This window comes from Actinoplanes sp. NPDC049265 (assembly GCF_043197135.1).
In the GTDB taxonomy this organism is placed as follows: Bacteria; Actinomycetota; Actinomycetes; order Mycobacteriales; family Micromonosporaceae; genus Actinoplanes.
Map to the genome: position 1 here is coordinate 96,408 of NZ_JBICSP010000011.1, position 52,801 is coordinate 149,208.

At 68.2% G+C, this 52,801-nt stretch carries 67 protein-coding genes, 4 tRNA genes and 1 riboswitch (2 of these 72 only partly in view); of the genes, 3 read left to right on the top strand and 68 right to left on the bottom strand.

Annotated features, from left to right (window positions below; genetic code table 11):
- The 5 genes from ACGFIO_RS25225 to ACGFIO_RS25245 all read right to left on the bottom strand — a co-directional run.
- Positions 1 to 55 carry the start of an FAD-dependent oxidoreductase gene (locus ACGFIO_RS25225; protein WP_392829163.1) on the bottom strand. It extends 1,049 nt beyond the left edge of the window, so the window shows 55 of its 1,104 coding nt (coding positions 1-55); its start codon is at positions 53 to 55; the stop codon falls past the left edge of the window.
- Positions 52 to 639, bottom strand: a complete 588-nt coding sequence (locus tag ACGFIO_RS25230; RefSeq protein ID WP_392829165.1) for a thiamine phosphate synthase — start codon at positions 637 to 639, stop codon at positions 52 to 54. The genes ACGFIO_RS25225 and ACGFIO_RS25230 overlap by 4 nt, the downstream gene beginning before the upstream one ends.
- Positions 629 to 740: riboswitch (TPP riboswitch) on the bottom strand. Its footprint overlaps the gene before it by 11 nt.
- A gap of 95 nt (positions 741 to 835) precedes the next feature.
- Positions 836 to 2,200, bottom strand: a complete 1,365-nt coding sequence (locus tag ACGFIO_RS25235; protein ID WP_392829166.1) for a serine hydrolase — start codon at positions 2,198 to 2,200, stop codon at positions 836 to 838.
- 42 nt (positions 2,201 to 2,242) lie between these two features.
- Entirely contained in the window at positions 2,243 to 3,889 is a 1,647-nt protein-coding gene (locus ACGFIO_RS25240) for an ABC-F family ATP-binding cassette domain-containing protein (RefSeq protein ID WP_392829168.1), read from the bottom strand.
- A 33-nt stretch (positions 3,890 to 3,922) separates the two neighbouring features.
- A complete protein-coding gene (locus ACGFIO_RS25245; RefSeq protein WP_392829170.1) occupies positions 3,923 to 4,531 on the bottom strand; it encodes a class I SAM-dependent methyltransferase in 609 nt (202 codons plus the stop codon).
- Positions 4,532 to 4,993: 462 nt separating this feature from the next.
- Here ACGFIO_RS25245 and ACGFIO_RS25250 point away from each other — a divergent pair, with 462 nt between their 5' ends.
- Positions 4,994 to 5,671 (top strand): hypothetical protein, encoded by a 678-nt coding sequence (locus ACGFIO_RS25250; RefSeq protein ID WP_392829172.1) that lies wholly within the window; start codon positions 4,994 to 4,996, stop codon positions 5,669 to 5,671.
- A 250-nt stretch (positions 5,672 to 5,921) separates the two neighbouring features.
- Here the strand turns inward: ACGFIO_RS25250 and truA are convergent, their stop codons facing one another.
- The 57 genes from truA to ACGFIO_RS25535 all read right to left on the bottom strand — a co-directional run bounded on the left by truA (position 5,922) and on the right by ACGFIO_RS25535 (position 47,657).
- Positions 5,922 to 6,779, bottom strand: a complete 858-nt coding sequence (gene truA / locus ACGFIO_RS25255) for a tRNA pseudouridine(38-40) synthase TruA (RefSeq protein ID WP_392829547.1) — start codon at positions 6,777 to 6,779, stop codon at positions 5,922 to 5,924.
- Between the two features lie 136 nt (positions 6,780 to 6,915).
- Complete coding sequence (rplQ, locus tag ACGFIO_RS25260; RefSeq protein WP_392829174.1) at positions 6,916 to 7,476, bottom strand: 50S ribosomal protein L17; 561 nt, start codon at positions 7,474 to 7,476, stop codon at positions 6,916 to 6,918.
- 36 nt (positions 7,477 to 7,512) lie between these two features.
- Complete coding sequence (locus tag ACGFIO_RS25265) at positions 7,513 to 8,535, bottom strand: DNA-directed RNA polymerase subunit alpha (protein ID WP_189079649.1); 1,023 nt, start codon at positions 8,533 to 8,535, stop codon at positions 7,513 to 7,515.
- 82 nt (positions 8,536 to 8,617) lie between these two features.
- A complete protein-coding gene (gene rpsD, locus ACGFIO_RS25270; RefSeq protein ID WP_392829175.1) occupies positions 8,618 to 9,244 on the bottom strand; it encodes a 30S ribosomal protein S4 in 627 nt (208 codons plus the stop codon).
- 16 nt (positions 9,245 to 9,260) lie between these two features.
- A complete protein-coding gene (gene rpsK, locus ACGFIO_RS25275) occupies positions 9,261 to 9,668 on the bottom strand; it encodes a 30S ribosomal protein S11 (RefSeq protein WP_020513613.1) in 408 nt (135 codons plus the stop codon).
- A gap of 78 nt (positions 9,669 to 9,746) precedes the next feature.
- Positions 9,747 to 10,127, bottom strand: coding sequence for a 30S ribosomal protein S13 (gene rpsM, locus ACGFIO_RS25280; protein WP_364291923.1), 381 nt, complete (start codon positions 10,125 to 10,127; stop codon positions 9,747 to 9,749).
- Positions 10,128 to 10,280: 153 nt separating this feature from the next.
- Positions 10,281 to 10,394: a 50S ribosomal protein L36 gene (rpmJ, locus tag ACGFIO_RS25285; RefSeq protein WP_023358216.1), complete on the bottom strand. Its 114-nt coding sequence runs from the start codon at positions 10,392 to 10,394 to the stop codon at positions 10,281 to 10,283.
- A gap of 29 nt (positions 10,395 to 10,423) precedes the next feature.
- The gene (gene infA / locus ACGFIO_RS25290; RefSeq protein WP_007073013.1) at positions 10,424 to 10,645 is read right to left on the bottom strand and encodes a translation initiation factor IF-1; all 222 of its coding nucleotides are present in this window, start codon (positions 10,643 to 10,645) and stop codon (positions 10,424 to 10,426) included.
- Between the two features lie 232 nt (positions 10,646 to 10,877).
- Complete coding sequence (locus ACGFIO_RS25295) at positions 10,878 to 11,357, bottom strand: DUF1707 domain-containing protein (RefSeq protein WP_392829549.1); 480 nt, start codon at positions 11,355 to 11,357, stop codon at positions 10,878 to 10,880.
- 38 nt (positions 11,358 to 11,395) lie between these two features.
- The gene (locus ACGFIO_RS25300; protein WP_392829176.1) at positions 11,396 to 11,833 is read right to left on the bottom strand and encodes a DUF1707 domain-containing protein; all 438 of its coding nucleotides are present in this window, start codon (positions 11,831 to 11,833) and stop codon (positions 11,396 to 11,398) included.
- A 39-nt stretch (positions 11,834 to 11,872) separates the two neighbouring features.
- Complete coding sequence (gene map, locus ACGFIO_RS25305; RefSeq protein ID WP_392829178.1) at positions 11,873 to 12,715, bottom strand: type I methionyl aminopeptidase; 843 nt, start codon at positions 12,713 to 12,715, stop codon at positions 11,873 to 11,875.
- Between the two features lie 3 nt (positions 12,716 to 12,718).
- A complete protein-coding gene (locus ACGFIO_RS25310) occupies positions 12,719 to 13,372 on the bottom strand; it encodes an adenylate kinase (protein WP_392829180.1) in 654 nt (217 codons plus the stop codon).
- A gap of 65 nt (positions 13,373 to 13,437) precedes the next feature.
- Complete coding sequence (secY, locus tag ACGFIO_RS25315; RefSeq protein WP_392829182.1) at positions 13,438 to 14,784, bottom strand: preprotein translocase subunit SecY; 1,347 nt, start codon at positions 14,782 to 14,784, stop codon at positions 13,438 to 13,440.
- 215 nt (positions 14,785 to 14,999) lie between these two features.
- Positions 15,000 to 15,449, bottom strand: a complete 450-nt coding sequence (gene rplO / locus ACGFIO_RS25320) for a 50S ribosomal protein L15 (RefSeq protein ID WP_392829183.1) — start codon at positions 15,447 to 15,449, stop codon at positions 15,000 to 15,002.
- Positions 15,449 to 15,631 carry a 50S ribosomal protein L30 gene (gene rpmD / locus ACGFIO_RS25325; protein ID WP_392829185.1) on the bottom strand — a complete coding sequence of 61 codons (183 nt, stop codon included), beginning with the start codon at positions 15,629 to 15,631 and terminating at the stop codon, positions 15,449 to 15,451. The genes rplO and rpmD overlap by 1 nt, the downstream gene beginning before the upstream one ends.
- Positions 15,631 to 16,254 carry a 30S ribosomal protein S5 gene (gene rpsE, locus ACGFIO_RS25330; protein WP_392829187.1) on the bottom strand — a complete coding sequence of 208 codons (624 nt, stop codon included), beginning with the start codon at positions 16,252 to 16,254 and terminating at the stop codon, positions 15,631 to 15,633. Before rpsE ends, rpmD begins: the two co-directional genes overlap by 1 nt.
- A 12-nt stretch (positions 16,255 to 16,266) precedes the next feature.
- The gene (rplR, locus tag ACGFIO_RS25335) at positions 16,267 to 16,662 is read right to left on the bottom strand and encodes a 50S ribosomal protein L18 (RefSeq protein WP_392829188.1); all 396 of its coding nucleotides are present in this window, start codon (positions 16,660 to 16,662) and stop codon (positions 16,267 to 16,269) included.
- A complete protein-coding gene (gene rplF, locus ACGFIO_RS25340; protein ID WP_392829190.1) occupies positions 16,659 to 17,198 on the bottom strand; it encodes a 50S ribosomal protein L6 in 540 nt (179 codons plus the stop codon). Before rplF ends, rplR begins: the two co-directional genes overlap by 4 nt.
- A 15-nt stretch (positions 17,199 to 17,213) precedes the next feature.
- Complete coding sequence (rpsH, locus tag ACGFIO_RS25345) at positions 17,214 to 17,621, bottom strand: 30S ribosomal protein S8 (RefSeq protein ID WP_392829192.1); 408 nt, start codon at positions 17,619 to 17,621, stop codon at positions 17,214 to 17,216.
- Between the two features lie 74 nt (positions 17,622 to 17,695).
- Entirely contained in the window at positions 17,696 to 17,881 is a 186-nt protein-coding gene (locus ACGFIO_RS25350) for a type Z 30S ribosomal protein S14 (RefSeq protein WP_106130632.1), read from the bottom strand.
- 2 nt (positions 17,882 to 17,883) lie between these two features.
- Positions 17,884 to 18,453 carry a 50S ribosomal protein L5 gene (rplE, locus tag ACGFIO_RS25355; RefSeq protein ID WP_392829195.1) on the bottom strand — a complete coding sequence of 190 codons (570 nt, stop codon included), beginning with the start codon at positions 18,451 to 18,453 and terminating at the stop codon, positions 17,884 to 17,886.
- Complete coding sequence (gene rplX / locus ACGFIO_RS25360) at positions 18,453 to 18,773, bottom strand: 50S ribosomal protein L24 (RefSeq protein ID WP_392829197.1); 321 nt, start codon at positions 18,771 to 18,773, stop codon at positions 18,453 to 18,455. Before rplX ends, rplE begins: the two co-directional genes overlap by 1 nt.
- On the bottom strand, positions 18,770 to 19,138 hold the full coding sequence (gene rplN, locus ACGFIO_RS25365; protein WP_015619002.1) for a 50S ribosomal protein L14: 369 nt from the start codon (positions 19,136 to 19,138) through the stop codon (positions 18,770 to 18,772). Before rplN ends, rplX begins: the two co-directional genes overlap by 4 nt.
- Before the next feature lie 95 nt (positions 19,139 to 19,233).
- Entirely contained in the window at positions 19,234 to 19,512 is a 279-nt protein-coding gene (gene rpsQ, locus ACGFIO_RS25370; protein ID WP_392829199.1) for a 30S ribosomal protein S17, read from the bottom strand.
- A complete protein-coding gene (gene rpmC, locus ACGFIO_RS25375; RefSeq protein WP_392829201.1) occupies positions 19,509 to 19,742 on the bottom strand; it encodes a 50S ribosomal protein L29 in 234 nt (77 codons plus the stop codon). Before rpmC ends, rpsQ begins: the two co-directional genes overlap by 4 nt.
- Positions 19,742 to 20,167: a 50S ribosomal protein L16 gene (rplP, locus tag ACGFIO_RS25380; RefSeq protein WP_392829202.1), complete on the bottom strand. Its 426-nt coding sequence runs from the start codon at positions 20,165 to 20,167 to the stop codon at positions 19,742 to 19,744. The genes rpmC and rplP overlap by 1 nt, the downstream gene beginning before the upstream one ends.
- 3 nt (positions 20,168 to 20,170) lie before the next feature.
- A complete protein-coding gene (gene rpsC, locus ACGFIO_RS25385) occupies positions 20,171 to 21,025 on the bottom strand; it encodes a 30S ribosomal protein S3 (RefSeq protein WP_392829204.1) in 855 nt (284 codons plus the stop codon).
- Positions 21,025 to 21,480 (bottom strand): 50S ribosomal protein L22, encoded by a 456-nt coding sequence (rplV, locus tag ACGFIO_RS25390; protein ID WP_392829206.1) that lies wholly within the window; start codon positions 21,478 to 21,480, stop codon positions 21,025 to 21,027. The genes rpsC and rplV overlap by 1 nt, the downstream gene beginning before the upstream one ends.
- A gap of 37 nt (positions 21,481 to 21,517) precedes the next feature.
- Positions 21,518 to 21,799: a 30S ribosomal protein S19 gene (gene rpsS, locus ACGFIO_RS25395; protein ID WP_392829208.1), complete on the bottom strand. Its 282-nt coding sequence runs from the start codon at positions 21,797 to 21,799 to the stop codon at positions 21,518 to 21,520.
- Positions 21,800 to 21,812: 13 nt separating this feature from the next.
- Positions 21,813 to 22,652, bottom strand: a complete 840-nt coding sequence (gene rplB, locus ACGFIO_RS25400) for a 50S ribosomal protein L2 (protein WP_392829210.1) — start codon at positions 22,650 to 22,652, stop codon at positions 21,813 to 21,815.
- 13 nt (positions 22,653 to 22,665) lie between these two features.
- The gene (gene rplW / locus ACGFIO_RS25405; protein ID WP_392829212.1) at positions 22,666 to 22,968 is read right to left on the bottom strand and encodes a 50S ribosomal protein L23; all 303 of its coding nucleotides are present in this window, start codon (positions 22,966 to 22,968) and stop codon (positions 22,666 to 22,668) included.
- Complete coding sequence (gene rplD, locus ACGFIO_RS25410) at positions 22,965 to 23,612, bottom strand: 50S ribosomal protein L4 (protein ID WP_392829214.1); 648 nt, start codon at positions 23,610 to 23,612, stop codon at positions 22,965 to 22,967. Before rplD ends, rplW begins: the two co-directional genes overlap by 4 nt.
- Positions 23,609 to 24,259, bottom strand: coding sequence for a 50S ribosomal protein L3 (gene rplC / locus ACGFIO_RS25415; protein ID WP_392829216.1), 651 nt, complete (start codon positions 24,257 to 24,259; stop codon positions 23,609 to 23,611). Before rplC ends, rplD begins: the two co-directional genes overlap by 4 nt.
- 13 nt (positions 24,260 to 24,272) lie before the next feature.
- Positions 24,273 to 24,581, bottom strand: a complete 309-nt coding sequence (rpsJ, locus tag ACGFIO_RS25420) for a 30S ribosomal protein S10 (RefSeq protein WP_007073037.1) — start codon at positions 24,579 to 24,581, stop codon at positions 24,273 to 24,275.
- A 277-nt stretch (positions 24,582 to 24,858) separates the two neighbouring features.
- Complete coding sequence (gene tuf, locus ACGFIO_RS25425) at positions 24,859 to 26,052, bottom strand: elongation factor Tu (protein ID WP_392829218.1); 1,194 nt, start codon at positions 26,050 to 26,052, stop codon at positions 24,859 to 24,861.
- 117 nt (positions 26,053 to 26,169) lie between these two features.
- Positions 26,170 to 28,266: an elongation factor G gene (gene fusA, locus ACGFIO_RS25430; RefSeq protein WP_392829219.1), complete on the bottom strand. Its 2,097-nt coding sequence runs from the start codon at positions 28,264 to 28,266 to the stop codon at positions 26,170 to 26,172.
- A gap of 118 nt (positions 28,267 to 28,384) precedes the next feature.
- Positions 28,385 to 28,855, bottom strand: coding sequence for a 30S ribosomal protein S7 (gene rpsG / locus ACGFIO_RS25435; RefSeq protein ID WP_392829221.1), 471 nt, complete (start codon positions 28,853 to 28,855; stop codon positions 28,385 to 28,387).
- Position 28,856: 1 nt separating this feature from the next.
- Positions 28,857 to 29,231: a 30S ribosomal protein S12 gene (gene rpsL, locus ACGFIO_RS25440; RefSeq protein WP_014440718.1), complete on the bottom strand. Its 375-nt coding sequence runs from the start codon at positions 29,229 to 29,231 to the stop codon at positions 28,857 to 28,859.
- Positions 29,232 to 29,602: 371 nt separating this feature from the next.
- Positions 29,603 to 30,061 (bottom strand): hypothetical protein, encoded by a 459-nt coding sequence (locus tag ACGFIO_RS25445; protein WP_392829223.1) that lies wholly within the window; start codon positions 30,059 to 30,061, stop codon positions 29,603 to 29,605.
- A gap of 59 nt (positions 30,062 to 30,120) precedes the next feature.
- Positions 30,121 to 30,462, bottom strand: coding sequence for a hypothetical protein (locus tag ACGFIO_RS25450; protein WP_392829551.1), 342 nt, complete (start codon positions 30,460 to 30,462; stop codon positions 30,121 to 30,123).
- A gap of 70 nt (positions 30,463 to 30,532) precedes the next feature.
- Positions 30,533 to 34,420, bottom strand: coding sequence for a DNA-directed RNA polymerase subunit beta' (locus ACGFIO_RS25455; RefSeq protein WP_392829225.1), 3,888 nt, complete (start codon positions 34,418 to 34,420; stop codon positions 30,533 to 30,535).
- Positions 34,421 to 34,510: 90 nt separating this feature from the next.
- The gene (locus ACGFIO_RS25460) at positions 34,511 to 37,951 is read right to left on the bottom strand and encodes a DNA-directed RNA polymerase subunit beta (RefSeq protein WP_392829226.1); all 3,441 of its coding nucleotides are present in this window, start codon (positions 37,949 to 37,951) and stop codon (positions 34,511 to 34,513) included.
- 473 nt (positions 37,952 to 38,424) lie between these two features.
- On the bottom strand, positions 38,425 to 38,808 hold the full coding sequence (gene rplL / locus ACGFIO_RS25465) for a 50S ribosomal protein L7/L12 (protein WP_392829228.1): 384 nt from the start codon (positions 38,806 to 38,808) through the stop codon (positions 38,425 to 38,427).
- A 56-nt stretch (positions 38,809 to 38,864) separates the two neighbouring features.
- Positions 38,865 to 39,410: a 50S ribosomal protein L10 gene (rplJ, locus tag ACGFIO_RS25470; RefSeq protein WP_392829230.1), complete on the bottom strand. Its 546-nt coding sequence runs from the start codon at positions 39,408 to 39,410 to the stop codon at positions 38,865 to 38,867.
- A 405-nt stretch (positions 39,411 to 39,815) separates the two neighbouring features.
- Positions 39,816 to 40,514 carry a hypothetical protein gene (locus ACGFIO_RS25475; RefSeq protein ID WP_392829232.1) on the bottom strand — a complete coding sequence of 233 codons (699 nt, stop codon included), beginning with the start codon at positions 40,512 to 40,514 and terminating at the stop codon, positions 39,816 to 39,818.
- Positions 40,511 to 41,233 (bottom strand): ATP-binding cassette domain-containing protein, encoded by a 723-nt coding sequence (locus ACGFIO_RS25480; RefSeq protein ID WP_392829233.1) that lies wholly within the window; start codon positions 41,231 to 41,233, stop codon positions 40,511 to 40,513. Before ACGFIO_RS25480 ends, ACGFIO_RS25475 begins: the two co-directional genes overlap by 4 nt.
- Before the next feature lie 65 nt (positions 41,234 to 41,298).
- Positions 41,299 to 42,012 carry a 50S ribosomal protein L1 gene (gene rplA, locus ACGFIO_RS25485; protein WP_392829234.1) on the bottom strand — a complete coding sequence of 238 codons (714 nt, stop codon included), beginning with the start codon at positions 42,010 to 42,012 and terminating at the stop codon, positions 41,299 to 41,301.
- Positions 42,013 to 42,074: 62 nt separating this feature from the next.
- Positions 42,075 to 42,809: a transcription termination/antitermination protein NusG gene (gene nusG / locus ACGFIO_RS25490; RefSeq protein ID WP_392829236.1), complete on the bottom strand. Its 735-nt coding sequence runs from the start codon at positions 42,807 to 42,809 to the stop codon at positions 42,075 to 42,077.
- Between the two features lie 26 nt (positions 42,810 to 42,835).
- Positions 42,836 to 43,228 carry a preprotein translocase subunit SecE gene (gene secE / locus ACGFIO_RS25495; RefSeq protein ID WP_392829238.1) on the bottom strand — a complete coding sequence of 131 codons (393 nt, stop codon included), beginning with the start codon at positions 43,226 to 43,228 and terminating at the stop codon, positions 42,836 to 42,838.
- A gap of 82 nt (positions 43,229 to 43,310) precedes the next feature.
- Positions 43,311 to 43,383: transfer RNA gene (locus tag ACGFIO_RS25500), tRNA-Trp, on the bottom strand.
- 96 nt (positions 43,384 to 43,479) lie between these two features.
- Positions 43,480 to 43,875: a MaoC/PaaZ C-terminal domain-containing protein gene (locus ACGFIO_RS25505; RefSeq protein WP_392829240.1), complete on the bottom strand. Its 396-nt coding sequence runs from the start codon at positions 43,873 to 43,875 to the stop codon at positions 43,480 to 43,482.
- On the bottom strand, positions 43,872 to 44,321 hold the full coding sequence (locus ACGFIO_RS25510) for a MaoC family dehydratase N-terminal domain-containing protein (protein WP_392829242.1): 450 nt from the start codon (positions 44,319 to 44,321) through the stop codon (positions 43,872 to 43,874). Before ACGFIO_RS25510 ends, ACGFIO_RS25505 begins: the two co-directional genes overlap by 4 nt.
- An 86-nt stretch (positions 44,322 to 44,407) precedes the next feature.
- Complete coding sequence (gene rpmG, locus ACGFIO_RS25515; protein ID WP_285685140.1) at positions 44,408 to 44,575, bottom strand: 50S ribosomal protein L33; 168 nt, start codon at positions 44,573 to 44,575, stop codon at positions 44,408 to 44,410.
- 80 nt (positions 44,576 to 44,655) lie between these two features.
- Positions 44,656 to 44,728, bottom strand: a tRNA-Met gene (locus ACGFIO_RS25520).
- Positions 44,729 to 44,768: 40 nt separating this feature from the next.
- Positions 44,769 to 44,844 (bottom strand) — tRNA-Thr (locus tag ACGFIO_RS25525).
- 90 nt (positions 44,845 to 44,934) lie between these two features.
- Complete coding sequence (locus ACGFIO_RS25530) at positions 44,935 to 47,460, bottom strand: putative bifunctional diguanylate cyclase/phosphodiesterase (RefSeq protein ID WP_392829243.1); 2,526 nt, start codon at positions 47,458 to 47,460, stop codon at positions 44,935 to 44,937.
- A gap of 29 nt (positions 47,461 to 47,489) precedes the next feature.
- Positions 47,490 to 47,657 (bottom strand): hypothetical protein, encoded by a 168-nt coding sequence (locus tag ACGFIO_RS25535; protein WP_392829245.1) that lies wholly within the window; start codon positions 47,655 to 47,657, stop codon positions 47,490 to 47,492.
- Between the two features lie 260 nt (positions 47,658 to 47,917).
- Between ACGFIO_RS25535 and ACGFIO_RS25540 the strand changes: the two genes are divergently transcribed.
- Positions 47,918 to 48,310 (top strand): hypothetical protein, encoded by a 393-nt coding sequence (locus tag ACGFIO_RS25540; RefSeq protein ID WP_392829247.1) that lies wholly within the window; start codon positions 47,918 to 47,920, stop codon positions 48,308 to 48,310.
- On the opposite strand, the gene ACGFIO_RS25545 is transcribed toward ACGFIO_RS25540, so the two are convergent.
- The 3 genes from ACGFIO_RS25545 to ACGFIO_RS25555 are packed head-to-tail and all read right to left on the bottom strand — an operon-like array spanning position 48,307 to position 49,934.
- The gene (locus ACGFIO_RS25545) at positions 48,307 to 49,107 is read right to left on the bottom strand and encodes a sulfurtransferase (RefSeq protein WP_392829248.1); all 801 of its coding nucleotides are present in this window, start codon (positions 49,105 to 49,107) and stop codon (positions 48,307 to 48,309) included. The two genes, ACGFIO_RS25540 and ACGFIO_RS25545, sit on opposite strands and share 4 nt — an antisense overlap.
- The gene (locus ACGFIO_RS25550) at positions 49,104 to 49,409 is read right to left on the bottom strand and encodes a hypothetical protein (protein WP_392829250.1); all 306 of its coding nucleotides are present in this window, start codon (positions 49,407 to 49,409) and stop codon (positions 49,104 to 49,106) included. The genes ACGFIO_RS25545 and ACGFIO_RS25550 overlap by 4 nt, the downstream gene beginning before the upstream one ends.
- 30 nt (positions 49,410 to 49,439) lie before the next feature.
- Positions 49,440 to 49,934, bottom strand: coding sequence for a YajQ family cyclic di-GMP-binding protein (locus tag ACGFIO_RS25555; RefSeq protein WP_392829252.1), 495 nt, complete (start codon positions 49,932 to 49,934; stop codon positions 49,440 to 49,442).
- A gap of 161 nt (positions 49,935 to 50,095) precedes the next feature.
- Here ACGFIO_RS25555 and ACGFIO_RS25560 point away from each other — a divergent pair.
- Positions 50,096 to 50,176, top strand: a tRNA-Tyr gene (locus ACGFIO_RS25560).
- A gap of 135 nt (positions 50,177 to 50,311) precedes the next feature.
- Here the strand turns inward: ACGFIO_RS25560 and ACGFIO_RS25565 are convergent.
- From ACGFIO_RS25565 to ACGFIO_RS25575, 3 genes are all read right to left on the bottom strand, one after another.
- Positions 50,312 to 51,739 (bottom strand): tyrosine-type recombinase/integrase, encoded by a 1,428-nt coding sequence (locus tag ACGFIO_RS25565; RefSeq protein WP_392829254.1) that lies wholly within the window; start codon positions 51,737 to 51,739, stop codon positions 50,312 to 50,314.
- The gene (locus ACGFIO_RS25570) at positions 51,736 to 51,924 is read right to left on the bottom strand and encodes a helix-turn-helix transcriptional regulator (RefSeq protein ID WP_392829256.1); all 189 of its coding nucleotides are present in this window, start codon (positions 51,922 to 51,924) and stop codon (positions 51,736 to 51,738) included. The genes ACGFIO_RS25565 and ACGFIO_RS25570 overlap by 4 nt, the downstream gene beginning before the upstream one ends.
- A 230-nt stretch (positions 51,925 to 52,154) precedes the next feature.
- Positions 52,155 to 52,801, bottom strand: the 3' portion of a protein-coding gene (locus ACGFIO_RS25575) for an AAA family ATPase (RefSeq protein ID WP_392829258.1). It continues 460 nt past the right edge of the window; 647 of the gene's 1,107 nt are visible here — the last part of the coding sequence; the start codon falls outside the window, past its right edge — the gene reads right to left on this strand; the stop codon is at positions 52,155 to 52,157.

The window sequence follows — 52,801 nt, forward strand, 5'->3', positions numbered from 1 at the left end:
GTCGCCACGCGATCGACAGGCCGATGATCCCGCCACCGACCACCGCGCACTTCATGACAGCGCCTCGAGGAACTCCCTCGTCGCCCCGACCGGGTCACGTGCGATCGCCCCGACCGCCGCCACCCCGTAGGCGCCCACGGCCAACAGCGACGGCACCCGCGACGGCGTCACCCCCGCGATCGCGATGACCGGGATCGTCGCCGCCTCCGCCACCGCCCCCACCCCCGGCGGCCCGATCGGATCAGGCAGACCGTCCTTGGTGGAGGTGGCGAACGCCGGCCCGACCCCGAAATACGACGCCTCGGGCACCACGGCCGGCGCCCGCAACGTCACCCCGAGCACAGCCGACGGCCCGAGCACCTTACGCGCGGCGGCCGGCGGCAGATCGTCGGCGCCCACGTGCGCGCCGTCCGCGCCCGCCGCCACGGCCACGTCGAGCCGATCGTTGACCAGGCACATCGCCCCGCGTTCGCGGCATCGCGCCAGCGCGGCGACGGTCAACGCGTAGGCATCGCGGTCGGTGAGCGCATCGTCGACGCGGACCTGGATCGCCACCCGCGGCGACACCGACAACACAGCTTCGACAACGGGCAACGACGCGGTCACCACGTGCAGCCGGGGAAAGATAGGCTCCACCATCGCTCCTCCCTGCGCCGGCATGATCCGGATCAGGTTCGACGGTCGGGGGCCGCGTCAGCCCCCCTCTCAGCCCGGTGCACCGGACTCCCGTGGGGTTGGTTCTCCTCGGACCATAACCCCCTGGAACGACAATGGCTAGGGTCTGGCTGGTGGATCAGTCAGGGCCGCTCCACCAGCCAGACCCCAGGAACAGCGGTCAGCCGCGCGCGGCCTCGAACCCGTCCAGAGCCGCGCCGAGCTGCGCGAACTTCTGCGTGTACTCGACCGGAACGGTGCCCGGCGGGGTCGCCGGACGGCCCGGGTCCTGGTACTGGTCGCCCAGGTTGGAGAAGACCGCGATGATGTAGTGCCGCTCGGCCTTGCCGGGCAGCGACTTCACGATGCCCGCGTCCGAGCCGGTGTTGTTCACCCATCCCGGCTTGTGCGCGAAGGTCACCTCGGCCGCCTCGTTGCACGGCCGTACGTCCTGCCCGAAGGCCGAACCGGCCACCGTGACCTTGCCGTCCGGGCCGATCCACCGGTCGGCGACCCGCTGCGGGATGCCCGCCGCCGGGTAGTCCCGCCCGCAGTAGTTCGGCGTCGACAGCATCCAGTTCCAGCCCTGGTCACCGAGCTCGCGGAGGAACAGTTCGCGCGACGCGTCGGACAGCACGTCGCGGGTCACCGGCATACCGGCCGGGGTGGTCCACAGCGTGCCCGGCCCGCCGTTGACGATGGCCAGCAGCTTCGCCGTGTCCAGCGAGCTCATCGTGACCGGGTTGCCCCACCGCCCACCGTTGACCGGGTTGGTGTTCTTGAGCTGCAACGTCTCCAGGCCGAGGTCCTGGAACGACTGGTTGAGGCCGGCGACCGCGTTGTGGTCCCACAGCATCTTGATCAGGGCGCAGCTGGCGGCGTTGGACGACTCGGTCAGCGACTTGTCGAGGTAGTCGCGGATCGTGCCGCGGCTGGCCGGCCCGCACAGCGAGCTGATCGTGGCCGGCTCGTAGGCGTACGTGTCGTCCAGCGCGATCGTGCCCTGGTCAACCAGCCGCAGCACACCGAAGCCGACCATCAGCTTGAGCACCGAGGCCGGGTATGGCGACATGAAGTCCAGCGGCGCGTTCTCCCGCCCCGGCACCACGTCGATCGTCCCCTGCGCGTGGTTCGCGTACCAACCAGCGTCGTCCCACTGCCGCCACCGCACGGCAGTCGTGTGCTGGTTGTCGTCGACCGGCACGATCACGCCGTTCGGGTACTGCGGGCTCATCAGCACCGTGGCCGAGCCCGTGATCCGGCCGTCACCGTCCAGTTCGAGGACCGTGGCGTCGATCTGCGGCTGCTGTGAGATCGGCTGCGGATCGGCCAGGGCCTTGACCCGTGGCGCCGCTTCCTTGTCGAGCGAGGCGACGGAGCGGGCCGGCGGCGCGAGGTCGAGCACCTCCTGAAAGGCCAGCCCGTCCATGGTCGAGCGGAGGAAATCGTCGAGCGGCGGCGCCGATGCCCTCGCGCCGGCCCCGGTGGTCATCGGGCCGGCCAGGAGGCCGGCGACGACGACCGCGATGAGTCTTCTGGTACGCAATGTCGAGCTCCGTCCACTAAGGAGATCCTTGCGGACGAAAACCTAACGTACATCCCACACCGGGTGGGGGGTCTCGACCACCTCGCCGTCCGCCCGGAACAGCACGAAGCGATCGAATCCCCTGGTGAACCACCGATCGTGGGTAACCGCGACAACTGTTCCCTCGAATGCCGAAAGCCCCTCCTCGAGCGCCTCGGCCGACGCCATGTCCAGGTTGTCGGTCGGCTCGTCGAGCAGCAGCACCGTGGCACCGGAGAGTTCCAGCAGAAGCACCAGGAACCGCGCCTGCTGCCCGCCGGACAGCGTCCCGAACCGCTGGTCGCCCTGGCCGGCCAGCTCGTACCGGTTGAGTGCCTTCATCGCGCCGGCCCGGTCCTTCCCGGGACGGTGGTCGTCGCCGCGCCAGAGGATCTCGACCAGCGTGCGGTCCACCAGCTCGGGCCGGTCGTGGGTCTGCGAGAAGTGGCCGGGCCGCACCCGGGCGCCGAGCCGGGCCACCCCCTCGTGCGCGACGTGCGCGAGCGGCGCCCCGTCGACCGGTTTGTTCTCGACGTCCGGCGATGTGCCGCCGGCCGCGAGCAGGCGCAGGAAATGCGACTTGCCGGTGCCGTTGGCGCCCAGCACCGCGACCCGGTCGCCATACCAGATCTCCAGGTCGAACGGGAACGTCAGGTTTTCCAGCTCGAGGTTTTCGCAGATCACGGCCCGTTTCCCGGTACGCCCACCGCGCAGGTTCATGCGCAGCGACTGCTCCTTGGGCGGCAGCGGTGGCGGTCCCGCCTCCTCGAACTTCCGCAGGCGGGTCTGCGCCGACTGGTAACGCGACGCCATGTCCGAGTTGTAGGCGGCCTTCTGCTTGTACATGAACATCAGCTCGCGCAGCTTTTCGCGCTCCTCATCCCAGCGTTTGCGCACCTCGATCAGCCGGTCGTGCCGGTTGGCCCGGGCCTGATGCCACGACTCGAAACCGCCCGGATGCGTCCACGCGCTGCCGCCCTCGACCGCGACGACCCGGTCGGCGGTCTGCGCCAGCAGCTCCCGGTCGTGCGAGACGAACAGCACCGACTTGGGCGACTCCCCGAGCCGCGCCTCCAGCCACCGCTTGCCCGGCACGTCGAGGAAGTTGTCCGGTTCGTCGAGCAGCAGCACCTCGTCGCGGCCACGGAGCAGCAGGTCGAGGGCGAAGCGTTTCTGCTGGCCGCCAGAGAGAGTGCGGACGGGGCGGGTGCGGACCTGGTCCCACGGCTTGTCGAGGATCGCCACCGCGACGGTGTCGAAGAGCACCTCGGCGTCGTACCCGCCGGCCTCACCCCAATGCGACAGAGCATTGGCGTACGCGATCTGCGACTTCTCCGACTCGCCGAGCCCCGCCGCGGCCTTGGCCAGCCGCTCCCCGGCCTCGCGCAGAGCCGGCTCGACCAGCGACAACGCCAGGTCCTCGAGGGTCCGGTCGTCGCCGATCATGCCGATGAACTGGCGCATCACGCCCAGCCCACCCGACCGCGCGACGGTGCCGGTCTGCGGCGGCAGGTCGCCGGCCACCATCCGGAGCAACGTGGTCTTGCCGGCGCCGTTGGGCCCGACCAGCGCGACCTTGGCGCCCTCGCCGACCCGGAACGACACCTCGGCGAACAGCTCGCGCCCATCCGGCAGCACGAAGCCCACCCCGGCGACATCCACGTAACCCATGCTCGGCATCCTCCCTGGCCGCCAGGGGTCTGGTCAGTCGGTTTTCCGGGTCACTCGCAGCACCCGGAACCCTTTCTGGCTGGCCTTTCGCTCGACCGCCCAGCCGCCGTCGACCAGCCAGGTGTGCAGCGAATCACCGCCCAGGTGCCGGTTGATCACCAGCCAGGCGACGCCGTCCGGGGCCAGCCGCGGCAGCCAACGCTCCATGATCGCGTGCAATTCGGACTTGCCGGCGTGGGTCGGCGGGTTGCTCCAGATCTGCGCGAACGTCACGTCACCGGGCACGTCGTCCGGCCCCGCGACCGTGATCGGCAACTCCAGCCGCTCGGCGTTCGCACTGGTCAGCTCGCGGGCGCGGGCGTTGACGTCGACCGCGTAGACCGCCGCCGCCGGCGCCTCGGTGGCCAGCACGCACGCGATCGGCCCCCAGCCGCACCCCAGGTCGAGGAGCGCGCCGGTGGTCGCGGCGGTGGGCAGCGCACCCTTTTTGAGGAGTACGGAGGTGCCGCCGTCGAGCCGCCCGTTGGAGAACACCCCGCCGGCCGAGGCGAGGCGATAGTCACGCCCGTTGATCGCGAACGTGACCTCGGCCGGGCGGCCCGGCGTGCTCGGATCGGCGCTGAAATAGTGCTCGGTACTCACGCCATGAATCATCCTCCGGGCAACGAGTTCACGCTGGCCGGGGTGCCGCACAGCCAGTGCGTTCGTCGATTTCGGCCCGCTTCTATCTTCAGCCGCATGCTGCATGCATCAGCGTCTCGCGCCGCCCACCGCCGGATGGCCGCCCCCGGCGGTCTGACCGTGCTGGTCCGCTCGGTGGTCGCGCCGACGCCGGGCCTGCACCGCCAGCCCCCCGCGCACCCCCGGCGCCAGCTGCTGTCCCGTCTCCGCCGCCGGCCACCAGCACACCCTCACGCCCAGCCTCCCGCCCGGGCCCACGCCCAGCCACCCGCGCGCGCACAGGCCCAGCCACCAGCACAACCTCCAGCCCGAGCCCTGGCCCCGTCGCGCGACCGACCTCAGGCCCAACCGCCGGCACACGCACAGGCCCAGCCACCCGCGCGGGCGTGGAGGCTGCGTGAGCCACAACGGGCGATGCACCTGATGATGACCGGCCTCGGCGCCCTGATCATGGTCAGCCTGGTCGGGCTGAGCGCCTTCCTGGTCATCGCCGACGAGCGACGCGGCCTGGGCGCCCCGGACAACGGCACGATGGCGGCCGAGTCCCCGTACGCGATCAGCTCCCGCCACCTGGATCCCGAACCGCTCAGCCTGACCGAGGTCTTCTCCGGCGCCGAGGTGCGGCTGAGGTCGGGCGACGCCCCCTACCGGGTGACGCTGACCCACATCGACAACGTGTGCGAAACCGCGTCCACCGGTGCGATCGGCCCGCTGCTCCGCCAGGCCGGCTGTTCCCAGGTGATCCGCGCGTCGATGACCGCCCCCTACGGCAACTATCAGGTCACCGCCGGCGTCTTCAACCTGACCGACGCACCGGCGGCCGCCCGCGTCGGCGACCGGATCCGCCCACTGGTCGAGTTGGGCAGCGGCAGCTTCGCCGCGATGGCCGCCGGCGCCGCCCCCGGCAGCGACCCGATGGCCCGCCCCGGCTCCCAGGTCGGCTGGCACGACCGCGGCCACTACCTGGTCTACTGCGTGATCTCCCGCCCCGACACGATCCCGATCGCCGCCGATGACCCGTACGCCCGCCAGATCACCGCCGACCTCCTGGACACCTACCTGTCCGGCGAGGTGATCGGCGCTCGCGCCCTCAACCTCTAACCCCAGTGGTCGCCAAGAGCGCCACCGCCACCCCGAACACCGCCCAGCCCTACCACCCCCACCCCCAGTGGTAGCTAAGAGCGCTATCGCGGACCTGAACACCGCCCAGCCCTACCCACCCCCACCCCCAGTGGTTGCCAAGAGCGCCACCGCGGACCTGGACACCCGCCCGGGGCTACCACCGCCGGACCACGGACCCACCGGGCGACGCGCCGGCCTACCACTCCCAACCCGAGTGGTATGCGGGGCGCTATCGGGGGCTCGGATGGCGCCCGGGGCTACCGCTGAGGGGGTGGGGCGTGCGGAGGCGGCGGGTGGCGTCGGCGCGGGTGGCGTAGTCGGTCTCGCTGGGATAGCCGACAGCCACCAGGGTGAGGCCGTGAGCGGGAGCCACGGTCACCGCGCTCGACCGCTCGCGCAACGTCAGCAGGGAGCCCGGCCAGGACGGTTCGCGCCGCCCGTCACCCACGCTCAGCATCGCGCCGACCAGGCTGCGCACCATCGCCTGACAGAACGCGTCGGCCTGCACGGTGGCCACGGCCACCCCGTCCGCGGCCCGGTGCCAGTCCAGGTGGGTGATCGCGCGGATGGTGGTCGCGTTGTCCTTGCGTTTGCAGTACGCGGCGAAGTCGTGCTCCCCCAGCAGCCCGGCCGCCGCTGCCCGCAGCCGGTCCAGGTCGAGCCGCCGCACCCAGGCCAGCGTGTCCTTGCGGCGCAACGGTTCGGCGCCCCACACGTTGTCCGCGACCCGGTACTCGTACCGCCGATAGGTGGCCGAGAACCGGGCGTCGAAGGTGGACGGCACCCGCGTCACCGAACGAACCCGCGCATCCGGCGGCATCAGGGCGGCCAGCCGGCGCACCAGCGAGCTCTCCAGCGCCGCGTACACCGGCGTGGGCAGGTCGATGTGGCACACCTGGCCCGAGGCGTGCACCCCGGCATCGGTGCGCCCGGCGACGGTCAGCCCCAGCGGCACCGGGCCGACCAGCGTCTCCAGCGCGGCGACGAGGACACCGGCCACGGTCCGCTGCGACGGTTGGGCCGCCCACCCCGAGAAGTCGGTGCCGTCGTACGACACGTCGAGCCGAAGCCGGACCACATCGTCCAGCCCGGATGGTTGAGTTACGGCCTCGACCACGACGAACCTCTCCCACTGAGCCGGTGCACGACGACGAACGCGCGTACCCACCAAAGAAGTAAGCCCGGCACCCCACGAAGAGGTACCGGGCTCACCAGAAGCGGTCTTACTTGGTGTCTTCGCCCTCGGCCTGGTCGCCGGGGCCCTCGGCACCCTTGTCGCCGGACGCGTTCACCGGCGGCTCGGAGTCCTGGTCGTCGGACGAAGCGGCGGGCACCTCGTCCTCGCGGGCCAGGGCCTCGACCTTGTCCTGCTGGGCGGCCTTGCGCGCGGCCGTCTTCTTGGCCGGCGCGGTGGTCGCGGCGACCTCGAGCTCCTCGACCAGCTCGATGACGGCCATCGGAGCGGCGTCACCCTTGCGGATGCCGGTCTTGGTGATGCGCGTGTAGCCACCCGGCCGGTTGGTGTACCGCGGAGCGATCTGCTCGAACAGCGAGTAGACGACGTCCTTGTCCTTCACGACGGTCAGGACGCGACGGCGGGCGTGCAGGTCGCCGCGCTTGGCCTTCGTGATGAGCTGCTCGGCCAGCGGACGCAGCCGCCGGGCCTTCGTCTCGGTGGTCTTGATCTTCCCGTGCCGGAAGAGCTCCGTGGCCAGGTTGGCCAGCATGCGCTTCTCGTGCGCCGGGCTGCCGCCGAGGCGGGCACCCTTGGTAGGCGTGGGCATTTCAGATGCTCCTTGGTAAGTGCCGGGCAGCCGGGATTAGAGCTGCTCGGTCTCGCGGTAGTCGTCGGTGTCGTAGTCCACGTCGCCGAACGAGTCCACGACGTGCGCGGGGTCGAAGGACGGCGCGCTGTCCTTGAGGCCCAGGCCCATACCGGCGAGCTTCATCTTGACCTCGTCGATGCTCTTCTGACCGAAATTCCTTATATCCAGAAGGTCGGCCTCCGTACGCCCTATCAACTCGCCCACCGTGTTGATGCCCTCACGCTTGAGGCAGTTGTACGACCGGACGGTGAGGTCCAGCTCCTCGATCGGGAGAGCCAGATCGGCGGCCAGCTGGGCGTCCTGCGGCGACGGGCCGATGTCGATGCCCTCGGCGGTCTCGTCCAGCTCGCGGCACAGGCCGAACAGCTCGACCAGGGTGGAGCCGGCTGACGCGAGCGCGGTCCGCGGCGAGATCGACGCCTTCGACTCGACGTCGATGATCAGGCGGTCGAAGTCGGTACGCTGCTCGACACGGGTCGCCTCGACGCGGTAGGTCACCTTCATGACCGGCGAGTAGATCGAGTCGACCGGGATCCGGCCGATCTCGGCGCCCGCGTTCTTATTCTGCGCCGCCGTGACGTAGCCACGACCACGCTCGACGGTCAGCTCCATGTCGAGCCGGCCCTTGCTGTTCAGCGTGGCCAGCTTGAGGTCCGGGTTGTGCACCGAGACGCCGGCCGGGGGCTGGATGTCGCCCGCGGTGACGTCGCCGGGGCCCTGCTTGCGCAGGTACATGCTGACCGGCTCGTCGTGCTCGGAGCTGACGGTGAGGTCCTTGACGTTCATGACCAGCTCGACCACGTCCTCCTTGACACCGGGGATCGTGGTGAACTCGTGCAGCACGCCGTCGATCTTGATGCTGGTCACGGCCGCGCCCGGAATGGACGACAGCAGGGTGCGACGCAGCGAGTTGCCGAGGGTGTAGCCGAAGCCCGGCTCCAGCGGCTCGATGGTGAACCGGGAACGGGTCTCGCTGAGCGACTCTTCCGAGAGGCTCGGGCGCTGGCTGATGAGCACGTGTTTCTTCCTTCTGCCAGGGCATCCGCTATATGACGCCCGTCTTTTCCGGCGCCCTCACGTGAGGGCGCCGGACCAATCGTTACTTCGAGTAGAGCTCGACGATCAGCTGCTCCTGGACCTGCGTGTCGATGACACCGCGGGACGGGAGCGTGTGAACGAGGATCTTCATCTCGCTCGGGATCGGCTCGAGCCAGGCCGGAACCGGCTTGGACCCGGCCTGGGCCTGCGCGACGACGAACGGGGTCATCTCCCGGGACTTCTCCCGGACCTGCACGATGTCGTGCTCCTTGACCCGGTACGACGGGATGTCGACCTTCTTGCCGTTGACCAGCATGTGGCCGTGCTTGACCAGCTGCCGGGCCATGTCCCGGGAGGCGGCGTAGCCGGCCCGGTAGACGACGTTGTCCAGACGCGACTCGAGGATCTGCAGCAGCACCTCACCGGTCTTGCCGGGCTTGGTGACAGCCTCCTCGTAGTAACCGTGGAACTGCTTCTCCAGCACGCCGTAGGTGCGGCGGGCCTTCTGCTTCTCACGGTGCTGGAGCAGGTACTCGGTCTCCTTCGTACGACCACGGCCGTGCTGGCCGGGCGGGAAGGGACGCGACTCGAACGGGCACTTCGGCCCGTCGCACTTGCTGCCCTTGAGGAACAGCTTCATCTTCTCGCGGCGGCAGCGCTTGCAGTCCGCACCTGTGTAACGAGCCATCTTCTCTCTCTATCCCTCAGACCCGGCGACGCTTCGGCGGACGGCAACCGTTGTGCGGCTGCGGCGTGACGTCGGCGATCTGACCGACCTCGAGGCCGGCGGCCTGCAGCGAACGGATGGCGGTCTCCCGGCCGGAGCCGGGTCCCTTGACGAACACGTCGACCTTGCGCATGCCGTGCTCCATGGCACGACGGGCGGCGGCCTCCGCGGCGAGCTGCGCCGCGAACGGGGTCGACTTGCGGGAGCCCTTGAAGCCCACCTGGCCCGAGGAGGCCCAGGAGATGACGGCACCGGTCGGGTCGGTGATCGACACGATGGTGTTGTTGAAGGTGCTCTTGATGTGCGCCTGCCCGTGGGCGACGTTCTTGCGTTCCTTGCGCCGGACCTTCTTGACTGCGGCCCCAGCGCGTGCCTTCGGTGGCATAAGTCTTCTGCGCTCCTACTGAGTACTGGGAGATGGGCCGGGCCGCACGGACCGCGCCCCATCATTCCGTTTAAGGCCTTACTTCCGACCGGGCTTCTTCTTACCGGCGACCGTGCGCTTCGGACCCTTGCGGGTACGAGCGTTCGTCCGCGTGCGCTGACCCCGCACGGGGAGCCCACGACGGTGGCGGATGCCGGCGTAGCAGCCGATCTCGACCTTGCGACGGATGTCCGCGGCGACCTCGCGGCGCAGGTCACCTTCTACCTTGAAATTGGCCTCGATGTAGTCGCGGAGCTGGACCAGCTCCTCGTCCGTGAGGTCCTTTGCGCGCTTGTCCAGGTCGATGCCGGTCGCGGTCAGGGCCTCGACCGAGCGGGTCCGGCCGACCCCGAAGATGTAGGTGAGCGCGATCTCCATGCGCTTTTCGCGCGGCAGATCGACGCCGACGAGTCTTGCCATGTGCGGGCGAACTCCTCAGATGTCTCGGAGGTCTGTGCCCGATCCGTCCCGCCTGCCCGGGCGGGCCCCGGCCTCCGACCGGGGGTGTAGCCACACGTCAGCACCCGTTGGGTGAGTTGACCGCGGCTGGAACGAGCTTGTTCAGGGTGGGCGTCAGCCCTGGCGCTGCTTGTGACGCGGGTCGTCGCAGATGACCATGACCCGGCCGTGCCGTCGGATAACCCGGCACTTGTTGCAGATCCGCTTGACGCTCGGCTTGACCTTCACGGTTTGCCTTGTCCTTCAGACGGGTTGAGTCACTTGTAGCGGTAGACGATGCGCCCACGGGTCAGGTCGTACGGCGAGAGCTCGACGACGACCCTGTCCTCGGGAAGGATGCGAATGTAGTGCTGCCGCATCTTGCCGGAGATGTGTGCCAGTACCTTGTGACCATTCGCCAGCTCGACGCGAAACATCGCGTTGGGCAGGGGCTCGATCACTCGGCCCTCGATCTCGATGGCTCCGTCTTTCTTTGGCATGTCCTCCGCTACCTGACATCAGATTTCCTGGACTAGCTCGCACCGCCACCCGACCCGAGGTCGGCCCAGCCGCGGCTCCCGCTTTCCTCGAAGCGCTGAGGACATGCAAGAGTGGACGCTGCGCGCCAGCTAGCCAGTGTACGCGCGCCCTTGCATCGACACCAAACCGAGGTCCCCCACACCCGGGGTCGGGTGTGTCGCCCGTTCGGAAAGCCGACAAAAGGGATCGACCTCAGTCCTCCGACGGGCGGCCTTCGAGTTCCTTGCGACGCCGCTTGCGCTCCTTCTTGAGCTTCTTGCGCTCGCCGGCCTCATGCCACTTCCGCGGCTCGTCGGAGGCCAGGCCGGAGACCGTCCGCCAGACCAGCAGGGCACCCCACGGGCCGGCCACCCAGATCGGCCAGAAGAAGCCCAGGTCGCCGCCGATCCCGGTGGTCAGCCAGATCGCCACACAGATGGCGACGGCCGTCACGTATTCGTCCCAGACGTGCACCAGCCAGCGGCCGGTCAGATTGGTGCCGGGCGCGGGCGCCGCCGGAGTGACCGGCACGGCGGGCAGGTCGGTGGTGACGCGCTCGAGCTCGCCGTAGGTCTTGGCGGCATAGGTCTGCCGCAGGCGGTCGTCGTACTCGGAGAGGTCGAGGCGGCCGTCGTCGAGCGCCACACGGAGGCGCTCGGCCACCTGCTGACGGTCCGCGTCGCCGGCACGCATCTCGTCGGAGGCCATACGAACCATTCTGTCAGGGCGTGTCAGCGCCTTCTGCCCCGTCGATCTCGGCGGCCGCTCGCATTGCCGACAATGCCGAAGATCAGCGGGATGAGCATCCAGACCGGCCAGAAGTAGATGAAGTGGCCGCTGGACAGACTGGTGATAGCCCAGATAACTACGCACACCGCGACCACGCCGGCGTAGCCCTTGACCCAGGTGGCGCCGCCGCGACCCGGATCGGCCGACTCGGCCACCGGGGCCGAGGTCGCCGGCTGGATCCGGCTCCGCGCCGGCGGGACGGTGCCGGGCAGGTCGGCGGTCAGGCCGTCGAGGTCGGCGTACGTCTTGGCCGCGAACGCCCGCTGCAGGCGTTCGTCGTACTCGTGCAGATCGAGCCGGCCGTCATCCAATGCTTGCTTGAGCCGCGCCGCCGTCGCCTCACGATCGCCGTCGCCGGCCCGCATCTCCGCCCGATCCATACCCGCCAGCATGCGCCAGGCGCTGCCGATCGGCCAGGGCTAGACGGTGGCGGGCTGGCGCCCGGTCACGAGCTCGCCGAGGCGGGCGCGGCCGCCGTCGACAGCGGTGGTCACCCAGACGCCGTCGTCGCACAGGGCCATCGTGTGCTCGACGTGCGCGGCCATCGAGCGGTCGCGGGTCACCACGGTCCAGCCGTCGGCCAGCTCGGCCGTACGCGGTGAACCCATCGTGATCATCGGCTCGATGGCGAGGGCCATGCCGACCACCAGCTGCGGGCCCTTGCCCGGCTTGCCGTGGTTGAGCACGTGCGGGTCCATGTGCATCTCGGTGCCGATGCCGTGGCCGCCGTAGCCGTCGACGATGCCGTACCGACCGGCCTTTCTGACCGTCTTTTCCACATTGAAGGAGATGTCGGTCAGCCGGCCCCGGCCGTTGGCCACCCCGCGCGCGGCGGCGGCGATGCCGGCCCACATCGCGTCCTCGGCCACCTCGGCCATCTTGAGCAGCTTGGGGTCGGTCTCGCCGACGCCCACGGTGATGGCCGAGTCGCCGTGCCAGCCGTGCAGGATCGCGCCGCAGTCCAGCGACAGCAGGTCACCCTCGCGCAGCACCTGCTGGGCGGACGGGATGCCGTGCACCACCTGCTCGTTGACCGACGCGCAGATCGAGGCCGGGAAGCCCTGGTAGCCCTTGAACGACGGGATCGCCCCGGCGTCACGGATCACCTGCTCGGCGATGGCGTCGAGGTCGGCCGTGGACACGCCCGGTGCCACCGCCTCGCGCATCGCGTCCAGCGCGGCGGCGACCACCAGGCCGGCGCCGCGCATCAGCTCGATCTGCTCGGGCGTCTTCAGCTGGATGTCCAGCTGCTGGCGGGGCATTGCTCAGCCTCCGTACGAACGCAGCGCCTCGATGGCGCGCACCGTGACATCTTCCACCGGCCCGGTGGCGTCGATGCCGACCAGCTTGCCCTGCGCCCCGTAGAAGTCGACCAGCGGCGCGGTCTTGTCGGTGTACTCGACCAGGCGCGCGGCGATCGTGTCGGCCTTGTCGTCGTCCCGCTGGAACAGCTCCGACCCGCACCGGTCGCAGATGTTCTCTTTGCTGGTCGGGTCGAACTCGACGTGCCAGATCTTCCCGCAGCCCCGGCAGGTACGCCGGCCGGACAGCCGCCGGATCACTTCGTCGTCGTCGACCACGAGTTCCATCACCAGGTCGAGCGCGGTGCCCAGGTCGGCCAGGAGTTTGTCCAGGGCCGACGCCTGCGGCACCGTGCGCGGGAACCCGTCGAGCAGGAAGCCGTCGCCCGCGTCGGGCTCGGCCAGGCGGTCGCGGACCATGTTGATGGTCACCTCGTCGGGAACGAGGTGACCCGCGTCCATGTAGCGCTTGGCCTCGACGCCCAGCGGCGTGCCCTGAGAGACGTTGGCCCGGAAGATGTCCCCGGTCGAGATCTTCGGTACGGCGAGATGGGCAGCGATGAACTCAGCCTGGGTCCCCTTGCCGGCCCCCGGAGGGCCCACCAGTACCAGCCGCACCTACATCGCCTCGCTTCGGTGAGAACCGACCGACCACGCGAGAGCCCCCCGGCTCCGCGCCCCCACTACCGGAGGAACCCTTCGTAGTTTCGCTGCATCAGCTGGCTCTCGATCTGCTTCACCGTCTCCAGACCCACACCAACCATGATCAGCACCGCGGTACCGCCGAACGGGAAGTTCTGGTACTGCGACTGATTGAGCCAGATGAAGAAGAAGTTCGGCAGGACCGAGATCAGACCCAGGTACAGGGCGCCCGGGAGCGTGATCCGGCTGAGGATGAAGTCCAGGTAGTCGGCGGTCGGCTTACCCGGGCGGATACCCGGAACGAATCCACCGTACTTCTTCATGTTCTCCGCGACCTCGGTCGGGTTGAACGTGATCGACACGTAGAAGTACGTGAAGAAGATGATCATGAGGAAGTAGACGGCGATGTACAGGTAGCTCGTCGGGTCGGCCAGCCAGTTCTGGATCCACTGCTGGTAGCCCTTGAGGTTGTTCGGGTCGAAGAACTGCAGGTACAGCTGCGGCAGGTAGAGCAGCGACGAAGCGAAGATCACCGGGACCACACCGGCCTGGTTGACCTTGAGCGGGATGTAGGTCGAGGTGCCGCCGTACATCCGGCGGCCGATCATCCGCTTCGCGTACTGCACCGGGATGCGGCGCTGAGCCTGCTCGATGAAGACAACCGCGGTGATGACCAGCAGCACCAGAGCGATCACGAGCCAGAACTTGCCCCAGCCGTTGCTCTCCTTGATCGTCCAGCCCTCACCGGGGAGGCGGGCGGCGATCGAGGTGAAGATCAGGACGGACATGCCGTTGCCGACGCCGCGGTCGGTGATCAGCTCACCGAGCCACATGACCACACCGGTACCGGCGGTCATGGTCAGCACCAGGACGCTCAGCGTCAGCCAGGTCGGAATGCCGGTGTTCTCGGGGATGATCTGGAAGTTCGCCTGGTCCTGAGGGCACTGGTTGGCGAACAACTGACCGGTCCGTGCGAGCGCCACGAAGGCCGAGGACTGCAGGATCGCCAGGCCCAGCGTGAGGTACCGGGTGTACTGGGTGATCTTGGCCTGGCCGGACTGACCCTCCTTGCGGAGCTGCTCCAGACGCGGGATGACCACGGTCAGCAGCTGCAGGATGATCGATGCGGTGATGTACGGCATGATGCCGAGCGCGAAGATCGACAGCTGGAGCAGCGCGCCACCCGAGAAGAGGTTGAGCAGCGTGAGCACGCCGCCGGCCTCGCCCGACTGGTTCAGCGTGTCGATGCAGTTCCGTACGTTGGTGTACGAGACGCCCGGGCTGGGCAACGTGGCACCGAGCCGGTAGACCGCGATGATCGCTACTGTGAACAGCAGTTTCTTGCGCAGGTCAGGCGTACGGAACGCACTGGAAAAGGCGGAGAGCAACTTCTTCCTCCTGCGCGGATCACCGCCGGGGTGGCGGACGGGGTGGGAGCTTCGGTCCGGACGACCGATGTTGTCAGCTGGGATCGGACTCTAACAGTCGTGCACGCCTGCGGTCAGTCACGGTGGCCTCATCGGCCCCGAGGTGCATCAGACGTCACAAAGGGGATGCTGCCCGGGCGTCCCTTTCGGGCCCCGGGCGAGCACCCCCACAAGCCTCACAGCTCGGTGGTGGACCCGCCGGCGGCTGCGATCTTCTCCTTGGCCGACTCGCTGAAGGCGTGCGCCTTCACGGTCAGCTTGACGCCGTTCAGGTCGCCGGAGCCGAGCACCTTGACCGGCTGGTTCTTGCGAACCGCACCGGCGTCGACGAGCTCGGCCGGGCCGATCTCGCCGCCGTTGGGGAACAGCTCGGCCAGCCGGTCCAGGTTCACGACCTGGAACACGACCTTGTTCAGGGGCTTGTTCTTGAGCCCCTTCATCTTCGGCAGGCGCATGTGGATGGGCATCTGCCCACCCTCGAACGCCGCCGGAGTGTTCTTGCGGGCGCCGGTGCCCTTGGTGCCGCGACCGGCGGTCTTGCCCTTGGAACCCTCACCACGACCCACTCGGGTCTTGGCCGTCTTCGCGCCGGGAGCCGGGCGCAGGTGGTGGACCTTGATCGGCATTACTCGACCTCCTCAACGCTCACCAGGTGGCTCACGGCGAAGATCATGCCCCGAATCTCGGGACGGTCCTCCTTGACCACCACATCGTTGATCCGCTTCAGGCCGAGCGACCGCAGGGAGTCCCGCTGGTTCTGCTTGCGCCCGATCGCGGACCGGGTCTGGGTGACCTTCAAGCGAGCCATCAGTGCACCGCCGCTTCCGCACGCGCCGCCAGCATGGCGGCCGGGGCGACGTCCTCGACCGGCAGACCACGGCGAGCCGCGACCTTCTCCGGCGACTCCAGGCCCTTCAGCGCGGCCACAGTCGCGTGCACGATGTTGATCGGGTTCGACGACCCCAGGCTCTTGCTGAGGATGTCGTGGATACCCGCGCACTCCAGCACGGCACGCACCGGACCACCGGCGATGACGCCGGTACCGGCGGAGGCCGGCTTGAGGAGCACGACACCCGCGGCGGCCTCGCCGGTGATCGGGTGCGGGATCGTCGCACCGATCCGGGGCACCTTGAAGAAGTGCTTCTTGGCCTCCTCGACACCCTTGGCGATGGCCGCGGGCACCTCCTTGGCCTTGCCGTATCCGATCCCGACGGTGCCGTCGCCGTCACCGACGATCACCAGGGCGGTGAAGCTGAAGCGACGACCACCCTTCACGACCTTCGCGACACGGTTGATCGCGACGACCCGCTCGAGGTGCGGAGTCTTCTCGACGGGCGCGTTGCCGCGACCGCCCTCGCGGCGGTTGTCCCGGCGGCCGCCACCTTCGTTGTTGCCGCCGGACCCGCCGCCACGGCGCTGCTGACCAGGCATTGGTATTCCTTCCTAGAACTCGAGTCCGGCTTCGCGGGCGGCGTCCGCCAGAGCGGCGATGCGCCCGGCGTACTTGTTGCCGCCGCGGTCGAAGACGACCTTGGACAGTCCGGCGGCCTTGGCCCGCTCACCGAGGAGCGTGCCGACCTTGGCGGCCAGGGCGCTCTTGTCGCCCTCGGTGCCCCGCAGGGAGGCGTCGAGGGTCGAGGCCGAGGCCAGCGTGTGGCCCTGCAGGTCGTCGATGATCTGCGCGGTGATGTGCCGCGAGGACCGGGTGACGACCAGGCGAGGGCGCTCGGCGGTGCCGCGGACGTTCTTGCGGACCCGGAAGTGCCGGCGCGCCTTCCCGACGACCCGCTTCGCGGCGGGTCCGCCACCGTTGCGGCGCTTGAGGAGCGTGGCGGTCACTTCTTACCTGCCTTTCCAGCCTTACGACGGATGACCTCGCCCTGGTACTTGACGCCCTTGCCCTTGTAAGGCTCCGGCGGGCGGATCTTCCGGATGTTGGCGGCGACCTCGCCGACCAGTTGCTTGTCGATGCCGGCGACCGTGAACTGGGTCGGCCGCTCCACCGAGAAGGTGATGCCGGCCGGCGCCGCCACCGGGACCGGGTGCGAGAAGCCCAGGGCGAACTCGAGGTCCTTGCCCTTGGCGGTCACGCGGTAACCGGTGCCGTTGATCTCCAGCGTCTTCTTGTAGCCCTCGGTGACGCCGACGATCATGTTGGCGACCAGGGTACGCGACAGGCCGTGCAGCTCCTTGGCCCGGCGCTCGTCGTTCGGGCGGTTGACGTGCAGCTCGCTGCCGTCCTTCTCGACCGTGATCGGCTCGGCCACGGTGTGCGAGAGCTCGCCCTTGGGGCCCTTGACCTTGACGGTCTGGCCCGTGATGGTGACGTCGACGCCGGCCGGGACCGGGATCGACTTACGTCCGATTCGCGACATGTCAGAGTTCTCCCGTTACCAGACGTAGGCGAGGACTTCCCCGCCAACGCTCCGCTTGCGGGCCTGCCGGTCGGTCAGCAGTCCCTGGGACGTCGAGATGATCGCGACGCCCAGGCCACCGAGCACCCGGGGGAGCTCGTCGGACTTCGCGTACACCCGCAGGCCGGGCTTCGACACGCGCTTGATGCCGGCGAGGCTGCGCTCGCGGTTCTGGCCGTACTTCAGCTCAACGACCAGACGCTTGCCGACAGCGCCTTCCTCGGGGTCCTCAGCCGTCCAGGCGGCGATGTAGCCCTCGGCCTTGAGGACCTCGGCGATGTGCGCCTTGATCTTCGAGAAGGGCATGGTCACCTTGTCGTGGTACGCCTGGTTAGCGTTACGCAGACGCGTGAGCATGTCTGCGATCGGGTCCGTCATCGTCATGGGTATTCGTCAACCTTTCTCGCCGGGGTTCCCCGGTTGGGACAGGGCCTACGGCGAAGCGGTATTGCTGTTGGTTACCAGGAAGCCTTCGACACGCCCGGGAGCTCGCCGCGGTGCGCCATCTCGCGGATGCACACACGGCAGAGACCGAACTTGCGGTACACCGAGTGCGGCCGGCCGCAACGCTGGCAGCGGGTGTACGCGCGCACAGCGAACTTGGGCTTCGCGGCAGCCTTCAGGATCAGGGCCTTCTTCGCCATGCTCAGTTCTCCTTGAACGGGAAGCCCAGGAGCTTGAGCAGCGCCCGGCCCTCGTCGTCGGTCGTGGCCGTCGTCACCACGGTGATGTCCATGCCGCGGGTCCGGTCGATCTTGTCCTGGTCGATCTCGTGGAACACCGACTGCTCGGTCAGACCGAAGGTGTAGTTGCCGTGACCGTCGAGCTTGCGCCCGTCCAGGCCGCGGAAGTCGCGGATACGGGGCAGCGCGATGGACAGCAGGCGGTCCAGGAACTCCCACATCCGGTCGTTGCGCAGGGTCACCTTGGCGCCGATGGGCATGCCCTCGCGGAGCTTGAACTGCGCGATGGACTTGGTCGCCCGGCGGATCAGCGGCTTCTGGCCGGTGATCGTGGTCAGGTCGCGGACCGCGCCGTCGATCAGCTTCGCGTCCCGGGCAGCCTCGCCGACACCCATGTTGACCACGACCTTGACCAGGCCGGGGATCTGCATCGGGTTGCCGTACTGGAACTGCTCCTGCATCGCGGAGATGACCTCGGAGCGGTACTTCTGCTTGAGCCGGGGCAGGGTCTTGGTCTCGGTGGCTGCGGTCATCACAGGTCCTTACCGTTGCTACGCGCGATGCGGACCTTCTGGCCGTTGTCGTCGATGCGGTAACCGACCCGGGTCGGCTTGCCGTCCGAGTCCACGATCTGCACGTTCGAGATGTGGATCGCGGCTTCCTGCGTGACGATGCCGCCGGTCTTGGCGCCGCGCTGCGTCGTGCGGATGCGCTCGTGCTTCTTGATGCGGTTCACGCCCTCGACGAGGACCTTGTCACGCGTCGGGTAGGCCGCGATGACCTTGCCCTTGGCGCCCTTGTCCTTGCCGGCGATGACGACGACCGTGTCGCCCTTTTTGATCTTCACGGTCACAGCACCTCCGGCGCCAGGCTGATGATCTTCATGAACCGCTTGTCGCGCAGCTCGCGGCCGACCGGCCCGAAGATACGCGTGCCGCGGGGGTCCCCGCCGTCCTTGATGATCACGGCGGCGTTCTCGTCGAAGCGGATGTACGAGCCGTCCGGACGACGCTTCTCCTTGGCGGTGCGGACGATGACCGCCTTGACGACGTCACCCTTCTTCACACCGGCGCCCGGGATGGCGTCCTTGACCGTGGCCACGATCACATCGCCGATGCTCGCGTAGCGGCGACCGGAGCCACCGAGCACCCGAATGCACAGGATCTCCCGGGCACCCGTGTTGTCAGCGACGCGGAGTCGCGACTCCTGCTGAATCACGTCTGTCTCCTATGTCTGCCAGTTCTCCGCCGCCGGAGCGGCGGAGCTTGGCGGAACGATGGTTCGCCGGGCCGGAACGAGCCGGCCCGGCGTACTCACTTGGCCTTTTCGAGGATCTCCACGACCCGCCACCGCTTGGTGGCGGACAGCGGACGGGTCTCCATCATCAGAACCCGGTCGCCGATGCCGCACGCGTTCTGCTCGTCGTGCACCTTCAGCTTGCGGGTCCGCCGGAGCACCTTGCCGTAGAGGGCGTGCTTGACGCGGTCCTCGACCTCGACGACGACGGTCTTGTCCATCTTGTCGCTGACGACGAGACCCTCGCGCACCTTGCGCCGGGCCCGCGTGGCGTCAGTGGTGGTGTTGTCACTCATGCGGTCACCTCATCCGGCGCGGCCGAGAGACCCAGCTCCCGCTCACGCATGATCGTGTAGATCCGGGCGATGTCCTTGCGGACCACCTGGAGCCGGCGGTGGTTGTCCAGCTGGCCGGTAGCGCCCTGCACGCGGAGGTTGAACAGCTCCGCCTTGGCCTCCCGCAGCTTCGCGATCAAATCCTCGTCGGAGAGGTCGCGCAGCTCGGCTGCCTTAACGCCCGCTGCCATCAGCCCTCCACTCCTTCACGCGTCACGATGCGGCACTTCATCGGCAGCTTGTGGATCGCGCGGCGCATCGCCTCGCGCGCCACCGTCTCGTTCGGGAACGACATCTCGAACAGGATCCGGCCGGGCTTGATGTTGGCCACCCACCACTCGGGCGAGCCCTTACCGGAACCCATCCGGGTCTCGGCGGGCTTCTTGGTCAGCGCCTGGTCCGGGAAGATCGAGATCCACACCTTGCCGCCACGCTTGATGTGGCGGGTCATGGCGATACGAGCCGACTCGATCTGCCGGTTGGTCACGTAGGCCGGCTCCAGCGCCTGGATACCGAACTCGCCGAAGACCACCCGGTTGCCGCCCTTGGACGCGCCGTGGCGGTCCGGGTGGTGCGGCTTACGGAAGCCCTTCGGGGGCTTGCGCGGCATCAGCATGTGTCAGCCCTCCTTCGGCTGCGGGTCGGCGGTGGCCGGCGCCGCGGCGGTGGCCGCGTCGGAAGCCGGCTCACCGGACGGGGCGTCGCCACCCCGCGCCTGGGCCGCGGCACGGCCGGCCTCGGTGCCGCCCGCGGTCGTGCCGGACGAACCGGAACGGCCACGACGGGCGGGACGCTCGGCACGGTCCCGGCGCGGACGGGCGGGCGCCTCCTGCACGGCCTCGCGACCGGCGACGGCGTCACCCTTGTAGATCCACACCTTGACGCCGATCCGGCCGAACGTGGTACGGGCCTCGAAGAAGCCGTACTCGATGTTGGCGCGCAGCGTGTGCAGCGGGACGCGACCCTCGCGGTAGAACTCCGTGCGGCTCATCTCCGCGCCGCCGAGACGGCCGGAGACCTGCACCCGGATGCCCTTGCAGATCGGGTTCTTCATGGCCGACTGCATGGCCTTGCGCATCGCGCGACGGAAGCTGACCCGGCTGGACAGCTGCTCGGCCACCGCCTGGGCGACCAGCTGCGCGTCCGACTCGGGGTACTTGACCTCGAGGATGTTCAGCTGGACCTGCTTGCCGGTCAGCTTCTCGAGCTCGCCGCGGATGCGGTCGGCCTCCGCGCCCTTACGGCCAATGACGATGCCCGGCCGGGCGGTGTGGATGTCGACGCGGACCCGGTCACGGGTGCGCTCGATGTCCACCTTGGAGATACCGGCGCGCTCCAGGCCCTTGGACATCATCCGGCGGATCTTGACGTCCTCGCCGATGTAGTCCTTGTAGAGCTTGTCCGCGAACCAGCGGCTCTTCCAGTCGGTGGAGATGCCGAGGCGGAACCCGGTGGGGTGAACTTTCTGACCCATTACTCGGCGTCCTCCGTGGTCTCGGCCGGCTTCGGCTCGGCGGCCGCAGTGGCCTTTTTGGCCGGTGCGGCCTTCTTGGCCGGACGGCTCACCTGGACCGCCTCGACCGCGATGGTGATGTGGCAGGTGCGCTTGCGGATCCGGTACGCGCGACCCTGCGCCCGCGGCCGGAACCGCTTGAGCGTCGGGCCCTCGTCAACGAACGCCTCGCTGACCAGGAGTGCGTCCGGGTCGAGCCGCTCGTTGTTCTCCGCGTTCGCGATCGCGCTGGCCAGCACCTTGTAGACCTGCTCGCTGGCCGCCTGCGGTGCGAACTGCAGGACGGTGAGAGCCTCCTTCGCGGGCAGACCGCGGACGAGGTTGACCACCCGGCGTGCCTTGTTCGGCGAGAGGCGCACGTGCCGCGCAACCGCCCGCGCGCCCGGAAGCACCGGAGCGTCGCCCTTGACTGGCATCGCTGTAGCTCCTAAATCCTCTTAATCCGTGTGTCTGTTACCGGCGACGGCTCTTGCGGTCGTCCTTCTCGTGACCCTTGAACGTGCGGGTCAGAGCGAACTCGCCGAGCTTGTGGCCGACCATGGCCTCGGTGATGAACACCGGGACGTGCTTGCGCCCGTCGTGCACGGCGATCGTGTGCCCGAGCATGTCGGGGATGATCGTCGAGCGCCGCGACCAGGTCTTGATGACGTTCTTCGAGTTCTTATCGTTCTGGACTTCCACCTTCTTGAGCAGGTGGTCGTCGACGAACGGGCCCTTCTTCAGGCTGCGAGGCATCTTTTAACTCCCGTTACCCGCGCTTGCGGGTGGCGTAGCGGCGGCGAACGATCAGCTTGTCGCTCTCCTGGCCCTTGCGGCGGGTACGGCCCTCCGGCTTACCGGCCGGGTTGACCGGGTGGCGACCGCCGGAGGTCTTACCCTCACCACCACCGTGCGGGTGGTCGATCGGGTTCATGGCGACACCACGGACGGTCGGGCGCTTGCCCTTCCACCGCATGCGGCCGGCCTTGCCCCAGTTGATGTTCGACTGGTCGGCGTTGCCGATCTCGCCGACGGTGGCGCGACAGCGCACGTCGACGCGACGGATCTCACCGGAGGGCATACGCAGCGTGGCGTACGCGCCCTCGCGACCGAGCAGCTGGATGCCGACGCCGGCCGAACGGGCCAGCTTGGCGCCACCGCCGGGACGAAGCTCCACGTTGTGGACCGTCGTACCGACCGGGATGTTGCGCAGCGGCAGGCTGTTACCGGGCTTGATGTCGCTGCCCGGGCCCGCCTCGACGCGGTCGCCCTGCTTCAGGTCCTTCGGCGCGATGATGTAGCGCTTCTCGCCGTCGGCGTAGTGCAGGAGCGCGATGCGCGCGGTCCGGTTGGGGTCGTACTCGATGTGCGCGACCTTGGCCGGCACGCCGTCCTTGTCGTTCCGGCGGAAGTCGATCAGCCGGTACTGACGCTTGTGGCCACCGCCCTGGTGCCGCGTGGTGATGCGGCCGTGGACGTTGCGGCCACCCTTCTTGGGCAGCGGGACGACCAGAGATTTCTCCGGCGTGGACCGGGTGATCTCGGCGAAGTCCGAGACGCTCGAACCGCGACGGCCCGGCGTGGTCGGCTTGTACTTACGGATAGGCATGAGTCATAACCCCTTAGCTGACCGGTCCGCCGAAGGCGTCGATCCGGTCGCCTTCCGCCAGCTTGACCATCGCGCGCTTGGTGGCCTTGCGCTGCCCGAAGCCGGTCCGGGTGCGCTTGCGCTTGCCCTCGCGGTTGGCGGTGTTCACGGTCAGTACGCGGACGTCGAAGATCTGCTGGATCGCGATCTTGATCTGCGTCTTGTTGGCGTCCGGGTGGACCAGGAACGTGTACCAGTTCTGGTCGAGAACGCTGTAGCTCTTCTCGGAGATCACGGGCGCGACGATGATGTCCCGCGGGTCGGCGATCGTGCTCACTTGTCTCCCTCCCCGGAGGTCTCGGTCCGGTCGAGGAACTCGTCGAGGCCGGCCTTGGTGAAGACGACCTCGTCGGCGACCAGCACGTCGTACGTGTTGAGCTGACCCGCCTCGAGCAGGTGAACGCCGGCGTCGTTACGCAGCGAGTACCACGCCACGTGGTCCTCGCTGTGCAGCACGACCAGCACCTTGGTGCTCTCGGTGGCCTTGCGCAGCACCGCCAGCGCCGCCTTGGTGGACGGGGTGTCGCCGTCGATGAACGACTCGACCACGTGCACCCGGCCGTCACGGGCCCGGTCAGAGAGGGCGCCACGCAGGGCGGCGGCCTTCATCTTCTTGGGGGTCCGCTGGCTGTAGTCGCGCGGCACGGGACCGTGCACGACGCCACCGCCGGTGAACTGCGGCGCGCGGATCGAGCCCTGGCGGGCGCGACCGGTGCCCTTCTGCTTGTACGGCTTCTTGCCGCCGCCGGCCACCTCGCCGCGGGTCTTGGCCTTCGCGGTGCCCTGCCGGGCCGCCGCGAGCTGGGCCACCACGACCTGGTGCATCAGCGGAATGTTGGCCTGCGCGTCGAAGATGCGGTCGGGCAGCTCGACCGAGCCGGCCTTCTCGCCCTTCGCGTTGATCACGTCGACCGAGCTCACTTGGCACCGCCCTTCTTGGCGGCGCTGCGGACCAGGATCAGCGCGCCCTTGGGGCCGGGAACGGCGCCCTTGACGAGGATGATGTTGTTCTCGGTGTCGACCGCCTGCACCGTGAGGTTCTGCACGGTGAAGCGGCGGCTGCCCATCCGGCCGGCCATCCGTACGCCCTTGAACACGCGACCGGGGGTCGCGCAGGCGCCGATGGAGCCCGGCGAGCGGTGCTTGCGCTCGACGCCGTGGCTGGCCTTGAGGCCGTGGAAGCCGTGCCGCTTCATGACGCCGGCGTAGCCCTTGCCCTTGGTCTTACCGGTGACGTCGATCGGCGAACCGACCGGGAACGTCTCGACGGTGACCTCTTGGCCGAGCTCGTACTCACCGGCGTCGGTGGTACGCAGCTCGACGACGTGGCGCCGGGGCGACACGTCGGCCTTGGCGAAGTGGCCGCTCTTGGGCTTGCTCACCTTGCGCGGGTCGATGGCGCCGTACGCCAGCTGGACCGCGGAGTAGCCGTCGGTCTCGGGGGTGCGGACCTGGGTCACGACGCACGGGCCGGCCTGCACCACAGTCACCGGGACGACCTTGTTGTTGTCCCAGACCTGGGTCATGCCGAGCTTGGCGCCCAGGATGCCCTTAACTTGCCTGTCCATTAGTCGCAGATCCCTACAGCTTGATCTCGATGTCGACGCCAGCCGGCAGGTCGAGACGCATGAGCGAGTCGACCGTCTTCGGAGTCGGGTCGATGATGTCGATCAGACGCTTGTGCGTACGCATCTCGAAGTGCTCGCGCGAGTCCTTGTACTTGTGCGGCGAACGGATCACGCAGAAACGGTTGATCTCCGTGGGCAGCGGCACCGGGCCCGCAACCTGCGCCCCGGTACGCGTCACCGTCTCGACGATCTTCCGTGCCGAGGAGTCGACGACCTCGTGGTCATAGGCCTTGAGCCGGATGCGGATCTTCTGTCCCGCCATGATGGCTTCTGTTTCCTTCTCTCGATGCCGCTACGTGCGCGAAGGCCAACCTTCGCCTGTTTGTCCGACCCCCGCGGTCGGGCGTGTCGCGCTCACTGACGTAATGCAGCGCACGACCCAACCCTCTGTACCGGGAAGTCGGGGCGCCGGCGGCCATTCAAAACACACCGGACACCCGGCGAGGGTGGTCAGCCACAATCGCGGCTGACCACCCCGCTCGGACGCAACCTGACTAGTATGCCGTATCTATCGCGGCAACGCTAATCGGGGGTCGCGATCAGACGTTGATCTTCGTGACCGTTCCGGCGCCGACGGTGCGGCCACCCTCGCGGATCGCGAACTTCAGGCCCTGGTCCATGGCGATCGGCTGGATCAGCTTGACCGACATGGTGGTGGAGTCGCCGGGCATGACCATCTCGGTGCCCTCGGGCAGCGTGACGACGCCGGTGACGTCCGTGGTGCGGAAGTAGAACTGCGGGCGGTAGTTCTGGAAGAACGGGGTGTGCCGGCCGCCCTCTTCCTTCGAGAGGATGTAGACCTGGCCCTCGAACTCCGTGTGCGGGGTGCTCGTGCCGGGCTTGACCACGACCATGCCGCGCTCGACGTCCTCGCGCTTGATGCCGCGGAGCAGCAGACCGACGTTCTCACCCGCGCGGGCCTCGTCGAGCAGCTTGCGGAACATCTCGATGCCGGTGCAGACGGTCTTCGTCGACTTCTCGCGGATGCCGACGATCTCGACCTCCTCGTTCGGCTTGAGGATGCCGCGCTCCGCGCGACCGGTGACGACCGTGCCACGACCGGTGATCGTGAAGACGTCCTCGATCGGCATCAGGAACGGCTTGTCGGTGTCGCGCTCGGGCTGCGGAATCGCGGAGTCGACCGCGTTCATCAGCTCCATGAGCTTGCCGCTCCACTCCTTGTCACCCTCGAGCGCCTTCAGGGCGGAGACGCGCACGACCGGCACGTCGTCACCCGGGAACTCGTAGGTGCTGAGCAGCTCGCGAACCTCGAGCTCGACGAGCTCCAGGAGCTCCTCGTCCTCGACCATGTCGCTCTTGTTCAGGGCGACGACGATGTACGGAACACCGACCTGGCGGGCCAGGAGCACGTGCTCCTTGGTCTGCGGCATCGGGCCGTCGGTCGCGGCGACCACCAGGATCGCGCCGTCCATCTGGGCGGCACCGGTGATCATGTTCTTGATGTAGTCGGCGTGGCCGGGGCAGTCCACGTGCGCGTAGTGCCGCGCCGCGGTCTGGTACTCGACGTGCGCGATCGAGATCGTGATGCCGCGGGCCTTCTCCTCCGGCGCCTTGTCGATCTCGTCGAACGGGGTGTACGGGTTCAGGTCCGGGTACTCATCGTGCAGGACCTTCGTGATGGCCGCAGTCAGCGTCGTCTTACCGTGGTCGATGTGACCAATGGTGCCGATGTTGACGTGCGGCTTAGTCCGCTCGAACTTCGCCTTCGCCACTGGTGTCCTCCTGTGGACTTGGTTTTCTAATCGCCCGGCACGCCCGATAAGGCGATGGGGACTCTGTCGACTGCTTGTGCACGTGCGGCCCACGACGGGCCGCACGTGCCTCACCGATCAGGCTCCGGTGGCCTTCGCGATGATCTCCTTCGCCACGTTGGCCGGAACCTCGGCGTAGGAGTCGAACTGCATGCTGTAGCTCGCCCGGCCCTGAGTCTTCGACCGCAGGTCGCCGACGTAGCCGAACATCTCCGACAGCGGCACGGAAGCCTTGACGACGCGGGCGCCGGAGCGCTCCTCCATCGACTGGATCAGGCCGCGGCGGGAGTTGAGGTCGCCGATGACGTCGCCCATGTTGTCCTCGGGCGTGGTCACCTCGACAGCCATCATCGGCTCGAGCAACGCGGGGTCGGCCTTGCGGGCCGCCTCCTTCATCACCATCGAGCCGGCGATCTTGAACGCCATCTCGGACGAGTCGACCTCGTGGTACTGGCCGTCCAGCAGGGTCAGCTTGACGCCGACCAGCGGGTAGCCGGCGAGCACGCCGTACTGCAGCGCGTCCTGGGCGCCCGCGTCCACCGAAGGGATGAACTCCTTGGGGATGCGGCCACCGGTGACGGCGTTGACGAACTCGTACGTGGGGCCGTCGGCCTCGAGCGGCAACGGCTCGACCTTGACGATGACCTTCGCGTACTGGCCGGAACCACCGGTCTGCTTCTTGTGGACGAAGTCCAGCTTCTCGACCGTGCCCCGGATCGTCTCGCGGTAGGCCACCTGCGGCTTGCCGATGTTGGCCTCGACGTTGAACTCGCGCCGCATGCGGTCGACGAGGATGTCGAGGTGCAGCTCGCCCATGCCGGCGATGACGGTCTGACCGGTCTCCTCGTCGTTCCAGACGCGGAAGGTCGGGTCCTCCTCGGCCAGCCGCTGGATCGCGACGCCGAGTTTTTCCTGGTCGGACTTGGTCTTCGGCTCGATGGCGACCTGGATGACCGGCTCCGGGAACGTCATCGATTCCAGGATGACCGGGTTCTGCGGGTCGCAGAGCGTATCGCCGGTGGTGGTCTGCTTCAGACCCTGCACCGCGATGATGTCGCCGGCCTGCGCCGACGAACGCTCCTCACGCTTGTTCGCGTGCATCTGGTAGATCTTGCCGATCCGCTCCTTGCGGTCCTTGGTGGAGTTGACCACCTGGGACCCGGTCTCCACCGTTCCGGAATACACCCGGAAGTAGGTGAGCTTGCCGAGGTGCTTGTCGGTCTGGATCTTGAAGGCCAGGCCGGAGAACGGCTCCGAGTTTGACGGCTTGCGCAGCAGCGGCGTCTCGCCGTCGGTCGCGGTGCCCTCGATGGCCGGGATGTCCAGCGGCGACGGCAGGAAGTCCACGACGGCGTCGAGCATGGGCTGAACGCCCTTGTTCTTGAACGCCGAACCGCAGAGCACCGGGTTCGCCTTGCTGGCGATCGTCGACCGCCGGATGGCGGCCTTGATCTCGTCCACCGAGAGCTCCTCGCCCTCGAGGTACTTCTCCATGACCGCGTCGTCGACGTCGGCCAAGGTCTCGATCAGCTTCTCGCGCCACTCGTTCGCGGAGTCGACCAGGTCGGCCGGGATCTCCTCGATCGCGTAGTCCTCACCCTTCTGGGTCTCACCACGCCAGGTGAGCGCGCGCATACCGATCAGGTCGACGACGCCGATGTGGTCGCCCTCGAGCCCGATCGGGATCTGCAGCACGAGCGGGGTCGCGTTCAGCCGGTCGATCATCATCTGCACGCAGCGGAAGAAGTCCGCTCCGGTGCGGTCGAGCTTGTTGACGAAGCACATCCGCGGGACGTTGTACTTGTCCGCCTGCCGCCAGACGTTCTCGGTCTGCGGCTCCACGCCGGCCACACCGTCGTACACGGCGACGGCACCGTCCAGAACACGCAGCGACCGCTCCACCTCGACCGTGAAGTCGACGTGACCCGGCGTGTCGATGATCTGGATCGTGTGACCCTTCCACTCGCACTTGGTGGCGGCGGAAGTGATCGTGATACCGCGTTCCTGCTCCTGCTCCATCCAGTCCATGACGGCCGCGCCCTCGTGGACCTCACCGATCTTGTACGTGATGCCGGTGTAGAACAGGATGCGCTCGGTCGTCGTGGTCTTACCAGCGTCGATGTGCGCCATGATGCCGATGTTGCGTACGTTGGCGAGCGCGTCTGCGGCGGCCACTTCAATCCCTCTTCGTCTTCGTCGTCGTCAGCTAGGTGAGAATTTTTCAGGACGGTGGAGACCAAGCGCGAAGCTGGCAGCGACCGTCGGGGTCATGGCTGGTCCTGAAAAACTCTCATTACCAGCGGTAATGCGCGAAGGCCTTGTTGGACTCCGCCATCTTGTGAGTGTCCTCGCGACGCTTGACCGCGGCGCCGAGGCCGTTGCTCGCGTCCAGCAGCTCGTTCTGCAGACGCTCGATCATGGTCTTCTCGCGGCGGGCCTTGGAGTACTGAACCAGCCAGCGCAGCCCCAGCGTGGTCTGCCGCGGGGTGCGGACCTCGACCGGCACCTGGTAGGTCGCGCCACCGACACGGCGGCTGCGGACCTCGAGGGTCGGCTTGACGTTGTCCATCGCGCGCTTGAGCGTCACCACGGGGTCGGTGCTGTTCTTCTCACGGCAACCCTCGAGGGCGCCGTAGACGATGCGCTCGGCGAGCTGACGCTTGCCGCCGACCAGGATCTTGTTCACCAGCTGGGTGACCAACGGCGAGTTGTAGACCGGGTCGGCTACCACCGGGTGGCGCGGCGCGGGGCCCTTACGCGGCATGTCAGCTCTTCTCCTTCTTGGCGCCGTAACGGCTGCGGGCCTGCTTGCGGTTGCGGACACCCTGGGTGTCCAGCGAACCACGAACGATCTTGTAGCGGACGCCCGGGAGGTCCTTCACACGGCCGCCACGCACGAGCACGATCGAGTGCTCCTGCAGGTTGTGGCCGACGCCCGGGATGTACGCGGTCACCTCGATCTGGCTGCTGAGCTTCACACGAGCGACCTTGCGCAGCGCAGAGTTGGGCTTCTTGGGGGTGGTTGTGTAGACGCGCGTGCACACGCCGCGCCGCTGAGGGCTTCCCTTCAGCGCCGGCGTCTTGGTCTTGCTCGTCTTCGCCTGACGGCCCTTTCGGACCAGCTGCTGGATCGTGGGCACCGGGTTTCTCCGCTCCCTTCGGCCGCTTCCTGCTGCGGCCGCACCGTCTTCGTATGCCTTGTGTGTCGTACGACCCGGGGGGATCGTCCGGCACCCGCGGTCGGGCGTGTCGTCCGGCTCACGGTCCCGCCGCGCGTCGCTGAACGCACGCCGAGTTTTGTATCTGTCATCGGGCTCCTGCCCGAGTCATGCTGCTGCCCTGGTCTTGCCTACGACTCTGGGCGCACGCACGACTTGCCCGGGCAAGCCCAGGCACAAGGAGGAAGATTACCCACCACATGCTCAGCGGTCAAAACGAACCCCGCCAGCCATGATGGATATCTCCGCAGGGTCAAGTGTACCGGGTGTCCCGAATCCGCAAGGCAGCACCGTCAGGACACTTGCACCAGGAGGGAGAACCCCAGCGCGAGCACGGCTATTCCCACGCCCGTTCCGCCACAGGCCAGACCGGCCATGGCCTGCCCCCAGCCGACGAAACGCAGCTTGCCCTCGCGCCCTGACCTGCGGATCTGTCGCATGGCGGTGTATCCGACGGCCATCGCCCCGCCGCCCAGGAGCACCGCCAGAACGGTGAACGCGCCGGCCACCCAGCCACCCCAGCCCGCCGAGGAACCGGCCGAGCCGAAGCACAGGACGAGCAACGAGACCAGGATCGAACCGATGCCGGCGATCATCGAACCGGTGGCCAGCCCGGAGACGACCGGCCGGACCTGAATCTGGACCAGGCCGTACTCAGTGCCGGGGACGGGATCGACCCGGGCCGGCTGCCAGCGCCCGTCCTCCGGAGGGGGCGGCGGGGCCTGCGGAGCCGGGTAACCCGAGTACGTCATGCCTCAAGCTTGTCACTCGAAGGTGAAAACGTGCAGCCCGGTCAGTGCGGCCGGTGCGATCAGTCGGTATTGGTGTCGAAGTCCTGACCGCCCGGGGTGGCCAGGTGCAGAAGGCCGGCGATGCCGGCCACGACCAGGGCCGCCAGGGCCAGCACGATGCCCGCCCAGGCCAGCTTCCGGCCGTGGCGGACCCATTTGTTGCCGGTCAGGTAACCGGCCGAGGCGAACTGCTCGCGATGCGTCTGACGGGCCAGCACGAGGGCGATCGTGGCCGGGATCACCCCGCCGATCATCGCGCCGGTGAGCAACGCGGCCAGACCGAGCGCGAAGACGGCCCGGGCCTTCGTGGACGACGCCGGCTCCGGGTCCAAGGGGTGCCGGGTGGGCGCGGCGGCAGGCATACTCACGTACCCATTAAAGCCCGGAGGGCGGCCGCACTCACGCGCGACCGCCCTCCGATGCGTTCAGACCTTAGCGGTACGACCCGAAGTCGAAGTCGTCCAGCGGCACAGCCTGCCCGCTGGCCGGCCCGAAGCCGTAGTCGGTCTCCGGGTACCCGGTCATCGAGTACACCTTGGCCTTGGCCTCCTCGGTCGGCTCGACCCGGATGTTGCGGTACTTGCTGATGCCCGTACCGGCCGGGATGAGCTTTCCGATGATCACGTTCTCCTTGAGGCCGACCAGCGAGTCGCTGCGCGAGTTGATCGCCGCGTCGGTCAGCACCCGGGTGGTCTCCTGGAAGGAGGCCGCCGAGAGCCAGGAGTCGGTGGCCAGCGAGGCCTTGGTGATACCCATCAGCACCGGGCGACCGGCGGCGGGCTCGCCACCCTCGCCCACGATCCGGCGGTTCTCCGACTCGAAGAGCGCCCGGTCGACCAGGATGCCCGGCAGGAACTCCGCGGCACCCGAGTCGATGACCGTCACCCGCTTGAGCATCTGGCGGATGATGATCTCGATGTGCTTGTCATGGATGAGCACACCCTGCGAGCGGTAGACCTCCTGGACCTCCTGGGTCAGGTGGACCTGGACCGCCCGCGGACCCATGATCCGCAGAAGCTCGTGCGGATCGATGGTGCCCTCGGTCAGCTTCTCGCCCACGCCGACGTGGTCGCCGTCGTGGAACCGCAGCTTGACGCGCTTCGAGATCTTGTCGTACACGATCTCTTCGCTGCCGTCGTCCGGGATGACGACGATCTTGCGGGACCGCTCGCCGTCCTCGATCCGCACGCGTCCCGGGGTGTCGGCGATGGGCGCCTTGCCCTTGGGCACGCGGGCCTCGAAGATCTCCTGGACACGCGGCAGACCCTGGGTGATGTCCTCACCCGCGACACCACCGGTGTGGAAGGTACGCATCGTCAGCTGCGTACCCGGCTCACCGATGGACTGGGCCGCGATGATGCCGACCGCCTCGCCGATGTCGACCGACTTACCGGTCGGCAGCGACCGGCCGTAGCAGGCCGCGCACACACCCAGCTTGGACTCGCAGGTCAGCACGCTGCGCACCCGGATGTTCTCGACGTTCAGGGCGATCAGCTTGTCGACCAGGATCGAGTTCAGGTCCTCGCCGCGGGCGACGACGACGTTACCGCTGGCATCGGTGATGTCGTCGGCGATGGTCCGGGCGTGGATGCCGGTCTCGGCGTGCGAGTCCAGTTCCAGCTCGCCGCCCTGGTTGCGCACCATCACCGGCATCGGGATCGCGCGGTCGGTGCCGCAGTCCTCCTCGCGGATGATGACGTCCTGCGACACGTCGACCAGACGACGGGTCAGGTAACCCGAGTCGGCGGTACGCAGCGCGGTGTCGGCCAGACCCTTCCGTGCACCGTGCGTGGAGATGAAGTACTCCAGAACGGTCAGACCCTCGCGGTACGACGACGTGATCGGCCGCGGGATGATCTCGCCCTTGGGGTTGGCCACCAGACCACGGATCGCGGCGATCTGCCGGAGCTGGAGGAGGTTACCGCGAGCGCCGGAGTTGATCATCACCCAGAGCGGGTTCTCCTGCGGCAGCGCGGTCTCCATCTCCTTGGAGATCTCGTTGGTCGCCTTGGTCCAGATCTCGATGAGCTCGCCGCGACGTTCCTCGGCGGTCATCAGACCACGCTGGTACTGCTTGTCGATCCGGTCGGCCTCGACCTGGTAGCGCTGCAGGATCTCCGGCTTGCGCGGGGGGCCGATGACGTCGCCCATGCCGATCGTCACACCGGACCAGGTGGCCCAGTGGAAGCCGGCCTCCTTGAGCGCGTCCAGGGTCGCGGCCAGGGCGACCTTGGGGAAGCGCTCGGCGAGGTCGTTGACGATCGCCGACAACTGGCCCTTGCGGATCTCGTAGTTCACGAACCGGTAGCCCGGCGGCAGGGTCTCGTTGAACAGCACCCGGCCGAGCGTGGTCTCGATCACCACCTGGTCGCCCGGCTGCCAGCCTTCCGGCTGCTCCCAGGCGGCCGCCTTGCCGTTGTCGACGCCGACGATCTCCTGGAGCCGGATCTTGATCGGCGACTGGAGGTGCAGCTCGCCGTTGTCGAACGCCATCCGGGCCTCGGCGTCCGAGCTGAACACCCGGTCCTCGCCCACGCCGCCCGGCGTGAGGTGGGTCAGGTGGTACAGCCCGATGATCATGTCCTGGGTGGGCATGGTCACCGGCTTGCCGTCGGCCGGCTTGAGGATGTTGTTCGACGAGAGCATCAGGATCCGGGCCTCGGCCTGCGCCTCGGCCGACAGCGGCACATGCACCGCCATCTGGTCACCGTCGAAGTCCGCGTTGAACGCGGTGCAGACGAGCGGGTGGATCTGGATCGCCTTGCCCTCGACCAGCTGCGGCTCGAAGGCCTGGATGCCCAGGCGGTGCAGGGTCGGCGCGCGGTTCAGCAGCACCGGGTGCTCGCTGATGACCTCTTCGAGGACGTCCCACACGACCGGCCGCTGACGCTCGACCATCCGCTTGGCCGACTTGATGTTCTGCGCGTGGTTCAGGTCGACCAGGCGCTTCATCACGAACGGCTTGAACAGCTCCAGCGCCATCTGCTTGGGCAGACCGCACTGGTGCAGCTTGAGCCGCGGGCCGACGACGATGACCGAACGGCCGGAGTAGTCGACGCGCTTGCCCAGCAGGTTCTGCCGGAACCGGCCCTGCTTGCCCTTGAGCATGTCGGACAGCGACTTCAGCGGACGGTTACCCGGGCCGGTGACCGGCCGGCCGCGGCGGCCGTTGTCGAACAGCGCGTCGACGGCCTCCTGCAGCATCCGCTTCTCGTTGTTCACGATGATCTCGGGCGCGCCCAGGTCGATCAGACGCTTGAGCCGGTTGTTCCGGTTGATCACGCGGCGGTACAGGTCGTTCAGGTCGCTGGTGGCGAACCGGCCACCGTCGAGCTGCACCATCGGACGCAGGTCGGGCGGGATGACCGGAACGCAGTCCAGCACCATGCCCAGCGGCGAGTTGCGGGTGTTCAGGAACGCGGCGACGACCTTGAGCCGCTTGAGCGCACGGATCTTGCGCTGGCCCTTGCCACTGCGGATGGTCTCCCGCAGCGACTCGGCCTCGGCGTCCAGGTCCATGTTCTGCAGCAGCGCCTTGATCGCCTCGGCGCCCATGCCGCCCTCGAAGTACTCGCCGAAGCGGTCCCGGAGCTCGCGGTACAGCAACTCGTCGGTGACCAGCTGCTTGGCGTCCAGCTTGCGGAAGGTGTCGAGCACCTCGTCGAGCCGGTCGATCTCGCGCTGCGCCTTGTCGCGGATCTGGCGCATCTCCCGCTCGCCGGCCTCCTTGACCTTGCGGCGGACGTCGGCCTTGGCGCCCTCGGCCTCCAGCTCGGCCAGGTCCTGCTCGAGCTTGGCGGCGCGCTTCTCGATCTCCGAGTCGCGGCCGTTCTCGCTCTGCCGCTTCTCGGCGAAGATCTCGTTCTCGATCGTGGACATGTCGCGGTGACGCGCCTCGGCGTCGACCTTGGTGACCACGTACGAAGCGAAGTAAATGATCTTCTCGAGATCCTTGGGCGCCAGGTCGAGCAGGTAGCCCAGCCGGCTCGGCACACCCTTGAAGTACCAGATGTGCGTGACCGACGCGGCCAGCTCGATGTGGCCCATGCGCTCACGGCGGACCTTGGACCGGGTCACCTCGACGCCGCAGCGCTCACAGATGATGCCCTTGAACCGGACCCGCTTGTACTTGCCGCAGTAGCACTCCCAGTCCCGCTGCGGACCGAAGATCTTCTCGCAGAAGAGTCCGTCCTTCTCGGGCTTGAGCGTGCGGTAGTTGATCGTCTCGGGCTTCTTGACCTCGCCGTGCGACCACTGGCGGATGTCGTCAGCAGTAGCCAGGCCGATGCGCAACTCGTCGAAGAAGTTGACGTCGAGCACTTGGACTATCCCTCGTGTTTCGTTGCTCGGATAAATTCCAGGCCGGCGGGGCGGCGTCCGGGGCCGTCAAGCCCCGGACGCCGCACTCCGTCAGATCTCTTCGACGCTGCTGACGCCCTCGTTCGGGCGCCGGGACAGGTCGATGCCGAGTTCCTCCGCGGCCCGGAAGACCTCGTCGTCCGTCTCGCGCATCTCCAGGGCCACACCGTCGCTGGACAGCACCTCAACGTTCAGGCACAGCGACTGCAGTTCCTTGAGCAGCACCTTGAAGGACTCGGGGATGCCCGGCTCCGGGATGTTCTCGCCCTTGACGATGGCCTCGTAGACCTTCACGCGACCCAGCACGTCGTCGGACTTGATGGTCAGCAGTTCCTGCAACGCGTAGGCCGCGCCGTAGGCCTGCATGGCCCAGCACTCCATCTCGCCGAACCGCTGGCCACCGAACTGCGCCTTACCACCCAGCGGCTGCTGCGTGATCATCGAGTACGGGCCGGTCGACCGAGCGTGGATCTTGTCGTCGACCAGGTGGTTCAGCTTCAGGATGTACACGTAGCCGACCGCGATCGGGTCGGGCAGCGGCTCGCCGGAACGACCGTCGAACAGCTGCGCCTTGCCGTCACCGTTGACCAGCCGCTTGCCGTCACGGTTGACCAGGGTCGACTCCAGGAGGCCCTTGATCTCCTCCTCCTGGGCACCGTCGAAGACCGGGGTGGCGACGTTCATGTCCTTCGGCGACTCGTGGGCCTCGATGGCCCGCAGCTGCCGCTTCCACTCCGCGTCGTCGCCCTCGACCTCCCAGCCGGTCTTGGCGATCCACCCGAGGTGGGTCTCCAGGACCTGGCCGATGTTCATCCGGCTCGGCACGCCGAGCGGGTTGAGCACGATGTCGACCGGGGTGCCGTCCTCGAGGAACGGCATGTCCTCGACCGGCAGGATCTTCGAGATGACGCCCTTGTTGCCGTGCCGGCCGGCGAGCTTGTCACCGTCCTGGATCTTGCGCTTCTGAGCCACGTACACACGGACCAGCTCGTTCACGCCCGGGGGCAGCTCGTCGCCGTCCTCGCGGGAGAACGTGCGGACACCGATCACCGTGCCGGTCTCGCCGTGCGGCACCTTCAGCGAGGTGTCCCGGACCTCCCGGGCCTTCTCACCGAAGATCGCGCGCAGCAGCCGCTCCTCCGGGGTCAGCTCGGTCTCGCCCTTGGGCGTGACCTTCCCGACCAGGATGTCGCCGGGGACGACCTCGGCGCCGATCCGGATGATGCCCCGCTCGTCCAGGTCCGCCAGCATCTCTTCGCTGACGTTGGGGATGTCGCGGGTGATCTCCTCCGGGCCCAGCTTGGTGTCGCGGGCGTCGACCTCGTGCTCCTCGATGTGGATCGAGGTGAGGACGTCCTGCTGCACGAGGCGCTGCGACAGGATGATCGCGTCCTCGTAGTTGTGGCCCTCCCAGCACATGAACGCGACGAGCAGGTTGCGGCCGAGGGCCATCTCCCCCTCGTCGGTGCACGGTCCGTCGGCGATGACCTGGCCGGCCTCGACCCGGTCGCCCTCGAACACCACCGGCTTCTGGTTGACGCAGGAGCCGGCGTTGCTGCGGCGGAACTTGTGCAGCAGGTAGGTGCGACGGTGGCCGTCGTCCTGGTGCACCGTCACGTAGTCGGCGCACAGGTCCTCGACGACGCCGCCGACCTCGGCGACGACCACGTCACCGGCGTCGACCGCGGCGCGGTACTCCATGCCCGTACCCACCAGCGGCGCCTCGGCCTTGACCAGCGGAACCGCCTGACGCTGCATGTTCGCACCCATCAGGGCGCGGTTGGCGTCGTCGTGCTCGAGGAACGGGATCATCGCGGTGGCGACCGAGGTCATCTGCCGCGGTGACACGTCCATGTAGTCGACCTCCGTGCCCGGCACGTAGTCGACCTCACCGCCCTTCCGGCGGACCAGGACGCGGTCGTCGGCGAAGGTGCCGTCACTCTTCAGCGTGGCGTTCGCCTGCGCCTTGATGTAACGGTCCTCCTCGTCCGCGGTCAGGTAGTTGACCTCGTCCGTGACCCGGCCGTTCTCGACCCGGCGGTACGGGGTCTCGATGAAACCGAACGGGTTCACCCGTGCGAAGGTCGAGAGGGCACCGATCAGGCCGATGTTCGGGCCTTCCGGGGTCTCGATCGGGCACATCCGGCCATAGTGGGACGGGTGCACGTCACGGACCTCGAAGCCCGCCCGCTCACGGGACAGACCGCCCGGGCCGAGCGCGCTCAGCCGGCGCCGGTGGGTCAGACCCGCCAGCGGGTTGGTCTGGTCCATGAACTGCGACAGCTGCGAGGTGCCGAAGAACTCCTTGATCGCCGCCACCACGGGGCGGATGTTGATCAGGGTCTGCGGCGTGATCGCCTCGACGTCCTGGGTCGTCATGCGCTCACGGACCACGCGCTCCATCCGGGACAGGCCGACACGCACCTGGTTCTGGATGAGCTCGCCGACCGTACGCAGACGCCGGTTGCCGAAGTGGTCGATGTCGTCGGCCTCGTAGCCCTCCTCGCCGGCGTGCAGCCGAGCGAGGTAGTCCACCGTCTTGACGATGTCTTCCTCGGTCAGCGTGCCCCGGACGATCGGGACGTCGATGTCGAGCTTCTTGTTGAACTTGTAGCGCCCGACCTTGGCCACGTCGTACCTCTTCGGGTTGAAGAAGAGGTTGTCGAGCAGGGTCTGGGCGTTCTCCCGGGTCGGGGGCTCGCCAGGGCGGAGCTTGCGGTAAATGTCGAGCAGGGCCTCGTCCTGCCCGGCGATGTGGTCCTTCTCCAGCGTCGTCATGAGAAGCTCGGACCAGCCGAAACGCTCACGGATCTGGTCGGCCGACCAACCGATCGCCTTGAGCAGGACGGTGACGGCCTGCCGGCGCTTGCGGTCGATCCGGACGCCGACCGTGTCGCGCTTGTCGATGTCGAACTCGAGCCAGGCACCCCGGCTCGGGATGACCTTGACGCTCGACAGGTCGCGGTCGGAGGTCTTGTCCGGTTCCTTGGTGAAGTACACACCGGGGGACCGGACGAGCTGACTCACCACGACGCGCTCGGTGCCGTTGATGACGAACGTCCCCTTGGGGGTCATCATCGGAAAGTCACCCATGAACACCGTCTGGCTCTTGATCTCGCCAGTGGTGTTGTTGGTGAACTCCGCGGTCACGAACAGTGGCGCGCAGTAGGTCAGGTCCTTCTCCTTGCACTCCTCGATCGAGGCCTTGACCTCGTCGAATCGGGGAGACGAGAAGGACAGCGACATTGTGCCGGAGAAGTCCTCAATGGGACTGATCTCTTCGAGGATCTCTGCGAGGCCCGAGTGGGCGTGCGGGTCGTCCGTCGATCGGGCCTGCCATGCCTCGTTGCCCACCAGCCAGTCAAAAGACTCGGTCTGGATGGCCAGGAGGTTGGGAACCTCAAGTTGCTCGGTGATCCTGCCGAAAGAGATACGGCGGGGAGCGTAGGCGCTCGACGTACGGCTGGTCTTCGCAGGGCGGGAAGCTGCCAAGATGCGTCCTTCCGAGGACCGGTGCTGCGATTGCGGCTTTGAGCTGCGGGTGTGCGAGGTGTCTGCGTGCACTCCAATGGACCCCCCGACAATTATCCGGATGGATATGACGGCAGGGATCCAGGCAGAAGGCAGCGCAAACTAGCAGTGTAGCCGCTCGGCCAACCGCTGTCCAGCCCCAACCTCAGGACGCTGCGGAGCAGGCGTAACGCCGCTCGGAACGCAAGCCTTGTCCCTCGGTGCCCGGATGGGGAATACCCCATCGGTGGGCGGTCGCAAGCGCGGAACTTGCTCTAGTCAGCGTGCCCGTCAGCGGACACTCAGTCAAGGGTTCCGCCCTGTGCCGTCGCCCATCGGACGCGGCATAGCGACCATAACGCACGATTGGTGGATCTTGCGGGGCTTTGCGGGGGTCGAAAGGCCGATGGCGGAGACCCTTCCGGGTCCCCGCCATCGCGGTCGGGATGCTCAGGTCACTTGAGGGTGACCTTGGCGCCCTCGCCCTCGAGCTTGGCCTTGGCCTCCTCGGCCTTCTCCTTGTTGACACCCTCGAGGATCGCCTTGGGGGCGGCCTCGACGGCGTCCTTGGCCTCCTTGAGGCCCAGGCCGGTCAGCTCGCGCACGACCTTGATGACCTGGATCTTCTTGCCGCCGTCGGCCTCGAGGACGACGTCGAAGGAGTCCTTCTCGACCTCGGCCTCGGGGGCGGCACCGGCCGGGCCGGCGGCCGCGACGGCGACCGGAGCGGCCGCGGTGACCTCGAAGACCTCTTCGAACTGCTTCACGAACTCGGAGAGCTCGATCAGCGTCATCTCCTTGAACGCGTCGAGCAGCTCGTCGGTGCTGAGCTTCGCCATGTCTGGCAACCTTTCGTTGTTTCCTGGTGGTGGTAAGTCACTCCGCGCGGAGGGCATCAGCCCTCGGCGGAACCGTCCTTCTCGCGCTTCTCCTGCAGGGCCGCGGCCAGGCGCGCCACCTGCGACAGCGGAGCCTGGAACAGACCCGCGGCCTTGGTCAGGTTGCCCTTCATGGCGCCAGCCAGCTTGGCCAGCAGCACCTCACGGGACTCGAGGTCGGCGATCTTGCTGACCTCGTCGGCCGAGATGGCCTTGCCCTCGAAGACGCCGCCCTTGATCAGCAGGGCCGGGTGGTCCTTGGCGAAGGCTCGAAGGCCCTTGGCCGCCTCGACCGGGTCACCCTCCACGAAGGCGAGCGCGGTAGGACCGGTGAACAGCGCGTCAAGGCCCTCGATGCCCGCGTCGGTAGCCGCACGCTTCGCCAGCGTGTTCTTCGACACGGAGTACTTGGTCTGCTTGCCCAGCGAGCGCCGCAGCTCCGTGATCTCCGCGACGGTGAGGCCGCGGTACTCGGTCAGCAGCGTGGCCGACGAGCTCCGGAACTGCTCCGTGAGCTCGGCGACGGCAGTGGCCTTGTCGGCCCGGACCGGCTTGTCCGCCATGTCCCTCCTCTCGATGCTCGAAACGCTGATCGGTCTCGAACACGAGAAACGCCCCGGGCGCAGGGCGGCCACGGGGCGGAATCGGTCGCGTCTGACGGCGGCCGGTCGCATCCGTTCTCTCCCTGCGCGGGCCGCCCGCGTGTGCGGGACTTTCGACCGCGGCGACCCGTCTCTCGGCGGCTCACTGCGGCGACCAGCGGTCTTTGGGTGGAACTTCGAAGGCAAGGGTACGCGTCCCGCCCGTCACGTCCAAATCGCGGCGTCCCGCCCGGCCCGCGACCTACGTCACGGGTCACCCTCCCTGCCGCGCCCGCCGGCGGCCGACCCTCAGTGGTAGCCCGGGGCGGTGTCCGGGGCCCGGATACCGCCCCGGGCTACCACTTCTCGCACTGCTCGCCGGAGGGGTCAGGCGCGGCGGGAGCGGAGGCGGGCGTAGGCGGTCAGGGTGGCGGTACACCAGGCCGCGGTCCACGCCGTCAGGAACAGGAAGCGGGACGCGGCGGGGAGGGTGTCGGCGTTCAGGGCCCGGGCCGTGGCCATGACCGGCGGGACCAGCCAGGGGGCGATGGAACCGGACAGGCCGAGGACGATGACCAGGATGATGCCGGCGAGCAGGATCATCAGGCCCTTGGCCAGGGTGCCGGCCACGACCCGGCTGGACAGGGCGCCCAGGGCCAGAGCGCCGGCCAGGGACAGCAGGTGGGCCAGGGCGCCGAGGAGGATGCCGGCGAGCAGGGACGGCTGGTGGGTGCCGGGCTTCGGGCCGGTGATGGCGCCGACGGCTAAGGGGACGACCAGGGCTACGGCGCAGAGGAGGAGGCCGGCCAGGGCGGCGGCGGTCAGGCCGGTCAGCCACTCGCGGCGGGGGCCCACGGCTATGCGGGCGAGGCGGCGCTGGACGTCGGGTTCGGTGTCCAGGATCAGTTTGGTCGTCCAGGCCAGAACCGGGAAGAACACCGTGGCGGAGTAGCCGTAGGCCGAGCCGGCCTGAGAGGCGCCGCCGCCGTAGAGGACGCCGAAGATGGCCAGGGTGAGGATGGCGGGGGCGACGACGCGGCCGCTTCCGGTGAAGGCGGCCAGGCGCATGCGTACCAGTGAGGTCATTTGCGTTGCTCCGCCCGTACGCCCAGCACACGGTGACCGGAATCACGCAGCTCGGCCATCGTGCGGTCGGCCTCGGAACGGCGGGCCGCGACCTCGATGATCACGTCTTGGTCGTCGGGGCCGGGACCGCCGGGCCGGACCGCGCCGTCGGTGACCGTCCAGCGGATCGCGCCGGGCAGCCGGGCGATCTCGCCGCGGTGGTCGCTGACCAGTACCGCTCCCCCAGCCGCGGTGACCTCGGCGACGATCTCGGGGATCAGCTCGCGGGCCACCGAGTCGAGGCCCTCCCACGGCTCGTCCAGCACCAGCAGGCCGGGCGGGAGCAGGAGCGCCTGGACGATGCCGACCTTCTGCGCGGTGCCTTTCGAGAGGTCGGCCAGGCGGGTATCGCGGTGCTCGGCGAACCGGAGCCGCTCGAACCACTCGTCGACGCCTGTGCCGCCGCGGATCTCGGCCATCTGCCGCAGGTACCGTTCGGCGGTGAACGGCTGGTCGGCGGGGAAGCGTTCGGGCACCCAGCCGATCACGGCGGGACGGTCGGTGACGCGGCCCCGGCCGGGGGTCAGCACACCGGCGGCCAGCTGCAGCAGAGTGGACTTGCCGGCGCCGTTGCGGCCCAGGACGACGATCGTCTGGCCGGGTTCGATGGCCAGGTTGACGTCGGTCAGCGTCCACTCGGTCCGGCGGCCGTACCGGAACCACACCCCGTCGAAACGCACGGCCGGAAGCCTCCCACACGACAAAGGCCTCCGGGGAGTCCCCGGAGGCCTTTGTCAGCGAACGATCAGGCGGGCGCGTTCTCGCGCAGGCCCTTGACCACCTTGGGGTCGACCGGGATGCCCGGGCCCATCGTGGTGGTCACGGTGACCTTCTTGAGGTAGGTGCCCTTGGCCGCGGACGGCTTGGCCCGCAGGACCTCGTCGAGCACTGCGCCGTAGTTCTCGACCAGCTGCTCGGCGCTGAACGACGCCTTGCCGATGATCAGGTGCAGGTTGGAGTGCTTGTCCACCCGGAAGGTGATCTTGCCGCCCTTGATGTCGGAGACGGCCTTGGTCACGTCCATGGTGACGGTGCCGGTCTTCGGGTTCGGCATCAGGCCGCGGGGACCGAGGATACGTGCGATCCGGCCGATCTTGGCCATCTGGTCCGGCGTCGCGATCGCGGCGTCGAAGTCCAGCCAGCCACCCTGGATCCGGGCGACGAGCTCGTCGGTGCCGACCTCGTCGGCGCCGGCCGCGACGGCTTCCTCGGCCTTGGCGCCCTGGGCGAAGACGATCACCCGGGCGGTCTTGCCGGTGCCGTGCGGCAGGTTGACGACGCCGCGGACCATCTGGTCGGCCTTACGCGGGTCGACGCCCAGCCGCATGGCCACCTCGACCGTGGCGTCGAACTTGGTGGAGCTGCCGTCCTTGGCCAGTTTGACGGCCTCGGCGGGCTCGTACAGCTTGGTCAGGTCGATCTTCTCGGCTGCCTTGCGGTAGCCCTTGCTGCGCTGCATTTCCACTAACTCCTGTGGTAGTTGGCGGGACGGCGCCGTTCGCCGCCCCTCCCACGAGAAACTCAGATCTTGGCGACCTGGTTGAAGTTCAGCTCGACCGGCGTCTCCCGGCCGAAGATGGAGACCAGCACCTTGAGCTTCTGCTGGTCGGCGTTGATCTCGCTGATCGAGGCCGGCAGCGACGCGAACGCGCCGTCGGTCACCGTGACCGAGTCGCCGACCTCGAAGTCGAGGACCTTGATCTCGGGCTTCGCCTTCTTTTCCTCGGCCTCGACGGCCGGGGCGAGCCACTTGAGCACCTCGTCGAGCGAGAGCGGGGCCGGCCGGTCGACCCGGTCGGTGGCGCCGACGAAGCCGGTGACTCCGGGGGTGTTGCGCACACAGGAGTACGACTCGGGGGTCAGGTCCATCCGGACCAGGATGTAGCCCGGGAAGACCTTGGCCTGCACCTGGTTGCGCTTGCCGTTCTTGACCTCGACCTCTTCGCGGGTCGGCACCTCGACCTGGAAGATGAAGTCCTCCATGTCGAGGCTGGTGATGCGGGTCTCGAGGTTGGTCTTGACCTTGTTCTCGTAACCGGCGTACGAGTGCACCACGTACCAGTCGCCGGGCGCGTACCGCAGCTTCTGCCGCAGCTCGGCGACCGGGTCGAAATCGTCGTCGTCATCGGCCGCGGCGGCGGGCGCCACCGGCTCGGGCGCGGGGCTGGCGGCCTCGACCGACTCGTCGCTCGCCGCCGTGGCCACCGCGGACTGCTCGTCCGTGGTCTCGGCGGTCTCGTCGTCGTAATCAGGCACGCTGGCTCACTTCCATCAAATACTTGCTAGTTACCGAGACCGAAGAGGACGCCCTTGGCGAAGAGGTAGTCCAGGCCGGCCACGATCGCGGTCATCACGGTGACGAAGGCGATCACGACACCCGTGTAGGTCAGCAGCTCCTTGCGCGTCGGCCAGATGACCTTACGCAGCTCACTGACCACCTCGCGGAAGAAACCACCGATGCGCCCGAAGAAGCCGCCACGGCGGACGTCCTTCTTTCGTGACGTCGGGCTGTCGGAGTTGGCCTTGCGCTCTTTGACGGCGGTGCCGCCGCGCGAGACCGGCTCGTCGGAGACGTCATCGTCCTCGACGTCGTCGTCCTCAACGATCTCGTCCCGGAGTTCATCCTCGGGGCGGTCGCCGGCCGGATCGTCGCCGGGTCGCTTCCTCTCGGCCACTTCGCCCTCTTCCGTCGGTTGGTGGTGGTTGGCAACGCGCTGACCACCGGTGCCGACGGTCGGCGCGTCGCTCGGGTTGTCGCAGGGGTGACAGGACTTGAACCTGCAGCCTGCGGTTTTGGAGACCGCTGCTCTGCCAATTGAGCTACACCCCTACGTGGGTCCCGCTCGACGGCACGCGCGCGAGCAGGGGTCACTTACCCCACAGCGGGATAGTGTACGGGTACAGCGCGCGCTTGCCCAACCCGCCCCTACTTCTTACGGATCGTGGCCTGCGCCATTTTGAGGACCGTCTCGCCGTCGCATGTCGCGGTGATGGCGATCGTGGTCCGCCCCTCGTCGTCGGCGCTCTTCACCCGCCCGGTGAAGATCACCTCGGCGCCCTCGTCGTCATCGGGCACCGGGACCGGGCGGCTGAACCGGACGCTGAAGTCCTCGACCGCGTCGGCCGCGCCGGCCCAGGCGGTCACCGCGCGGCCGGCCAGGGCCATCGTGTACATCCCGTGGGCGATCACCCCGGGCAGCCCGACCTGGCGGGCCAGCCGGTCGCTCCAGTGGATCACGTTGAAGTCGCCCGAGGCGCCGCAGTAGTGCACCAGGTCGGCCCGGGTGATCCGGAACGTCTGGGGCGGGAACTCCTCGCTCACTGTTCCTCCCCTCGCTGCACCAGCTTGGACCAGGCGGTCACGATCGGCTCGCCGGACTCGGTGGTGACATCGGTACGCGTCGTGATGAAGTGATGACCGCCACGCGCGACGATCTCCTCGACCGTGTTGACGCAGACCAGGGCGTCACCGGCCACGACCGGGCGGGTGTACGTGAACCGCTGGTCGCCGTGCACCACCCGGGAGTAGTCGAGCCCGAGGCCGGGATCGTCGATGATCTGGCGGCTCGCCTTCATCGTCACCACGGTCGGGAAGGTCGGTGGGGCCACCACGTCGGGGTAGCCGGCTGCCCGGGCCGCCACAGGGTCGTGGTGCAGCGGGTCGGTCGCGCCGATCGCCGTGGCGAACTCGCGAATCTTCTCGCGGCCGACGACGTAGGCATCGGTGGGAGGCCAGCTTCGGCCGACGAAGGAGAGGTCCAGGGACATGCCTAGAAACTACTCTGCGGCGGCCCGGTGAACCGGACCGCCGCAGGGAGGTGAAGCTGAGTTGCCGAAGACCTGGCGCTGACTGGTCAGCGGGTCTCGCGGTGCAGGGTGTGCTTGCCGTCCCGGGGGCAGAACTTCTTGAACTCGATGCGGTCCGGGTCGTTGCGCCGGTTCTTACGAGTGATGTAGTTCCGGTCCTTGCACTCCGTACACGCCAAAGTGATCTTCGGACGGACGTCGGTCGCCTTGGCCACGGCGGGGTGCCTTCCTGCTAAAAGCTGAATGTACGACGCTCCAGCGTAACGGCTGGGGTCGCGGACATGCAAAACTGCAGTAGCGGTGGCCGGACTTGAACCGGCGACACAGCGATTATGAGCCGCTTGCTCTGCCATCTGAGCTACACCGCCGAGCCAGGCTGAAAACCCCAGATCAGAGCTTGGGCCCGGTTGGAGCCCCCTTACGGAATCGAACCGTAGACCTTCTCCTTACCATGGAGACGCTCTGCCGACTGAGCTAAGGGGGCGCGCGCGATCTCTCGCTTGGTGCGCAGAAGGAAGCTTACACGGCACCCCAGCCGGGGTGAAATCGGATACCCGATTCCACATTTTCCCAGCTAGATCACGGCGCGGAGGCGGCGGACCTCACCCGTCGGCGTGGACTCCGGCTCGGTCTGGGCGCTGAACCAGGCCTCGAGCCGCTCGTACGGCAGCGGCCGGCTGAAGAGGTAGCCCTGCCCGATCTCGCAGCCCATCTCCTCGAGCAGGTCGAGGGTCAGCTCACTCTCCACGCCCTCGGCCACCACGGTGAGACGGAACTCACGGGCCAGGCTGATCACCGCCCGCACGATGGCCAGGTCGCCGGAGTCGGTGGCCATGCCCTGCACGAAGGAGTCGTCGATCTTCACCTCGTGCACGGGCAGCTGCCGGAGGTACGACAGCGACGACGCGCCCGTCCCGAAGTCGTCGACGGACAGGCGTACCCCCAGATCACGCAGTTGATAGAGGACGGGGAGGGTGCGCTCGATGTCGCCCAGCATGCCCGGCTCGGAGATCTCGAAGGTGACCTGACCGGCCGCCACGTGATGCTGTTTGAGCAGGTCGTGGACGGTGTTGGGGAAACGCGGATCGAGCAGGGTACGCGCCGAGAGGTTGACCGCTATGGCCAGCGGACGGTCGGCGTCCTGCCACTGCCGGCACCGCCGCAGCCCCTCGGTGAGCACCACCTCGGTGAGCCGGGACAGCTGCCCGGTGTGCTCGGCCACGGCGATGAAGTCCTCCGGCGCCACCTCGCCGTGCGCCGGGTGGTTCCACCGGGCCAGGCACTCCACCCCGACCAGGTGCCGGTCGCCGATCGTGACCTTGGGCTGGAAGTAGACCTCGAGCTCGCCGTTCTCCAGGGCCTTGCGCAGCTCACCGGCCAGGCCGAGGCGGCGGACGGCACGGGACTCCAGGGCCGGGTGGAAGAGCTGAACGCCGTACGGGACCACCTTGGCCGCGTTGGCCGCCAGCTCGGCCCGGCGCAGCAGAGCCTCCGGGTCGTCGCCGTGGTCGGGCTGCACGGCCACACCGACCGCGGTGTCCACATCGAGCGTGAGGGTGCCGACCACCATCGGCCCGCGCAGCTGCTCGCGCATCTGGGTGGCGAGCTGGACCGTCGCCTCGGTGCTCTCCGACCGCAGCGTCACCACGAACTCGTCACCGCCGATCCGGCCGACCAGCGAACCCGGCCCGGCGATCCCGCGCAGCCGCTTGGCCACCTCGGCCAGCAGCTTGTCGCCGGCCGCGTGACCCATCGACTCGTTGACGTCGCGTAGACCGTCCACGTCGAAGGCGATGACCGCGACCACCTCGCCCGGCGCCCGGACCTTGACCGACTCGGTCAGCGCGTCGGTCAGCCGGCGGCGGTTGGGCAGCGACGTCAAGCGGTCGTGGTATGCGTCGTAGCGCAGCCGCTCGACCAGCCGGCTGTTCTCCACCGCCACCGCCGCATGCGCCGCGACCGTCTCCATCACCTGCACATCGGTGTCGCGATAGGTCAGTTGGGCGCCGATCCGGTTGGCCACCTCGAGCGTGCCGACGGTCACCTGACCGGACCGCAGCGGGACGACGACCAGGTCTTTCAGGCCGGCCTCGTGCAGCTTGGGGCGCAGGTCCTCGCTCTCGGCGAACCGGTCCCCCACGGCCACCGCGTGCTGGGTGGCGACCGCGCGTTCGCGCACCTCGGCCGGGGTGGGCGAGATGTCCATCAGCCCGCTGTCGTCCATCCTGGAGGTGAGCAGCACCTCGGGGTGGCGGCCCTGGGCGGGCAGCCAGAGCGTCGCGTACTCCGACCGCATCAGCGCACGGACCCGGACGAGCAGCACGTCGGGCAGGCCGCCGTCGTTGCCGTGCTCGCGGATGGCCAGGGTCAGCTGGTAGACGTCGGCCAGGGTGCGGTGCTGACGGAAGAACTCGGCGAACGAGCGGAAGACGATGTAGAGCGCGGCGACCAGGCCGGCCAGCAGCACCGCGGCCCACGGGGTCGCGGCCAGCACGATCAGGAAGACCAGGCCGATCACGGTGTTGGCGGCCGCCGCGACCAGCATCGCGGCCCCGGCCCGCAGCGCCTCCTGCCCGGCGTGCCAGCCCTGCATGATGGACATCACGCCGGCGAACGCGATCGGGCCGAGCGCGGCGCTGGCCATCACCGCGGCGAACAGGATGGCCCAGGTGCCCGGGCCGACCCCGCGGATCGGCGGGGCGGCCGCGATTACCAGGACGGCGGCCGACGCGGCGGCCGCGGCCTTGGCCACGTTGAACCAGAGTTTGATCGGCGCGAACCGCTGGTAGACCAGGGAGATCAGGGTGGCCAGCGCGCTGACCACGATCACCATCACCGGCGGCAGGAAGAACAGCGACAGCACCAGCGGGATCTCGGTGACCACCACCATGAAGCTCTGCCGGCGGATGACCACGGTGAACACGCCGACGTTGGCGATGGTCAGAAAGACGAGCGCGATGATGCCGCCGAGCCAGGCGGTGTACCACCGCGGGTCGGCCACCCAGAAACCGATGACACAGAGAAGCGCGACGAGAGCGAGCGGGTTGGTGATCAGCCACGCGAGCTGCGGCGAACGCCGTGGCGCGGGACGGCCCGTCATCTCACTCCCTCATGGAAGGACCTGGCCGGTCAGGCCCAGATGATGTCCCCGAGGGTCTGCATCGAGGCGTCGGAGACCGAGACGCTGGCGGGAGCCGCAACGGCGGCCTGCGCGGCGCCGGCGACGCCCACGCCACCGAACACGGCGGCGAGCACGAGCGCGAAGCCGGCGAGGCGGCTCAGCTTCCTTGCGGACATCTATGACTCCCGTAAAGAGAAAAGGTGGTTCCGTTGGGGGGTGTGATGATGGTGCCACACACGTTGTGCGTCGGGCATCGTCCTTCGGCGGGTCAGGACCGCCTATACCGAAATCCTGGCTGAACGGCTGAGTTACTCACGAAACTCAGCCGCGCGATATTGAGAGCTTTGAGTCCGATTTAACGGTATACGTGAGTCCAATTCGCACCGCTTCGTCAGGCCGACTTGACGTCAGGCGGCCTTGACGTTTGAGTGTTGACATGAGTACTCCCGACGAACTGGAACGCGCCCACACGCTCTCCACCGCCACAACGCGTTACGACGAGCTGAGGATGCGGGAGGCGCTGGCCGCGATGGACAGCGACGGCGAGTCGCCACTCGGGCGCGACGAGTCGCTCGAGCTGCTCGCACTCAGCGAGGTCGTCATCCGCAAGGCCGGGTACGGGCGGCAGGCCATGGTCCGCAGCGCTCGCGCCGCCGGCGCGTCCTGGACGCGGATCGGGGCCGCGCTGGGCACCAGCAAGCAGGCGGCGTGGGAGGCGCACAACCGCTGGATCGAGGACCAGGCGCGCCAGCACGAGATCTCCGGGTACGAAGGTTTCGACCCCGACCAGGCGCGGTCGGCCCGGGGCCTGGCCGGCGAACCGGACTAGGCGGTCGCGGCCGGGCGATCGGTATTGCTGTAGGCACTCCAGGAACCCGGATAAAGGCGGCCGGCGCCGAGGCCGGCGTATTCCATCGCGAGCAGGTTGTGGCAGGCGGTAACGCCCGAGCCGCAATAGGAGATGACGTCCGTACCCGGCTCGATACCGACGAAATTGCCCCGAACCACTTCGACGCTCTTGAACCGGCCATTCGCGTCGACATGGTCACGGCACGGAACATTCCGGGCGCCTGGGATGTGGCCGGCGCGCGGGTCGATCGGCTCACTGTCGCCGCGGAACCGCTCCGGCGCCCGCGCGTCCAGCACGGTGTTGCGCCGGTCGGCCGCCTCGTCGATCGTCGCCAGGCGGTCCGCCGGCCACGGCCGCACCGAGAAGACCGCCGGGGTCCGGCTGGGCGGTTCGGTGTCCAGATCCCCCGGGTACGCGGCCAGCCCGCCGTCCAGCAGCGCCGCCTCGTGGCCGGTGGCACGGAGCATCCAGACCAGGCGGGCGGCCATCACGCCGCCGCTGTCGTCGTACGCCACCACCCGATCCTGATCGGCCAGCCCGAGCTGGGCCATCCGCGCGGCGAACGCCCCCGGATCAGGCAGCGGATGCCGGCCCTCGGTCGGCGGCGCCCCGTGCGCGGCCAGATCCGCGTCCACGTCCACGAAGATCGCCCCCGGCAGGTGTCCCCCGTCGTAGGCGTCCCGGCCGCGCCGGCCGTCCAGGTAGTAACGGACATCGGCGAAGACCACCCGGTCGAGCGCGCGGGCCGCGGCCAGGTCCAGAACGGGAGGGATCATCGGTGCTCGTCGACCTCTTTCTGCCGCTTCGGGCGGTATCGCACGATCGCCCACAACGCGAGGATCACCGCGACCACCGCGGTCACGATGCTCGTCTTCTCCCCCGGCAGCTTGGTGCCCCCCACCAGCAGGATCAGCGCAACCCCGAAGAACAGGTGATAGAGCCCTGCCTCACGGACCGACCCGAACGCACGGGCGGTGCTGGCCGGGGCCTGCCCGGTGACCAGCACCTTCACGCCGAAGCCGGTCAGGGCCAGACCGATCAGACCACCGACGACGAGTGTCCACGTACTCGTGTTCATGGTCCGATTCTGCGGCCCCCGGCCCGTTTTCTACCGGTAGTTGGTGAACTGCAGGGCGACCCCGAAGTCCTCCTGCTTGAGCAGCGCGATCACGGCCTGCAAGTCATCCCGCTTCTTGCCGGTCACCCGCAGCTGGTCGCCCTGGATCTGCGCCTGGACACCCTTGGGCCCCTCGTCGCGGATCTTCTTGCTGATCGCCTTGGCCTTGTCCGCCTCGATGCCCTCGATCACCTTGCAGTCGATCTTGTACGTCTTGCCCGACTGCCGCGGATCGCCCGCCTCCAGCGACTTCAGCGAAATGTTCCGCTTCACCAGCTTCTCCTTGAAGACGTCGAGCGCGGCGCTGGCCCGCTCCTCGGTCTCCGAGGTGATCGTCACCCCGTTCTCACCCGACTGGGCGAGCGTGGTGCCGGTGCCGCGAAAGTCGAACCGGGTACCCAGCTCCTTCTCAGCCTGGTGGAACGCGTTGTCGACCTCCTGCCGGTCGACCTTGCTCACGATGTCGAACGACGGGTTGGCTGCCATGATCAAACTCCGTTGGGTCTGCTGTTGCTCGGGCCAGTCAGTGCGTCGGCCGGGGCTGTCCGACATGCCGACCGTACCCGGTTGTGGAGGCACCTTGGCGGACGGCTATCCTGTTGTCCGCTGCCACGTTGGGGGCTCGACCCCTGGCGTGCGGATGGCGAGGCGGGTTGCCCGAGCGGCCAATGGGAGCGGACTGTAAATCCGTCGCGAAAGCTACAGAGGTTCGAATCCTCTACCCGCCACAAGCAGCAAGAAACGGCCCCTCACCTGCTGAAACAGCAGTGAGGGGCCTTCTTCGTGAGTCTCACTCGTGATCACTCAGGATGGCTCAGACTCGGTCGCTGTGCCCAATACGTGCCCACGGGGACGGGGCAAGATCACTCGGTCGATTCGTCGACCTCCGGCAGTTCTTCGTAGCGCTCGGCGATGCGGTCCATGGCTGCCCGCTCCTCCCCAAAGATCCAGCTTGCGTACACGGCTAGTAGCACCTTGATGCCGTGACCAGCCCACCGCGCCACCAGCGCCGGGGAGATCCCCATGCTGAGCCACAGCGACAGGCAGGCGTGCCGAAGCTGGTACGGCACGGTGGCCAGCGGCGACCGGTACTCGGCAGGCGTCAGTGTGGCCTTGCGTGCCTTGCGCCACGCGGTCGAGATGGCGTTTCGGGTGACCGGTCGCCCGGCCGTGGGCACGTACATGCCGCCCGGCCCACGTCGGGTGACGAAGAGCCGGCCGTTGGTTCCGGGTGGCCACTTCTTGATGTGCCGGTCAAGCAGTGCGCACAGCGGCGGCGAGGCGGGGACGTCGCGGACAGCCTTCCGCGACCGGTGCTTGAGCCCTCGGTCCTCGGTCGTGTCGTCCGTGTCGCCCCAACTGTTGCCGATCTCCACGGTTGCCCCGGTGAGGTGTAGCCAGCCCCATTCACCCTTCCGGGTGGGACGCTCGTACTCGTCATTGGTCAGGTGCAGGGCTTCCTCGGGCCGCAGCCCGGCGAAGTAGAGAGTGCCGAAGAACGCCTCCAGCTCGGGCGTGGTCTGGCGGACCCCTACGAGGAGTCGCCGCGCCTGCTGTTGGTTGGCGACGGCCCGCCGGTCGATCTCTTCGTCCTCGGCCGTGGGCGCTGACCACTTGACGTTGTCCATCGGGTGGCCGGTGAAGTGGCCCAGCTCGACCCCGTAGCGGAGCGCGCCACTGAACACGGCCCGCTTCCGATGGACCGTGCTGGCGGCGGCGGCCCGGCCGTCGAGGGTCAGCGCCAGGCCGTCGAGCACCTTCCGCACGAGGGGCGCACCGGCAAGATCGGTGAGATTGACCGTGTTCTCCGCCACCCACGCGACAGCCGGAGCCAGATCGGGCGGCGGCGGCCCGGCGTCGCGACGGTTCTTGTTACAGACGTAGGTGCGCAGGGCCTTGCGTAGCGTCGCCTCGGGCGGCATGCCCCGCGTCGAGGAGAGCAGCAGCATTGTTGCTCCGGCCAGCGTCTCGGCGATGCCCTTGCGGTGGTTCGCCGAGGCGCGCGGCCACTTCAGGTCCACGAAAGCCACGACGTGCTCGTACCAGCTTCGGGTGTTCAGCGCTCGGGCCATCGGTTCGGGCAGCCCGCAGCGCTCATCGAACGCGACGCCTTCGCGCTGGGCAGTGATCAGCTTCGCGCGGAAGCTCTCGGCGAGTGCGTTGGTCTTGAAGCTGTCCCCGAACCGCTCCCCCGCCACCTGCCAGCGGACCCGGTAGGTGAAGGTCGGCTTGCCTGCCCTCTTGCTCTTGCGTTCCTCGATCTTGTAGACGCGAACGTCGTAGCTGCTCATGCGGCCTGCGGCTCCTCACGGCTCGACAACCAGGCGTCGTAATCGGTGCGGCGGATGCGGATTGATCGGTTAGGGAGCTTGTAGGTCCTGGGCGCCTGCCCGAGTGCCTTCCAGCGGAAGAACGTCGATCGCGGGACGTCCAGCTCGGCGAGGAATTCGTCCAGGGTCAGAAAGGTGCGTGCCATCGGGTCCGGCCTCCCATTGGCGAGGTGATACGGGGCGCTGTGCGTGTTGCTGGCAGGTATTCAGGGCGTGACCGTCCGGGGTGGACGGTGCAGGGAGGGTCTCGGCAGAAAGGCGTACAGCGACCCACTGAGAGCCGCGCTGAGCCAAGATCTCGACTATCCGAAGGTGTTAAGTAAGGGTCTGAGCTGAAACAGGTTGGATGCTCCCTGTTTCAGCCGATCCGAGCCGGTCACGGCCACAGCTCCGGCTGACCGGGGCTGTCACTGCCGTTTTCGCAGCTCACGGGCGGTTGAGTGACACCAGTGACAGCGGTGACACCCGGCACCCGGTACCGGCCGCCAGGCTCGGCGGCAAGCTGGCCATCGGCGAGCATCCGCGTGCAGGTCTGGCGCACGGTGTCCGGCTTGAGCCCGATGCCCTCGGCGATCGTCTTCGGGGTGGAGCCGGGTGCCTGCCGCAGCCAGCGCAGGATCGCGGCCCGGGTGTCGCCGATCTGGTGGTCCTCGGCCGGGCCGTCGAGCATCTGCCACGCGCCCGCGTCGGCGTTGAACGTCAGCGCGTACTCGGACTCGTCGACGTCGCGGCCGGTCACGTGCAGGACACCGTCACCCTGGTTACGTGCCCGCTTGAGCACGAGCGTGGCGTCTGCCGCTCCGGCGAGACCGTTGGTGCCGGACACCTCGGTCAGGAAGTCGTCGGATCCGGCCTTGCGGACGTGGTGCACGAGCACGAACGCCACGCCGTAGTCATCGGCAACCCGCTTAGCCCGACCCACGGCGGCATAGTCCGCGTCGTACGCGGAGGCGCCAGGGGCGGAGTTGCCTCGGAGCTTGGCGAATACGTCGATGATGACCATCCGGGCGTCGCGGTTGCGGT

What these genes read in the sequence shown, in the direction of transcription:
- ACGFIO_RS25230 (WP_392829165.1), bottom strand. Translation starts at nt 639, where the DNA reads ATGGTGGAGCCTATCTTTCCCCGGCTGCACGTGGTGACCGCGTCGTTG.
- ACGFIO_RS25240 (WP_392829168.1), bottom strand. Translation starts at nt 3,889, where the DNA reads ATGGGTTACGTGGATGTCGCCGGGGTGGGCTTCGTGCTGCCGGATGGG.
- ACGFIO_RS25250 (WP_392829172.1), top strand. Translation starts at nt 4,994, where the DNA reads ATGATGACCGGCCTCGGCGCCCTGATCATGGTCAGCCTGGTCGGGCTG.
- rplQ (WP_392829174.1), bottom strand. Translation starts at nt 7,476, where the DNA reads ATGCCCACGCCTACCAAGGGTGCCCGCCTCGGCGGCAGCCCGGCGCAC.
- rpsD (WP_392829175.1), bottom strand. Translation starts at nt 9,244, where the DNA reads ATGGCTCGTTACACAGGTGCGGACTGCAAGCGCTGCCGCCGCGAGAAG.
- rpsK (WP_020513613.1), bottom strand. Translation starts at nt 9,668, where the DNA reads ATGCCACCGAAGGCACGCGCTGGGGCCGCAGTCAAGAAGGTCCGGCGC.
- rpsM (WP_364291923.1), bottom strand. Translation starts at nt 10,127, where the DNA reads ATGGCAAGACTCGTCGGCGTCGATCTGCCGCGCGAAAAGCGCATGGAG.
- infA (WP_007073013.1), bottom strand. Translation starts at nt 10,645, where the DNA reads ATGCCAAAGAAAGACGGAGCCATCGAGATCGAGGGCCGAGTGATCGAG.
- ACGFIO_RS25295 (WP_392829549.1), bottom strand. Translation starts at nt 11,357, where the DNA reads ATGCGTGCCGGCGACGCGGACCGTCAGCAGGTGGCCGAGCGCCTCCGT.
- ACGFIO_RS25300 (WP_392829176.1), bottom strand. Translation starts at nt 11,833, where the DNA reads ATGGATCGGGCGGAGATGCGGGCCGGCGACGGCGATCGTGAGGCGACG.
- map (WP_392829178.1), bottom strand. Translation starts at nt 12,715, where the DNA reads ATGCCCCGCCAGCAGCTGGACATCCAGCTGAAGACGCCCGAGCAGATC.
- rplO (WP_392829183.1), bottom strand. Translation starts at nt 15,449, where the DNA reads ATGCCGATCAAGGTCCACCACCTGCGCCCGGCTCCCGGCGCGAAGACG.
- rpmD (WP_392829185.1), bottom strand. Translation starts at nt 15,631, where the DNA reads ATGGCTCGCTTGAAGGTCACCCAGACCCGGTCCGCGATCGGGCGCAAG.
- rpsE (WP_392829187.1), bottom strand. Translation starts at nt 16,254, where the DNA reads ATGCCTGGTCAGCAGCGCCGTGGCGGCGGGTCCGGCGGCAACAACGAA.
- rplF (WP_392829190.1), bottom strand. Translation starts at nt 17,198, where the DNA reads ATGTCGCGAATCGGACGTAAGTCGATCCCGGTCCCGGCCGGCGTCGAC.
- rpsH (WP_392829192.1), bottom strand. Translation starts at nt 17,621, where the DNA reads ATGACGATGACGGACCCGATCGCAGACATGCTCACGCGTCTGCGTAAC.
- ACGFIO_RS25350 (WP_106130632.1), bottom strand. Translation starts at nt 17,881, where the DNA reads ATGGCGAAGAAGGCCCTGATCCTGAAGGCTGCCGCGAAGCCCAAGTTC.
- rplE (WP_392829195.1), bottom strand. Translation starts at nt 18,453, where the DNA reads ATGACCGCAGCCACCGAGACCAAGACCCTGCCCCGGCTCAAGCAGAAG.
- rpsQ (WP_392829199.1), bottom strand. Translation starts at nt 19,512, where the DNA reads ATGAGTGACAACACCACCACTGACGCCACGCGGGCCCGGCGCAAGGTG.
- rpmC (WP_392829201.1), bottom strand. Translation starts at nt 19,742, where the DNA reads ATGGCAGCGGGCGTTAAGGCAGCCGAGCTGCGCGACCTCTCCGACGAG.
- rplP (WP_392829202.1), bottom strand. Translation starts at nt 20,167, where the DNA reads ATGCTGATGCCGCGCAAGCCCCCGAAGGGCTTCCGTAAGCCGCACCAC.
- rpsC (WP_392829204.1), bottom strand. Translation starts at nt 21,025, where the DNA reads ATGGGTCAGAAAGTTCACCCCACCGGGTTCCGCCTCGGCATCTCCACC.
- rplV (WP_392829206.1), bottom strand. Translation starts at nt 21,480, where the DNA reads ATGCCAGTCAAGGGCGACGCTCCGGTGCTTCCGGGCGCGCGGGCGGTT.
- rpsS (WP_392829208.1), bottom strand. Translation starts at nt 21,799, where the DNA reads ATGCCTCGCAGCCTGAAGAAGGGCCCGTTCGTCGACGACCACCTGCTC.
- rplB (WP_392829210.1), bottom strand. Translation starts at nt 22,652, where the DNA reads ATGCCTATCCGTAAGTACAAGCCGACCACGCCGGGCCGTCGCGGTTCG.
- rplC (WP_392829216.1), bottom strand. Translation starts at nt 24,259, where the DNA reads ATGGACAGGCAAGTTAAGGGCATCCTGGGCGCCAAGCTCGGCATGACC.
- rpsJ (WP_007073037.1), bottom strand. Translation starts at nt 24,581, where the DNA reads ATGGCGGGACAGAAGATCCGCATCCGGCTCAAGGCCTATGACCACGAG.
- rpsG (WP_392829221.1), bottom strand. Translation starts at nt 28,855, where the DNA reads ATGCCGCGTAAGGGCCCCGCGCCGCGCCACCCGGTGGTAGCCGACCCG.
- ACGFIO_RS25445 (WP_392829223.1), bottom strand. Translation starts at nt 30,061, where the DNA reads ATGACGTACTCGGGTTACCCGGCTCCGCAGGCCCCGCCGCCCCCTCCG.
- ACGFIO_RS25450 (WP_392829551.1), bottom strand. Translation starts at nt 30,462, where the DNA reads ATGCCTGCCGCCGCGCCCACCCGGCACCCCTTGGACCCGGAGCCGGCG.
- rplL (WP_392829228.1), bottom strand. Translation starts at nt 38,808, where the DNA reads ATGGCGAAGCTCAGCACCGACGAGCTGCTCGACGCGTTCAAGGAGATG.
- rplJ (WP_392829230.1), bottom strand. Translation starts at nt 39,410, where the DNA reads ATGGCGGACAAGCCGGTCCGGGCCGACAAGGCCACTGCCGTCGCCGAG.
- ACGFIO_RS25475 (WP_392829232.1), bottom strand. Translation starts at nt 40,514, where the DNA reads ATGACCTCACTGGTACGCATGCGCCTGGCCGCCTTCACCGGAAGCGGC.
- rplA (WP_392829234.1), bottom strand. Translation starts at nt 42,012, where the DNA reads ATGCAGCGCAGCAAGGGCTACCGCAAGGCAGCCGAGAAGATCGACCTG.
- ACGFIO_RS25510 (WP_392829242.1), bottom strand. Translation starts at nt 44,321, where the DNA reads ATGTCCCTGGACCTCTCCTTCGTCGGCCGAAGCTGGCCTCCCACCGAT.
- ACGFIO_RS25530 (WP_392829243.1), bottom strand. Translation starts at nt 47,460, where the DNA reads ATGACGGGCCGTCCCGCGCCACGGCGTTCGCCGCAGCTCGCGTGGCTG.
- ACGFIO_RS25535 (WP_392829245.1), bottom strand. Translation starts at nt 47,657, where the DNA reads ATGTCCGCAAGGAAGCTGAGCCGCCTCGCCGGCTTCGCGCTCGTGCTC.
- ACGFIO_RS25540 (WP_392829247.1), top strand. Translation starts at nt 47,918, where the DNA reads ATGAGTACTCCCGACGAACTGGAACGCGCCCACACGCTCTCCACCGCC.
- ACGFIO_RS25545 (WP_392829248.1), bottom strand. Translation starts at nt 49,107, where the DNA reads ATGATCCCTCCCGTTCTGGACCTGGCCGCGGCCCGCGCGCTCGACCGG.
- ACGFIO_RS25550 (WP_392829250.1), bottom strand. Translation starts at nt 49,409, where the DNA reads ATGAACACGAGTACGTGGACACTCGTCGTCGGTGGTCTGATCGGTCTG.
- ACGFIO_RS25555 (WP_392829252.1), bottom strand. Translation starts at nt 49,934, where the DNA reads ATGGCAGCCAACCCGTCGTTCGACATCGTGAGCAAGGTCGACCGGCAG.
- ACGFIO_RS25565 (WP_392829254.1), bottom strand. Translation starts at nt 51,739, where the DNA reads ATGAGCAGCTACGACGTTCGCGTCTACAAGATCGAGGAACGCAAGAGC.
- ACGFIO_RS25570 (WP_392829256.1), bottom strand. Translation starts at nt 51,924, where the DNA reads ATGGCACGCACCTTTCTGACCCTGGACGAATTCCTCGCCGAGCTGGAC.